This window comes from Corynebacterium flavescens (assembly GCF_008693105.1).
GTDB classification, from domain to species: domain Bacteria; phylum Actinomycetota; class Actinomycetes; order Mycobacteriales; family Mycobacteriaceae; genus Corynebacterium; species Corynebacterium flavescens.
In genome coordinates, this window is sequence record NZ_VXKK01000015.1 from 1 (window position 1) to 41,471 (window position 41,471).

A 41,471-nucleotide genomic window follows, 5' to 3' on the forward strand; every position below is an offset into this window, starting at 1 on the left:
CATCGTGCGCTGTTTTGTTGAGGCGAAGCGCTCACAGCGGTACAAGTCCACCGGCCCGTGTGTACGGCTGATGATCGTGATAAGCCCTTCGTTGGCGCAGGCGCGTTCTACAAGCTGCGCGCCGGTGGTAACAGCCCCACTGGTGGTGCGCACCATCACGTCATCGCCCTCCCGGCGCATAATCGTGCCGTAGTCCTCCAATTTGAGGACTGCCATGGTGGTCACGCGAGTACGCGCGGCTGGGCCTGCTTTGCCGAGCATGCGGGCGATAAAACTCTTACCCGGATGCTGCTGGTCGATGGTTCGGAAGGCATCTGCCATATCCAACCCATTGCCGGTCACGGTCAAGGTAGCCAGCCCATTGGGGTGCTGGCGCAACATCGCGCGCTCGCAATACGTGCGGGGAACACGTAACTCGCGCAGCCGGCGCCTGGCTACCGCAGTAACCTGCTCGCTGGGCGTGGCGCATAACTCTACGCGTAGGTTCCATGCGGCTCGTTGTTCTTTGACGCGGCGGGTAAAGGATTCGATGTGGTGCAGGGTGCTCAGAGTGTGCCCGTTGCGCCTGGCTGCATTAACGGCCGAGCGCTGCTTGCCTGTGTAGGGTGTGGGACCAAAGTAGATGGTGTGCAGGCTTATAAGCTCGGCGGCATCCTGCGCGCTGGCCCCCATCTTCTCGAGGTCCGGCGCGGATAGCCCCGAGCACTCGGCTACGAGGTCAACACCTCGGCCAAGTTGTGCGAAATACTCCTGCAAGCCCATGCCCGTCACGCTAAGGCACCACCCACCAGCACGGCAATCCCCAACCCGCACCCAGTAAGGAAACTGTGGATAACCCACCAGCGCCGGACGCAGTTATCCACAGCCGGGCCGCCTCGCCAGAACTTGGCAGTGCGGTAGCAAGGCCATCCGGCCTATCCTGAAGGATCGGGTCCAAGCGGACTTCGGTATTCTTTTGGGCTTGCCTTCTTGTAGAGGACAGGGCCTAGGCCGTGTATCTCCGCCAATCATGCCGCTGCTTCGTCTTTGGAGAGGCCTATGCTGCATAGCGAAATGTCCCCTAAACGGAGTCTCGGGTTTTCGCGCCACTATTTCTTTATGTCGGAGTAGGCGGTGAGTGCCGCCTCGCGGGATTCGCGCAGATCCACGATGGGCGTGGGGGAGAGCGCCGGCGCCCACTGGGCGATGTACTCGCCATGGGGATCGAACTTGCTGGCCTGGGTTTCTGGGTTGAATATGCGGAAGTAGGGCGCGGCATCATCGCCGCAGCCGGCCACCCACTGCCAGTTGAAGGGGTTTGATGCTGGGTCGGCGTCGACAAGCGTGTCCCAGAACCATTCCTCGCCGCGGCGCCAGTGAATGCCCAGGTTCTTGGTCAGCAGGGAACCAACGACCATGCGCACGCGGTTGTGCATGTATCCGGTCTCCCACAGTTCGCGCATTCCGGCATCCACCAGGGCAATTCCGGTCTCCCCGCGCTGCCATGCGCCTAGTTCGGGGGCGTCCCATTCCCAGTCGAAGGCATCAAATTGGCGGCGTACGTTAACCGTGGCCAGGTCCGTGTGGTAGTAGAGGCGGTGCCAAGCGAAGTCCCGCCACAACAGCTCGGATTGGAAGGTTTCGCCGTGGGGCTGTTCGCTTGCCGAAGTCCATGCCTCGCGCACCGAAACCTCCCCGAAGCGCAGGTGCGGCGACAGCCGGGAGGTGGCAGGCCGGGCCGGGAAGTCGCGTCCGGCAGGATAATCGCCCAGATCGAGCGCGGACAGCTTGTGGCGCGCTTCCTCTTCGCCAGGAGTCCAGTGGCTGGCGAGCTTTGCGGCCCATTCGGGCTCCTCAGCTTTCTCCCACGGTTCTTCCTCCGGCGCGAAACCGCCCTTGAGATTGGGGACGGGGAGGGGAGTGTCATCACGGACCTGATCCCGCGCCGCCTTAGAAAAGGGCGTATAGACCCGATAGGGATCGCCCGCCTTGGTCGTGACCTCCCAAGGCTCGACGAGGGTATGCCCCGGATGGGAGGCCACTTCTAGGCCCTTCTTGCGCAAGTGTGCCTTGACCTCAGAGTCGACCTCGCGCAGCGGGCTGTGATAGCGCCGCGTCCACGCCACTGCATCGATGGTGGCCGTGGGCGCTAACTCTTCTATAAGGTTCTCGAGCACGGCAGTGGGCTCGCCGCTCCGGCGTAGCAGGGGCACGCCGCTTGCAGCTAGTTGCGCGGCCAGCGCGTGCAGTGAGCGCTCGCGCCACCACTCGGCCGCGCCCCCGAGGGCACGGGTGCCGCGGTAGACAGGCTCATCGATGAAGAGGGCGATGAGTGGTCCGCGGGCAGCGCACCAGCTCAGCGCCGCGTTGTCGTGGAGGCGAAGATCATCACGGAACCACATGAGGGAAGTCATTCTCGCCGAGTGTAGACGCAATAGCGTCATTGGCGCGATTTGGAAGTTCTGTGTGTCCAGATGTAGTCTGAATGCCGAAGTTTGAACGGCTTTCAGCCGGACTCAAGTTTCACCGAAGACCGTTGGTCATCCATTGGATCGAAGGTCCCCACTCTAAGGGGCGGCCCACGCAGGAGACACTTGCGAATTATGTAGCGCTTTGCGCTGCTCGCCCTGTGCTCTTGCACGGGGCTTTTTTGTTGGGATTTTTCTCGGCATGGAAGTCTCGGCGGAAAAATAAGAGATGTTTTGGAAGGAGGCGAGTAAACAATGGCAAACCCGAAGAATACTGCAGACCTGGCAGAGCTGAAGGAGAAGCTGGCCGGTGCTAGCTCCGTCGTTTTGACCGAGTACCGCGGCCTGACTGTGCCTCAGCTGCAGGAACTGCGTAACAACCTGGGCTTTGACGTTGACTACTCCGTCGCCAAGAACACCCTCTTCAAGATCGCTGCCGCTGATTCCGGCATCGAGGGTCTTGACGAGCTGCTGACTGGCCCGACCGCAATTGCGTTCATTAAGGGCGAGGCAGTTGATGCTGCGAAGGTCATCAAGAAGTTTGCTGATGACAACAAGGCATTGATCGTCAAGGGTGGCTACATGGACGGCAACGCTTTGTCTGCCGAACAGGTTGCGGCCATCGCCGAGCTGGACAACCGCGAGACCACTCTCGCCAAGCTGGCCGGTGCTATGAAGGGTTCTTTGGCAAAGGCTGCGGCCGTATTCAACGCCCCTGCTACCAAGGCTGTCCGTACCGTGGCAGCTCTGCAGGACAAAAAAGAAGCAGAAGCTTAAATAGCGCAGTTCATCTGCGTTCAACTACACAATTTATACCGCGAAGTTATAGCGACTTCGCACAGAAAGGATGGCCGTCATGGCTAAGCTCACCAAGGACGAGCTCATTGAAGCTTTCAAGGAAATGACCCTCATCGAGCTCTCCGAGTTCGTTAAGGAATTCGAGGACGTCTTCGACGTCGAGGCTGCCGCTCCGGTTGCCGTTGCTGCTGGCGCTCCTGCCGCTGCTGCTGCTGAGGAAGAGAAGACCGAGTTCGACGTCGTTCTGACCGACGCTGGCGCCAAGAAGATCGGCGTCATCAAGGCTGTTCGCGAGCTCGTCTCCGGCCTGGGCCTGAAGGAAGCTAAGGAGCTCGTTGAGAGCGCTCCTAAGGCTATCATCGAGGGCGCTTCCAAGGACGACGCTGAGGCTGCTAAGGCCAAGCTCGAAGAGGCTGGCGCTTCCGTCGAGCTCAAGTAATTTACTTGGCTTAACTAAGACTGACCCCGCATCCCTTTCCTGGGACGCGGGGTCGTTCTTCGCTTTAGGGCCGCATCTGTAGAATCAATCCCCATGTTGCCCAAGTCCCGAATTGTCTCCGTACTTCTGCTCGGCCTCGGCGTCGCGCTCATCGCCGCGGGAATTGTGGCACCCGCTTTCTTGAACTTCTCGCCCCGCATGCCGCTGGATCTGGACAAGACCACGTGGACCTTGCGTGATGATGACGCGCACTCGCAGGTCTTGGGACCGGAGGGCGCGCAGCCCTATCAAGGGCCGCTGACCTATCAGCTCAACATGGAGCTGCAGGCACCCAAGGGCGACGACGGCGTGACGGTGCGGGTGGGAGAGTCCACCATGCGCGGCGCGGGAGAGGGCTTGAGCGACCTCGATAACGCTAAGGTGTGGTCTTTTGATATGGACCGACTCACCGGTGCCAGCATTGGGAACCTGCGGCTGAGTGATACCCTTGCCAGCCCTGCCATCGAGATTCCCCTTGATGGTTACTGGCTGAAATTCCCGGCTGATGCCGAGCAGACCAATTACCCCGTGTTTGATCCCACGCTGCGCAAGCCGGTGGACGCGGTATTCCAAGAAGAGGTGGAGATGCAGGGCCGGACGGTCTATCGCTATCACCAAGAGATTGAGCCCACCAACGTGGCAACGCTCTATGCCGCCAACGGCACCACCACCACGACCTTCCAGAATGAGGACGGGTCCACGGAGCAGGGCTATCTCTATCATTCCGGCTGGCGTGACTACTTCGTAGACCAAGCCACGGGCATGCTCATTGGTCTCTACGTCAACATCGATGATTACTATGCCGATAGAACCGGTTTCGGGCGCGAGCAGGCCTTCGTATTCGACGGGCGTACCAGTGAAGAAGACGAAGCCGCGTTCCTGAGCCAGGCCGATTCCTTCCCGCGTCCCGCTTGGGCCGAGGGGCTGCGCTGGGCCAGCATCGGGCTGGGCAGCGTGCTGGTACTCATCGGCATCGCTGGCGCGCTCGGAGTCTTCGGGCGCCGGGGCTCGTCCGGACGTAAGAAGTAACCACTGCACGTTAGCCGTGGGAATGTAGCTTGAGAAAACTGCCACTGATCTGCGCGTCTTGTGGCGCGCGGTAGTACAAGTGGTAGGGTAACGCGTGTCCACGGCGCAAGCTCGCAGCGCTCCGCTGGCTCCCCGGATGGGAATCATGTGTTGCAGTGCAGCCGCCCCCCAGGGCCGGGCCAAGTACATGCTAAGTACGGAGCTGCACACCGCTGCGTCCGTTGGCTGAGTCTTCACCGAGCGAGGCGAGAAAGCAAACTTTTGCCGGGTGAGATCTATGCCTTTACAGAATTGAAATTTTAGTATACTCTGTTTCTTTGCGCTGGAATCTGGAAATTCGGTGCACATTTAGCCTTTCGGGTAGGTGATGGCAAAGCCGACTTGACAAGGTGATTTTGTGCATTCTGAACCCAGTAGTTCCACAGCAGACCGAATGCTAAAATTACCAGCGGTTATGCTCCTCGTCGGCCAGGGCGGGGACAGCAAGCCGCGTGAGGTGCTGGAAGGACCCATCTTGGCAGTCTCCCGCCAGACCAAGTCAGTGGCCAATATCCCTGGAGCCCCGAAGCGATACTCCTTCGCTAAGATCAGCGAGCCTATCGCTGTCCCGGGCCTCCTTGATCTACAACTCGATTCCTTTGCATGGCTCGTCGGCACGCCCGAGTGGCGTGAGCGGCAGCAGGCTGAGCGCGGCGAAGACGCCCGCGTCACCTCAGGCCTGGAGGATATCCTCGAAGAGCTTTCCCCGATCCAGGACTACTCGGGCAATATGTCCCTGTCCCTGTCGGAGCCTCGCTTTGAGCCGGTGAAAAACACCGTCGATGAGTGCAAGGAAAAGGACATCAACTACTCTGCGCCGCTGTATGTGACCGCAGAGTTCATCAACAATGAGACGCAGGAAATCAAGTCTCAGACCGTCTTTATCGGCGATTTCCCCATCATGACCGATAAGGGCACGTTCATCGTCAACGGCACGGAGCGCGTTGTCGTCTCCCAGCTCGTGCGTTCCCCGGGCGTCTACTTCGATCAGACGATCGACAAGTCCACCGAGCGCCCGCTGCACTCCGTGAAGGTTATTCCTTCCCGCGGTGCGTGGCTCGAGTTCGACGTCGACAAGCGCGACACCGTCGGCGTGCGCATCGACCGCAAGCGTCGCCAGCCGGTGACCGTCTTGCTCAAGGCCCTGGGGTGGACCGAGCAGCAGATCAAGGATCGCTTTGGCTTCTCCGAGCTGATGATGTCTACCCTCGAGTCCGATGGCGTAGCCAACACGGACGAGGCCCTGCTGGAGATCTACCGCAAGCAGCGCCCGGGCGAGCAGCCCACCCGCGAGCTCGCGCAGTCCCTGCTGGATAACTCCTTCTTCCGCGCGAAGCGCTATGACTTGGCAAAGGTCGGCCGTTACAAGGTCAACCGCAAGCTGGGTCTCGGTGGAGATCATGACGGTCTCATGACTCTGACCGAGGAAGACATCGCCGTCACCCTCGAGTACCTCGTGCGTCTGCACGTGGGCGAGCGCGAGATGACCGCCCCCAACGGTGAGCAGATTGCCATCCACACCGATGACATCGACCACTTTGGAAACCGTCGCCTGCGCACCGTTGGCGAGCTGATCCAGAACCAGGTCCGCGTCGGCCTTTCGCGCATGGAGCGCGTTGTGCGCGAGCGCATGACCACCCAGGACGCTGAGTCCATCACGCCGACCTCGTTGATCAACGTGCGTCCGGTCTCCGCGGCGATCCGCGAGTTCTTCGGAACTTCGCAGCTCTCGCAGTTCATGGACCACAACAACTCGCTCTCCGGACTGACCCACAAGCGCCGCCTGTCGGCGCTGGGCCCTGGCGGCCTCTCCCGCGAGCGTGCGGGCATCGAGGTCCGAGACGTGCACGCCTCGCACTACGGCCGCATGTGTCCGATTGAGACCCCGGAAGGCCCGAACATTGGTCTTATCGGTTCGCTTGCTTCCTACGCACGCGTCAACGCTTTTGGCTTCATCGAGACGCCTTATCGCAAGGTCATTGACGGCTGCGTTACCGATCAGGTTGATTACCTGACCGCTGATGAAGAAGATCGCTTCGCCATTGCGCAGGCAGAGATCGAAAAGGACGCGGAGGGCAATATCACCGCCGACCGCGTCGAGGTCCGCCTCAAGGACGGGGACATCGGAGTCACCGCCGCGGCCAACGTTGATTATGTTGACGTTTCCCCGCGCCAGATGGTTTCCGTGGGCACCGCCATGATTCCGTTCTTGGAGCACGACGACGCAAACCGTGCCCTGATGGGTGCGAACATGCAGAAGCAGGCCGTGCCGCTGGTGCGTTCTGAGGCTCCGCTGGTTGGTACCGGCATGGAGCAGCGCGCTGCCTACGACGCAGGCGATCTTGTTATCACCCCGAAGTCTGGCGTGGTGGAGAATGTCAGCGCCGATCTCATCACCGTCATGGATGATGAGGGTCAGCGTGATACCTATATGCTGCGCAAGTTCGAGCGCACCAACCAGGGCACCAACTACAACCAGACTCCGTTGGTCTCCTTGGGCCAGCGCGTCGAGGCCGGCCAGGTCTTGGCTGATGGTCCTGGTACCCACAATGGTGAGATGTCTCTGGGCCGTAACCTCCTGGTTGCCTTCATGCCTTGGGAAGGTCACAACTACGAGGACGCCATCATCTTGAACCAGCGCATTGTGGAAGAGGACGTTTTGACCTCCATCCACATTGAGGAGCACGAGATTGATGCTCGTGACACCAAGCTGGGCGCGGAAGAGATTACCCGGGAAATCCCGAATGTCTCCGATGATGTTTTGCGCGATCTTGATGAGCGCGGCATCGTCCGCATTGGTGCTGACGTACGCGCCGGCGACATCCTGGTTGGTAAGGTCACCCCGAAGGGCGAGACAGAGCTCACCCCGGAGGAGCGCCTGCTGCGCGCCATCTTCGGTGAGAAGGCTCGCGAGGTCCGCGATACCTCGATGAAGGTACCCCACGGTGAGAACGGCAAGGTTATCGGCGTTGCGCACTTCTCCCGCGAGGACGATGATGACCTGGCTCCTGGCGTCAACGAGATGATCCGCGTTTATGTGGCTCAGAAGCGCAAGATCCAGGACGGCGACAAGATGGCCGGACGCCACGGTAACAAGGGTGTCGTGGGCAAGATTCTTCCTCCGGAAGATATGCCCTTCATGGCTGACGGAACCCCCGTTGACATCATCTTGAACACGCACGGTGTTCCGCGTCGTATGAACATCGGCCAGGTTCTCGAGGTTCACCTCGGCTGGCTGGCTCACGCAGGCTGGAAGGTCGACGTTGAGGATCCGGCAAATGCCGACCTTCTCAAGACCCTCCCCGAGGAGCTCTACGAGGTTCCCGCCGATTCCTTGACCGCCACCCCGGTCTTCGACGGAGCTTCCAACGAGGAGATTGCACGCCTTCTGGCTTCCTCCAAGCCCAACCGTGATGGTGACGTCTTGGTTGATGAGCACGGCAAGGCGCAGCTTTTCGACGGCCGTTCGGGCGAGCCCTACATGTACCCGGTCTCCGTTGGTTACATGTACATGCTCAAGCTGCACCACCTCGTCGACGAGAAGATCCACGCTCGTTCCACCGGTCCTTATTCCATGATTACCCAGCAGCCGCTGGGAGGTAAGGCGCAGTTCGGCGGCCAGCGCTTCGGTGAGATGGAGGTGTGGGCGATGCAGGCTTATGGTGCCGCCTACACCCTGCAGGAGCTGCTCACCATCAAGTCGGATGACGTGGTTGGCCGTGTCAAGGTCTATGAGGCCATTGTCAAGGGCGAGAACATTCCGGATCCGGGCATCCCCGAGTCCTTCAAGGTCTTGCTCAAGGAGCTGCAGTCCCTGTGCCTCAACGTCGAGGTTCTCTCGACTGACGGCACCCCGATGGAACTGTCCGGTTCTGATGACGATGACATGGAAAGCCCCTCGCTCGGTATCAACCTCTCGCGCGACGAGCGTTCCGACGCCGACATCGCTTAAGTGTCCACTCCGGTCCGGGTGGCAGGCCACGCGCCGTGCACCCCGGGCATCACGAATTTTTCTTAGAAAGCCATCAATTCCTCATTCATAGAGGATGAAAGGGAGACATTACGTGTTTGACGTAAATCTCTTCGACGAGCTCCGCATCGGTCTGGCCACCGCTGATGACATTCGTCGCTGGTCAAAGGGCGAGGTTAAGAAGCCCGAGACCATCAACTACCGCACCCTGAAGCCGGAGAAGGACGGCCTGTTCTGCGAGCGCATCTTCGGACCTACGCGCGACTGGGAGTGTGCTTGTGGCAAGTACAAGCGCGTCCGTTACAAGGGCATCATCTGCGAGCGCTGTGGCGTCGAGGTCACCAAGTCCAAGGTGCGCCGCGAGCGCATGGGCCACATCGAGCTTGCCGCTCCTGTGACCCACATCTGGTACTTCAAGGGCGTTCCCTCGCGCTTGGGCTACCTGTTGGATCTCGCTCCTAAGAACCTCGAGCGCATCATCTACTTCGCCGCCAACATCATCACCTCGGTCGATGAAGAGGCTCGCCATAACGATCAGTCCACCCTCGAGGCAGAAATGCTGCTCGAGAAGAAGGACGTTCAGGATGACACCGAGGCGGAGATCGCAGAGCGCGCTGCCAAGCTCGAGTCCGATCTGGCTGAGCTAGAGGCCGCTGGTGCCAAGGCGGATGCCCGTCGCAAGGTGCAGAATGCCGCTGACAAGGAGATGCAGCACATCCGCGAGCGCGGCGAGCGCGAGGTCGCCCGTCTTGACGAGATCTGGACCACCTTCCTCAAGCTGGCCCCGAAGCAGATGATCATCGATGAGACCATCTACGACGAGCTTGTTGATCGCTACGAGGACTACTTCACCGGCGGAATGGGCGCGGAGGCTATCCAGACGCTCATCCGTAACTTCGACCTCGAGGCTGAGGCCGAGGACCTGCGCGAAATCATTCGCAACGGCAAGGGTCAGAAGAAGATGCGCGCCCTTAAGCGCCTCAAGGTTGTCGCCGCGTTCCTGCGCTCCGGCAACGATCCGGCTGGCATGGTCTTGGACGCGATTCCGGTCATCCCGCCGGAACTGCGCCCGATGGTGCAGCTCGACGGTGGCCGTTTCGCCACCTCGGACCTCAACGATCTCTACCGTCGCGTTATCAACCGCAACAACCGCCTCAAGCGCATGATCGATCTCGGCGCCCCCGAGATCATCGTCAACAACGAGAAGCGCATGCTGCAGGAGTCCGTTGACGCCCTCTTCGACAACGGTCGTCGCGGCCGTCCTGTCACGGGCCCGGGCAACCGCCCGTTGAAGTCCCTGTCTGACTTGCTCAAGGGCAAGCAGGGGCGCTTCCGTCAGAACCTGCTGGGTAAGCGCGTTGACTACTCCGGCCGTTCCGTCATTATCGTCGGTCCGCAGCTCAAGCTCCACGAGTGTGGTCTGCCGAAGTTGATGGCTCTCGAGCTCTTCAAGCCCTTCGTCATGAAGCGCCTGGTGGAAAATGACTATGCACAGAACATCAAGTCGGCAAAGCGCATGGTTGAGCGCCAGCGCCCCGAGGTGTGGGACGTCCTCGAAGAGGCCATCTCCGAGCACCCGGTGATGCTTAACCGCGCACCTACGCTGCACCGCCTTGGTATTCAGGCCTTCGAGCCGAAGCTGGTTGAGGGTAAGGCTATCCAGCTGCACCCGCTGGCCTGTGAGGCTTTCAACGCCGACTTCGACGGCGACCAGATGGCAGTCCATCTGCCCCTGTCCGCCGAGGCACAGGCAGAGGCTCGCGTCTTGATGCTGGCTTCCAACAACATCCTTTCCCCGGCATCTGGCAAGCCTTTGGCTATGCCGCGTCTGGACATGGTTACCGGTCTTTACTACCTGACCATGAACAAGACCGCCGAGGAGCTCGGTGGCGAGGGTCGTTATACCCCTGCCGACGAGAATGGTCCGGAAAAGGGCGTCTACTCGTCCTATGCCGAGGCACTCATGGCCCGCGATCGCGGAGTCGTGGGCCTGCAGGCTCCGATCAAGGTGCGCATCGATCACCTCCGCCCGCCGGAGGATATCGAGGCACAGTTCTTCCCGGATGGTTGGCACAAGGGCGAGTCCTGGCTCGCTGAGACCACCCTAGGCCGCATCATGTTCAACGAGCTGCTGCCGTGGAACTACCCTTACCTTGAGGGCGTCATGGTCCGTAAGGGCGGCTCCAAGGACACGGTCCTCTTGGGCGATGTGGTCAATGACTTGGCCATCAAGTACCCCATGATTACCGTGGCGCAGGTCTTGGACAAGATGAAGGATGCCGGTTTCTACTGGGCCACCCGTTCTGGCGTGACTATCACCATGTCTGACGTGTTGGTTCTTCCGAACAAGGAAGAAATCCTCGAGTCCTATGAGAAGGACGCGCAGACCATCGAGCGTAAGTACTGGGAGCAGGGCGCCCTGACCGAGCGCGAGCGTTATGACCGCCTCGTCGAGCTGTGGAAGCACGCCACCGACACCGTGGGTAACGCGGTGGAGAAGCTCTACCCGGACGATAACCCGATTCCGATGATCGTGAAGTCCGGCGCCGCCGGTAACATGCGTCAGATCTGGACCCTGGCCGGCATGAAGGGCATGGTCGTGAACTCCAAGGGTGACTACATCACCCGCCCGATTAAGACCTCTTTCCGTGAAGGTCTGTCGGTGTTGGAGTACTTCAACAACTCGCACGGTTCCCGCAAGGGCCTGGCCGATACCGCGCTGCGTACCGCCGACTCCGGCTACCTCACCCGCCGTCTGGTGGATGTGGCGCAGGACGTCATCGTGCGCGAAGAGGATTGTGGCACCCGTCAGGGTGTGCGCATCCCGCTGGGCACCGAGGTGGCACCGGGCAAGTACGAGGTTCACGAGCTGTGGGAGACCTCGGCTTCGGGCCGCGTCGTGGCTACCGATGTCAAGGATTCACACGGCGAGATCGTTGCTCAGGCGGGCGAGGATCTCACCGAGGAGCTGACGGACAAGCTGGTCAACGCTGGCGTTCTCGACATCAAGGTTCGCTCCGTGCTGACCTGCCAGACCCCTGCCGGCGTCTGCGCCAAGTGCTACGGCAAGTCCATGGCTTCTGGCCAGTTGGTGGATATCGGCGAGGCCGTTGGCATCGTCGCCGCCCAGTCCATTGGTGAGCCGGGTACCCAGCTGACCATGCGTACCTTCCACCAGGGTGGTGTCGGTGGCGATATTACCGGCGGCCTGCCCCGTGTGCAGGAGCTCTTCGAGGCTCGTAACCCGAAGAACCGCGCGCCCATCGCTTCTGTCGATGGCACGGTTTCGCTCTCCGATGAGGGTAACTTCTGGACCTTGACTATCACCCCGGATGACGGTTCTGACAACGTTGTCTACGAGAAGCTCTCGAAGCGCCAGGGCCTGGCCCAGGTGCGTCGCCCCATGGAGTCCAACCCGGATGCCATGATTGAGCGTTCCCTGCGTGACGGTGACCACGTCACCACCGGTGAGCGCCTCATGCGTGGCGCTGCGGATCCGCACGACGTGCTTGAGGTCTTGGGACGCCGCGGCGTCGAAAAGCACCTCATCGACGAAGTGCAGGCCGTCTACCGCGCACAGGGTGTGGCTATCCACGACAAGCACATCGAGATCATCATTCGTCAGATGCTGCGTCGCGGTACCGTCATCGACGCAGGTTCCACGGACTTCCTGCCCGGCACTCTTATTGACCTCTCTGAGGCCAAGCAGATCAATGCCACGCAGGTCGCCGAGGGTGGCGAGCCGGCGCAGCTGCGCTCCGAGATCATGGGTATCACCAAGGCCTCGCTGGCCACGGAATCCTGGCTCTCGGCCGCCTCCTTCCAGGAGACCACCCGCGTGCTTACCGACGCCGCTATTAACAAGCGCTCCGATAAGCTCATTGGCCTCAAGGAGAACGTCATCATCGGTAAGCTCATTCCGGCCGGTACCGGAATCTCGCGTTACCGCAACATCTCCGTCAAGCCGACCGAGGCCGCCCGCAACGCGGCGTACTCGATTCCGACTTACGGCGATTCCATCTACGGCGACGACGGCTTCGGTGAATTCACCGGTGCCTCCGTGCCTCTGGATGAGGACTTCAACTTCTAAGTTGTCCTCAAGGTTTCCTCGCTAAGAGGAAACCGGCGCGCAACCTCACCTCCACAGCGCCTCCGCCCTTTCCGGGCAGGTGCAGGAGGAGGGGTTGCGCGTTTTTGATCTTCGCCAATGCTGCCTCGATGCGATAGAATAAACCGGTCTTTCGATCTACTTTTGGCCCTGTGCGGGCTGCGGTGACAAGGAGATATAGAACTAAACACTGAACACGGGTGCTCTCGTGTGGGGTAGGTTACGTGCCCGGCTTGTGCCGTCTTCTGACTTGCTCCCTCCAGGAGGGCTGAGATGTGTCGCAAGCGCGCACAAACCGTTGAACCTGATCCGGGTAATTCCGGCGAGAGGAAGAATTAAGCATGACTAGTACTACTTCTACGAGCGCGACTGAAACCCGCGCTCTGCGCTGGCGCACCGTCGACATCGTTGTCGCATCGGTGCTCGCCGTGGCCTGTGGCATTATCTTCTTAGTCTGGAACTCAGTGGGATACGCCTGGTTCCTGGCCATGGACAACCTCACGCCGGGCCTCGGTGGTATGGCCACCGGCATCTGGCTGCTGGGAGGCATCCTGGGTGGCCTCATTATCCGCAAGCCTGGTGCGGCTATTTATGTGGAACTGCTGGCCTCGTGTGTCTCTGCAGTGCTGGGTTCGCAGTGGGGAATCTCTACTCTCTATTCCGGCCTGGCTCAGGGCATCGGCGCGGAGATCATCCTGGCCATCTTCCTCTACCGCCGCTTTAACCTGCCTGTTGCCGCCTTGGCCGGATTCGGTGCCGGGCTTGGTGCCTTCATCCTGGAGCTTTTCACCAGCGGAAACCTGGCGCGCTCTATGGAGTTCAAGGTGATTTACTTCGTCACTGAGACCATATCCGGTGCCCTGCTGGCCGGCGTATTGGGATACTTCCTCGTCCTCGCTCTGGCGAAGACAGGGGCGCTCGACCGCTTTGCCGTTGGCAGGGAACAGCGCGCCCGCTAGTTGTGAGTGACCGTGGAACGCGCGTGGATATGCGCGGCTTTGGCTGGACGCATGCCGGGCGTGCGCAGCCCGCATTGCGCAACATTGATCTGAGCATTGCGCCTGGCGAGCGCGTGCTGCTCTGTGGGGACTCGGGCTCGGGCAAGTCCACCTTGGTCGCGGCCCTGGCAGGAGTGTTGGGCGGCGATGATGAGGGCACGCAACACGGCGAGATCATCTTGGAAGATGCCGCGGGCAACCGCGAGGCGCCGGGCCGCACGATCCCCGTGGGGCTGGTGCTCCAAGACCCAGACTCGCAGGTTATTTACTCGCGCGTGGGCGATGACGTGGCTTTTGGCTGCGAGAACCTCGGCGTGGAACGCTCCGAGCTATGGGAGCGCGTGAATCGCGCTTTAGACATGGTGGGTCTAGACGTAGACGTTGATCATCCCACCGCGCGGCTTTCTGGCGGGCAGAAGCAGCGCCTGGCCTTGGCCGGTGTTATGGCTATGGGGGCCGGGCTCATCCTGCTTGATGAGCCCACGGCGAACCTGGATCCGCAGGGTTCGCGCGAGGTGGCGGGGGCCGTTGCCGCCGTGGCGAAGGAAACCGGCGCCACATTCGTGGTGGTCGAGCACAACTATGAGTACTGGGCCGATATCCTCGACCGCGCAATAGTGCTCGAGCACGGGGAACTGGTAGAGGATGCCACGCCTGCAGCTGTCGTGGCTCGGCGGCAGATAACTGGCCTGCCGCATGCTCGCAGCGTAACGAGCAAAGAAGACGCCATGTGGTGCAATAACCTGGTTACTCGTTTCGGCCCCCCGCGCACTTACCAGCTTCCGGCAGGCGCATCCACCGTGGTCAGCGGGGCAAATGGCTCAGGAAAAACTACGTGGCTGATGACTATGGCGGGCTTATTGCCCGCCCAGTCGGGCGAAATTGGGCTTTCTGATAGCGTGCGCGATGGCCTTTCCGGCTCCCCGGCCAAGTGGCCTTCTCGCGAGTTGGCCCGACACATTGGATTTGTTTTTCAGAACCCCGAGCATCAGTTTGTGGCTCGTTCGGTCCATGAGGAACTGCGGGTTTCCGCACGCGCGCGCGGGGTAGAGCCCCCAGAACAACGCATCTCGGAGTTGGTGGACAGGCTGCGCTTGGGTCAACTCTTGGAGGCCAACCCCTTCGCGCTCTCCGGAGGGGAGAAGCGCCGGCTCTCGGTGGCTACGGCACTCGTCACCGCCCCCGCGGTGGTCTTGTTGGATGAACCGACCTTTGGCCAGGATCCGAGCACCTTTGCCGAACTCGTGCGCTTACTGCGGGAGCTGGCTGATAGCGGCGTGACCGTCGCCTCCATTAGCCATGACCCCTACTTCATCTCCGCCTTGGGGGACCATCGAATTGAGGTATCCAGTGCCTAATATTCTGGCCGGGCTCAACCCGATAACCCGCATTGCCCTGATGATTCTGCTCGCCACGCCTTTGTTGCTCTCTGTCGATTGGGTCTCTGCCGCAATCTCGCTGGCCATAACTCTTGCCTTGGCGCCCTTGTGCGGGATGCCGTGGCCACGGCTGCTGCGCTCCTCCTGGTTCCTCTTTATCATCGCCCCGCTTTCTGGAATCTCCATGCTCCTCTACGGTGCTCCCGGCGGGGAGGTCTACTTTCAGTGGTGGCTCATGGTGGTCTCCGACAATTCCATCGAGCTGGCGGTAGCGATCATGCTGCGCGTGCTGGCCGTGGCTCTGCCGATGGTCGTCCTTTCGCGCGATATTGATCCCACGCGCCTGGGTGATTCCCTAGCCCAGGTGCTGCACTTGCCGGCGCGCTTCGTCATCGGGGCGGTCGCCGGGGTGCGGATGGTGACCTTGTTCAAGGATGATTGGGCGTTCATGTCCATGGCACGCCGCGCGCGGGGCTTGAGTGATCAAGGCAGAATCCGCCACACCATGACTATGTCTTTCGGGCTGTTGGTCTTGGCGCTGCGCCGCGGCGGGAAACTAGCCACGGCGATGGAGGCGCGCGGCTTTGGCAGAACCCCACCAGGTGGGGGAGCCCGCACGTGGGCTCGGCCTTCCCGCCTCCACCGGCGCGACCTGGTTGCCCTGTGCGTAGGAATTGTTCTCACCGCTATCCCCATCGTGGTTGCGGTTCTCAGCGGTTCTTGGCGCTTCTTCGGGCTATAGCCGCATGATTAAAGCAGGCAGCCTCGAGGAGCTGCTCACTGCCGTGGAGAGTGCAGCCACCGCGGTTCCTGTGACAGTGCTTGTCGACGGCCCCTCTGGCGCCGGCAAGACCTCCGCGGCACAGGAATTATCTCGGCGCACGGGATGGCACGTTGTGCACCTCGACGAGTTCTACCCCGGTTGGCATGGGCTGAGTGCGGCCTCGCGCATGGTCGCCTCCAACGTGCTGGCCCCGCGCAATCCCGGCTATTGGCGCTGGGACTGGGCCAATGATTGCCGCGGCGAGTGGGTCAGTCTGGCTGGAGTAGGCAACCTTATCGTTGAGGGAGTCGGGGCCCTGACGAAGGTGAATCTGGCCGCGGCAAGGGCAAGGGGACAGGCGCTATCAATATTCATCGATGGTCCGCGCTCGCAACGCCGCGCGCGGGCTCTGGAGCGCGACCCCGACTATGAGCAGTGGTTCGAGGTTTGGGAAAGCCAGGAGCGCACCTACTTCCAGCAGCTGTGCGCCCCGGCGCAGTTTTCATGGACGTGGAGCTGAGTACTCGGCGAGTCCCGCGCCGTGATAGCGGCCGTTGCTGTCGCAGTCGCGTGCCCATTGGAGCACGAGTTCCTGGCCGTATCCCGCTGCCAGCTCCTTGAGCTCGGCGAGGTTATTGTCCATGGGCGAGCCGTGCCATAGGGTGGTGCGCAGCTGCAATCCCATTCCGTGCTTTGCGGCTGCGCGGGCTACTAAGTCGAGACTCTCCCTCATTCTTTGAGCCACAGCGGGGGTGCACCCGGCTACACCAGGGATGTCACGGGTTAAGGCCTTGACATCAAATCCAATCCACTCCGGGCGGGTGGAAGGATCATCGAGCAACACCGCGAGCCGCTTGGGGGAGTAGCCGCTGGTGTGCAGGCCCACCTTGAAGCCGGCGGCGTGGACTGCGGCTATCGCTGCGGGCAAGGCGTGGCAGCTTAAAGGTTCGCCGCCGGAGATGACCATGCCGTCGAGCAGGCCACGGCGTTCCTCTAGCAGTGAAAGGGCAGACCCGAAGGTATAGGGCGTGGGCTCGAAGCCCTGCAGGGAGGGGTTATGGCAATATACGCACCGCAGCGGGCAGCCCTGCGTGAATACGCTAAGCGTTAAGCGGCCGGGCCAGTCGGTGGCGGAGAAAGGCACGATTCCGCCGACGGGCAGAGCCACCTTCCTAGTGTGCGGGTTCGGCGAAGTAGAGCCGCTCATGGAACTCCCCCTTCTTACCGGTATTGAAGCTTGCCATGGGGCGGAAGTAACCCATGACCCGGGTCCAGACTTCGGTCTTATCCCCACACTGCGGGCAGTGGGGATGCTCGCCTGAGATATAGCCGTGGGAGGCGCAGATTGAGTAGGTCGGCGTGATGGTGATGTAGGGCAGGCGGAAGTTCTCGAGGGAACGGCGCACCATGAGCGCGCAGGCCTCTCCGCTAGATAGTGCCGCGCCCATGTAAAGGTGGAGGACGGTTCCGCCGGTGTATGCGGATTGCAGATCTTCTTGCTCGCGCAGTGCGGCAAAGGGGTCCGGCGTATGGGAGACGGGCAGCTGCGAGGAGTTGGTGTAATAGGGCTCCGCCGCGGTGCCAGCCTGCAGGATATCGGGGAAGCGCTTGCCGTCTTCGCGTGCGAAGCGGTAGGTAGCCCCTTCTGCCGGTGTGGCCTCTAAGTTAAAGAGGTGCCCTGTTTCTTGCTGTGCCTGACGTAGCAATTCGCGCATGTGCTCAAGCAGGCGCAGGGACATGGCGTGTCCGCGGGGATCGGTGATATCCCAGTCGTCGCCGGTGAAGTTGCGGATCATCTCATTGCAGCCGTTGAGGCCGATGGTGGAAAAGTGGTTGTCCAGGCTGGGCAGCCAGCGCCGAGTATAGGGGAGCAATCCGCGATCCATGAGCTCGGCTACGAAGGTGCGACGGCGCTCCAGGGTATCAACCGCAAGGGCCACCAGCTCATCGACCCGCTTCAGCAGTGCCTCCTCGTCGCCGCGGTAGAGGTAACCCAGCCGCGCGCAGTTGAGGGTGACCACGCCGATGGATCCGGTGAGCTCGGCGGAGCCGAAGAGGCCATTGCCGCGCTTGAGAAGCTCGCGGAGATCCAGTTGGAGCCGGCAGCACATGGAGCGGATCATGCCCGGATCAAGGTCAGAGTTGAGGAAGTTCTGGAAGTAAGGGAGTCCGTAGCGCGCCGTCATATCGAAAAGGGCCCGGGCATTGGCGCTATCCCAGGAGAAGTCCTCGGTGATGTTATAGGTGGGAATAGGGAAGGTGAAGGGCCTCCCATCGACGTCTCCCTGCGACATCACTTCGATGAAGGCGCGGTTGATAAGGTCCATCTCTGGCTGGAGGTCGCCGTAGCGGAAGGGCGCGAGTTCTCCGGCGATGAAGGGCGTGTTATCGGCCACGTCGGCGGGGCATACCCAGTCAAAGGTCAGGTTGGTAAAAGGAGTTTGCGTTCCCCAGCGCGAGGGGACGTTGAGATTGAAAATGAACTCCTGCATGGTCTGAAGAACCACGTCGTAGTCGAGGTCATCGAGGCGGACGAAAGGCGCCATGTAGGTGTCAAAACTCGAAAACGCCTGCGCGCCCGCCCACTCGTTTTGCAAGGTGCCAAAGAAGTTGACCACCTGGCCGCAGGCAGCGGAGAAGTGCCGCGGTGGGCCGGAGGAGATGGTGCCGGAGACACCGCCGAACCCCTCCTCAAGTAGCTGACGCAAGGACCAACCGGCGCAGTAGCCACAGAGCATGTCGAGATCGTGGATATGAATATCGCCAGAGCGATGTGCCTGGCCTGCCTCCGGGCTAAATACTTGGTCGAGCCAGTAGTTGGCCGTGAGCTTGCCAGAGGAATTGAGGATCATTCCGCCGAGGGAGTAGTCCTGATTGGCGTTGGCATTGATGCGCCAGTCCGAGCGGTCGAGGTACTCGTTGAGGGTGGAAACGGCGTCGACAAGCGAAGCCTCCGTGGTGGACGCAGTGTCTTGGGCGCCAGCGACGAATCCGGCGCTGTGCCTGGAGGGAGAAATAGGCATGTGGTGCTCCTTGTCTGGGCGGCGAAGGAAAGGCCGCGCCTCAACAAAGAACATAGTTGTAATTTGCAGGACACTGCGGCGGGAAACACAACATGCAGTAAACAGTACGGGCATTATTACTACATGTAGTGTCTGTGCGGGGATTGTCCCTCGGGGGACGTGCCCGCATTTTGTGCCTGAGGTAATTGTCACCGGCTTCTGTGATGTGGCGTACGCAGCCTGTGTGGTTGGGGAGGGGGGAAAGTTTGTGCAGGGATTGCCATTTGGAGGCGATGGGGAGGGTGTGGTAACGTCTTGCAAGGTTTCGCCTTCATGTAGGGCGAAAGAGTCTGATCGATCTATCGGCCTTAAGGTGGATAGGCGTTCTGGACATGCGGTAGGGCCCCGGAAAAGAGCCCTCATTTTTGCATGTTTGGGCATTCGATAGTCAGCACAGCCGCAGTCATACAGAAAGTCTAGATTTATGCCAACTATTCAGCAGCTGGTCCGCAAGGGCCGCCACAATAAGCGCGCTAAGGTAGCCACCGCCGCGCTGAAGGGTTCCCCTCAGCGTCGTGGCGTGTGCACCCGCGTGTACACCACCACTCCTAAGAAGCCTAACTCCGCGTTGCGTAAGGTTGCCCGTGTGCGCCTGACCTCCGGTATTGAGGTTTCTGCCTACATCCCAGGTGAGGGCCACAACCTCCAGGAGCACTCCATGGTGCTCGTCCGCGGTGGTCGTGTGAAGGACCTCCCGGGTGTTCGCTACAAGATCATCCGTGGCTCCCTGGATACCCAGGGTGTTAAGGACCGCAAGCAGGCTCGTTCCCGCTACGGTGCAAAGAAGGGACAGTAAACTAAAATGCGTAAGAATGCTGCTCCGAAGCGTCCTGTAGTCAAGGACCCGGTATACAACTCCGAGCAAGTAACCCAGCTCGTGAACAAGGTTCTGCAGGACGGCAAGAAGTCCACCGCAGAGCGCATCGTCTACGGCGCCCTCGAGGTTTGCCGTGAGAAGACCGGCACCGAGCCGGTTGGCACTCTGGAGAAGGCCCTGGGCAACATCCGCCCGGACCTCGAGGTTCGTTCCCGCCGTGTCGGTGGCGCCACCTACCAGGTCCCGGTCGAGGTTCGTCCCGGCCGCGCCAACACCCTAGCCCTGCGTTGGTTGGTGACCTTCACCCGCCAGCGTCGTGAAACCACGATGATTGAGCGTCTCGCCAACGAGATCCTGGATGCCTCCAATGGCTTGGGCGCTTCCGTCAAGCGTCGCGAGGACACCCACAAGATGGCTGAGGCCAACCGCGCCTTCGCCCACTACCGCTGGTAGTTTCAGCAGCAATGCCTATGGTCCGAGCAACGATTCATCAGTTCGCAGCCGGCTATTCCCACGCGGGATGCCGGTGTGGCTAACTCATCTAGCGTTGCTCGGATTATTTATGGGTCATCTTTGTTCTTCTCATTAGTGGGAAAAACTTCCTAGTCAGGCAGCCGGAATCTCGCTAGAATATTTCAGGCGAGCGGAAGCCTACGTGCCTCTGCGGCTGCCAAACCGGCCAGCAAGTGGCAAAATTAAACGAGACCTATCCAAAAAGGCGCGCGGGCCAAGCAAAGGTCGGGGCGTCGACGATATTTAAGTTGGGGTAAGAAAGTGGCACAACAAGTGCTTAAGGATCTTCACAAGGTCCGCAACATCGGCATCATGGCCCACATCGATGCCGGTAAGACCACCACCACCGAGCGTATTTTGTTCTACACCGGTATCAATCGCAAGGTCGGCGAGACGCACGATGGCGCCTCCACCACCGACTGGATGGAGCAGGAGAAGGAGCGCGGTATCACCATTACCTCCGCTGCTGTTACCTGTTTCTGGGATGGTAACCAGATCAACATCATTGACACCCCGGGCCACGTTGACTTCACCGTTGAGGTTGAGCGTTCCCTGCGCGTCCTGGACGGCGCCGTAGCTGTCTTCGACGGCAAGGAAGGCGTTGAGCCGCAGTCCGAGCAGGTGTGGCGTCAGGCTGCTAAGTATGACGTTCCGCGTATCTGCTTTGTTAATAAGATGGACAAGCTGGGCGCTGACTTCTACTTCACCGTTCAGACCATCATCGACCGCCTCGGCGCTAAACCCTTGGTTCTCCAGCTGCCTATCGGCGCTGAGGATGACTTCGACGGCGTCGTTGACCTGCTCACCATGCGTGCCATCACCTGGCGCGGCAAGGTCGAGACTGGTGCAGAGCCCACCATCGAAGAGATTCCGGCTGACCTCAAGGACAAGGCTGACGAGTACCGCGAGAAGCTGCTCGAGACCGTCGCTGAGTCCGATGAGGCTCTCATGGAGAAGTACTTCGGTGGCGAAGAGCTGACCCTGGATGAGATCAAGGCTGCCATCCGTAAGATGACCATCAACTCCGAGCTCTACCCGGTGCTGTGTGGTACTGCATACCGCAACAAGGGCGTTCAGCCTTTGCTGGATGCCGTTGTTGACTTCCTGCCCAGCCCGCTGGACATCGGCGAGGTTATCGGCCACGCCGTAGGCGATGAGGACAAGGAGCTTACCCGTAAGCCTTCCATCGATTCTCCCTTTTCCGCGCTTTCCTTCAAGATTGCTGCGCAACCCTTCTTTGGTCAGCTGAACTTCATCCGCGTGTACTCCGGACAGGTTCTGCCTGGCACCGAGGTGCTCAACTCCACCAAGGGCAAGAAAGAGCGCATCGGCAAGCTCTTCCAGATGCACGCCAACAAGGAGAACCCGGTTGAGCAGGCTGACGCCGGCAACATCTACGCCGTCATTGGTCTGAAGGAAACCACCACCGGTGACACCCTCTGCGACAAGAATGACCCGATCATTCTTGAGTCCATGGACTTCCCGGATCCGGTTATCAAGGTCTCCATCGAGCCTAAGACCAAGGCTGACCAGGAGAAGCTGGGTACCGCTATCCAGAAGCTGGCTGCGGAGGATCCCACCTTCACCGTCGAGCTGGATGATGAGACCGGCCAGACCGTTATCGGCGGTATGGGCGAGCTCCACCTCGACGTTCTGGTTGACCGCATGAAGCGCGAATTCAAGGTTGAGGCCAACATCGGTAACCCGCAGGTTGCCTACCGCGAGACCATCCGCAAGACCGTGCAGTCCTTGGATTACACCCACAAGAAGCAGACCGGTGGTTCCGGCCAGTTCGCTAAGGTTATCGTCACCATCGAGCCTTATAACCCGGATCCGGAGACCTTGGAAGAGGGCGAGTCCGCCACCTACAAGTTCGTCAATGCCGTCACCGGTGGACGTATTCCGCGTGAGTACATTCCTTCCGTCGATGCTGGTATCCAGGACGCCATGCAGTACGGCTACCTGGCCGGCTTCCCGCTGGTAAACATCAAGGCCACCCTCGAGGACGGCGCTTACCACGACGTTGACTCCTCCGAAATGGCCTTCAAGCTGGCTGGTTCGCAGGTCCTCAAGGAAGCTGTTGCCAAGGCAAAGCCGGTTCTGCTTGAGCCGGTTATGGCCGTCGAGGTTGTCACTCCTGAGGAGTACATGGGCACCGTCAACGGTGACATCAGCTCCCGCCGTGGCCAGGTCTACGCCATGGAGGATCGCTCCGGCGCCAAGGTCGTCAAGGCTAAGGTTCCGCTTTCTGAGATGTTCGGCTACATCGGCGACCTGCGCTCAAGCACCGCTGGCCGCGCAAACTTCAGCATGGTCTTCGATTCCTATGCAGAGGTTCCGGCCTCTGTTTCGGCCGCCATCATTGAAGAGCGCACCGGAACCAAGGGACACCACTAATCCGTTCCTAGGCTTCCTAGTACCCCGCACGCACCGCGGTTGGTGCAGGACTGGTAGTCTTCGCCAGTAGGCTTCCAGTTCTACCGTCGGTGTTTGGGCACACTGAGGGGGTAGCGGCGGGCTGAATCAACACCTTTTTTACGTGGTGCTGATTGAGCCGGCCGTTACCCTCCCAGGATCCTTTAAAAGATACTTGTCGAGGGACAACGTCCACGCTTATCGCGGGGGGTTACCTCCTATATCGGCGGTTTGAAAAAACCGCGGCATAAATCTAGGATCGTGTAACTGGCACGTAAAGTAAAGCGTCATTAGCGCTTTGGCCTTTAGGTCAAGTGCCGATGACAACTGTCAATCACGTGGCTGCGAAGGTCGTAGCCACCATATAGTCCAGGAGGACATACAGTGGCAAAGGAGAAGTTCGAGCGTACGAAGCCGCATGTGAACATCGGCACCATCGGACACGTCGACCACGGCAAGACCACCACCACCGCAGCAATCACCAAGGTTCTTGCGGACAAGTACCCTGATGAGAACACCGCTTTCGCTTTCGACATGATCGATAAGGCTCCTGAGGAGAAGGAGCGCGGCATCACCATCAACATCTCCCACGTTGAGTACTCCACCCCGAAGCGCCACTACGCACACGTTGACGCCCCGGGCCACGCCGACTACATCAAGAACATGATCACCGGTGCTGCGCAGATGGATGGCGCCATCCTGGTTGTTGCTGCAACCGATGGTCCTATGCCGCAGACCCGCGAGCACGTTCTTCTGGCTCGCCAGGTTGGCGTTCCTTACATCCTCGTTGCTCTTAACAAGTGCGACATGGTTGATGATGAGGAAATCATCGAGCTCGTTGAGATGGAAATCCGCGAACTGCTCGCTGAGCAGGACTACGACGAGGATGCCCCCATCATCCACATCTCCGCTCTCAAGGCTCTTGAGGGTGACGAGAAGTGGGTACAGGCCATCGTCGACCTCATGCAGGCCTGCGATGACTCCATTCCGGATCCGGAGCGCGAGACCGACAAGCCCTTCCTCATGCCTATCGAGGACATCTTCACCATCACCGGCCGCGGTACCGTTGTTACCGGCCGTGTTGAGCGTGGCGTTTTGAAGGTCAACGAGGATGTTGAGATCATCGGCATCAAGGAGAAGTCCATCTCCACCACCGTTACCGGTATCGAAATGTTCCGCAAGATGATGGACTACACCGAGGCTGGCGACAACTGTGGTCTGCTTCTGCGTGGTACCAAGCGTGAAGAGGTCGAGCGCGGCCAGGTTGTTATCAAGCCGGGCGCCTACACCCCCCACACCAAGTTCGAGGGTTCCGTCTACGTCCTCAAGAAGGAAGAGGGCGGCCGCCACACCCCGTTCATGGACAACTACCGTCCGCAGTTCTACTTCCGTACCACTGACGTGACCGGCGTTGTTCACCTGCCTGAGGGCACCGAGATGGTCATGCCTGGCGACAACGTTGATATGACCGTTGAGCTCATCCAGCCCGTCGCTATGGATGAGGGCCTGCGCTTCGCTATCCGCGAAGGTTCCCGCACCGTCGGCGCCGGCCGCGTAACCAAGGTTCTTGCTTAATTTTTAGCAAGCCGCCGAAGTTTCGCTTGGCTTAAGCGTTAAATAAGGAACCACATTCCACCACCGCGTGGGGTGTGGTTCCTTTTTGCGTTCTAGTTGACTTTAGGGCGTTTAAGGTGACGTTTCTCTTTGAGGGTATGTGCCCGCTAGGGTCTAGGGCATGAGAGATCCCCGTGAAGTGGACTCCACGCTGCGCGCCTTGCGCGAGACGTGGGAAGGACGCCCGGAACTTAGCCTTGCCACCTTGTTTGCCATGTTGCAGAACCGGGGTATTGGCTGGGGCGCCAGCGATGAAGAGCTGGTTTCCGCGCTAGAGCACATGTCCCATGTGCGCCCTTCGCTTGTGCCTTTGGCGGATGGCCGAGTGAGCGAGGGCCGCTGGCTGCTTCTCACCAGCGGACACCGTGTCACCGTGGATAAATTCTTTATCGTGGTACGCCCCGTCAACACAAGGGGCGTCGCCGGTCAGCCGGTGGTCTGGCCTTATCGCAACATTAGGGGTGCGGGTCCAGCACGACCGCTCGTTGTCACGGATGACGAGGGCTTTGAGCACCGCCTCGGGGTGGTGGAATCCGTCGAGCGGCAGCGGATCCAGCGCGCCGAGGCTCATCAGGTTCTAGCCTTAGAAGATATATCCCGTGCAGACATCGGGGACACAGTCCTCGTCGTGCGCACGGAGGAGTCAATGATTGTCATTGACCATGGTCTGCATTCTTTCGAGCCGTTGCGCCGTGAATTGCGCCGCCGCGACTATAGCTGGCAGAAGATTAAACGCTGCAGCCCTGGCCAGGAGTTACTCGTGCAATCAGGAGGCAGTCTCCTGACCTTCCCAGCGGTCGAGGGCATCTGGGTGGCCGAGGACCCACTGCCGCCGCATTAACTACAAGCACTAGCAACCACCGCTACTTGCCGGCTGCCTTCTGAGAGCGGACCTTGGTGTAGTGGACTTTGTAAACGGTATCGAGCTCGGAGGCGTCGAAAGCCGCGCGGAAGTCGCTTTCGTTATCCACGATGGCCTCAGTGATGGCTGCCAGCGAGGTATCGGGGTTAGCTACCACGGTGTATTGCAGCGCGCGGTGCCCTCGGTCAAAGGCCACGAGCTGTTCCACTTTGTCCACGCCGGAAAGCTGGGTGATGGTGGCTCCCACGGCGCCAGCCACGGCGGGCATGGAGATGGCAATGGCGCCATCGTGGTCAGAGCTGGTTGAGGTGACGGTGTTAAAGCGGTGGTGCCGGATGTTGGAGATGATGATCCACAGGGCGCACAGGGCGAGAACCACCGTCGCGGTTCCCAGCGCAAAGGGCCACCACGCCGCCGAAGGAAGGGAACGCCACTCGTCGTGATCGATCCAGGCGGCGAGGTAGACCGCCCAAGACACGCCGAAGTGCACGAGGATGGGCCAAGTGCCTAAGGCGATAAGGATGAGCCCGAGCAATCCGAGCAAGAAGCGGTCGAGTGCAGCGAGTTTCTTAGACATTGGAATCGAGCTCCGGAATCTGATCGACGGCAACTGAGATCTGGGCAGGTGCCTGCAATGAGGAAAGCTCCTGCGCAATGGTCTCGTGCACACGCTCGCCCAGGGTGGCATCCTCGACGTCACCGTTGACCACAACGTCAACCTTGACGGACTTACGCTTCTTCTTTACCTGCGTGCGCGCGGCGGCGACCCCGGGTTCACGCCGGGCGCTGGCGGAGGCGAGCCGGGCTATGTCCACTGGGCGCATCCATACGGAGGCGTTGTCCGCGACAACGCGGAGGTGAGTGTGGCGGCGGGGTTTGAGGGAAATTATGACAAGGAGGATTCCGAGCGCGATGCTGGCACCGCCCGCCCACAACATCCACGGGCGCAACGTGCCGGCGGCCATGAGATCGATGAAAGGATCGATCCAGGAGCGGGCATTGGCTTGCGCGCTCACCAGCCAGGTTTCACGGCCGGCCACTCCGGCCAAGGCTAAAAGGACGATGCCAAGAATGACAGCCCAGGAGCGCGCGGCGGGTGAGGCCAATGGTTCTTGACCAAAGCCGCGACCGGTGGTGGCGGATTCTTTCTTGGGGGTGCGCGGGGTCTCAGACAAGGGGCGTACCTGCCTTCCAGCGGGGGTTAATGGTAATCGCGCGCAGCGGCTCGGGCAGCGGCGCATAAACATGGGCCGTGTGTCGTGGCACTGGGTCGATGTATACGCGGCGCAGGCGCACAGCGCGTGGCACGCTAACAGGACGCAGGCTCATGGGTGGCGGAGTCAGCACCGGCGACGTTTCAACGTCGACCCGAGGCGGAGCAATGCTGCGTAGGGGCTGCGGAGCGGGGCTGGCTATTTCTTTCAAATCCAGTGGCGCTGGTGCCTGCGTAGCGCGCAGAATCATGGGGGCGGGGACGGCAATGGGTGGCGCTGTCACATGCTTGGGCGTAGACACTTCCCGCAGCGTTCGGTCGGGGCGCGGGGCTAAGGTAGGCCGCAGCGCCTTGGGATGCGGCGCAAGGATATGCCTTGGCTCGTGCGCAGACAGCTCCTGCGGGTGGGTGCCACTGGGATGTCCCCGCTTGGCGACGTCGTCTTCACTCACCCGGGGGCCAGGCTCCAACGCTCCCACGGTGATGTTGACGCGGCTGGTGAAATAACCCATATATTCGCGCACGGCAGCCTCAATGGCGCCGCGGGCGGCAACAGCGACTTCCGTGACGGGAGAAGGCCAGGTGGCTGCAATGTTTGCATCCACCGAGACGAGTTCACGTTCTGGATCGATCTGGACCAATAGGCGCGGATAGGCGCGACCGCCAATTCCGGCCAGCTTGGCGTCGATACTTTTGGTCCCCGGGACTTGGGCGATGGCAGCGCGTATAAGTGCTTCCACCGAGCGCAGCGAGAATCTTAGGTGGCCGTGGTCTCCGCCGACCATTAGCCGCGGCCTTTACCAATAAGGCCATTCCACACCGTGGTGAGGTCAATACGGCCGTCGAAGTGTGCGCCGACGATCCCGCCGAATGCCGCCAAGACCAGAGCCAAGACGGTGGGCCATAAGCCGAGGTGGATAAAAAAGGCGAGTATGAGCCCGGCGACAATGCCGAGCGTGGTGTAGTTCTTCATTCCTTTGTCCTTCTGCATAAGGCTAAGTAAGGCTAAATCGAGGCACGAGGGTGCTAGCTCGCAACCGCATCCGCAAAGACAACATCCACCCTGCGCAATTGCGGGCAGGTGTCTAGGGCTGCGGAGCGAATGCTGGGGGCGAGGGTGCCGATGGGAACACCTGCGGAGGTATCCAAAGCAATATAAATCCGCAGGTGTGTGTCGTCCCGAGGATCCGGGCGGCGGAGCCCAGTGACACGTTGCCCGGGAAAGAGCACGCTGACCTCACCGAACCTTCCGCCATCGAGCCTGGCTACCCCAGGTATCCGGGAAACGGCCGCGGCGATGGCATTCGCCTGCACAGCGGAAAGCTCGAAGCCGGGGCGGGAAGTGCTCATGATCCTATTCCTGGGTGGCTGGCAGGGTGGACTGCGTCTGGTTCTCGTCTGCTTCTTCCTTGGGAAGCTTGACGTCGTGGACCATGACGTCAACGCGGGTTACCCGCAAGCCGGTCATGCGCTCGATGGAGTTCATGATGTTGCGACGAATAGCCTCTGCCAATTCGTGGATTGCCACGCCATACTCGGCGATGATGGCGACCTCGATGGAGGCAGTAGCCTTGTCTACTTCGACGCTAACGCCTTGGCGAACGTCCTCGGAACCGCCGAAGGATTCGCGGATGGAACCCATCATGCGGGCGCCGCCACCGCCGAGAGCATAAACACCCGAAACCTCACGCGCGGCAATTCCGGCGATCTTGGAAACCACGACATCATCGATAATGGTGTCACCGTACTGGGTCTCTAGGTTATCGTTGGGCTCCTGCTGCGCGCTGTTAGCTGCAGCGGTAGCCGTATCAGCGGTGCTTTCTGCGGGCGCGCCAGCGGCGGTGTTGGAAGTGGAGGCGTTGTTCTCGGTCATCGTCATACTCTCTCTCGTGCTCTTTAGTTAGTTCATTAGGTTGCTACCTTTGACGAGCCTAGTGCGATGAAAATGAGTTGTGTGGTCCCGTGCAGGGAAATTTTCCAAAACGTGATTTCTCGCACTGTTTAATTCATCTCGCGCCAAAGGTTTGGCAAATAGCCATCTACATGGTTAAATACAAGGGTTGCTCTAACACGGCAAGGCGTATCTACCGCAAGGTAGAGGGCATTGTTGCTGGTAGGGCGAACATGACATCTTCGCAGTTGGGCATCTTTTGATGTGTAACTAGAAGGCTTTCAGATCGGGCAAGGTCCGCGCTTTAGCAGAGGCACCCCGAGACGAGAGGCCGGAGAAGGGGCATGGCAAATAAACAGCGGCAGTATACGAATGGGTATGGCTTGCCACGCATAATGCGTGTAAACCGTCCTCTTTCTATAAACATCTGACTTACGGGTCTTGTACCCCGTCAAGAGCGCTGCGCCTGGTTTGCCAGCCGTAACTCTTGGTCGTCATGACAGTCCAGAGAACTGGCGTTGAGCCCAGGCCCCAAGCCCGGACAACGTTATAGAGAAATCGAGAAGCAATTTCCCACCGCTTCACGCCTCGGATGAGCCGAGTATGTGAAAGTGGGGAAGCGAGGAAGAGGATAAGCGTGGCGGGACAAAAGATCCGCATTCGGCTGAAAGCCTACGACCACGAGGCTATTGACGCTTCTGCAAAGAAGATCGTTGAGACCGTTACCCGTACGGGTGCTCGTGTAGTTGGCCCAGTGCCGCTCCCAACCGAGAAGAACGTATACGCCGTTATCCGTTCTCCACACAAGTACAAGGACTCTCGCGAGCACTTCGAGATGCGTACTCACAAGCGCCTCATCGACATTCTCGACCCGACTCCGAAGACCGTAGACGCTTTGATGCGCATCGATCTTCCGGCAAGTGTCGACGTGAATATTCAGTGATCGACGAATAGAACTTTGGTGGAGAACTAACAATGAGTGAAAACGAGATCAAGGGCATTCTGGGCAAGAAGCTCGGCATGACCCAGGTCTTCGACGAGGAGAACCGCGTAGTTCCGGTTACCGTCGTCGAAGCTGGGCCCTGCGTGGTTACCCAGATTCGCACCGCAGACAAAGATGGCTACAACGCCATCCAGATCGCCTTCGGCGAGATCGATCCGCGCAAGGCCAACAAGCCTGCAGCAGGTCACTTCCAGAAGGCTGGCGCTACCCCGCGCCGCCACGTAGCCGAGATCCGCATGGATGACACCTCCGCATACGAGGTCGGCCAAGAGGTAAAGGTTGACATCTTCGAGGGCATCACCTTCGTCGACGTCACCGGCACCAGCAAGGGCCACGGCTACGCTGGCGCTATGAAGCGCCACGGCTTCAAGGGTCAGGGCGCTTCCCACGGTAACCAGGCCGCTCACCGCCGCGTTGGTGGCATCGGTGGCGCCTCTACCCCGGGCCGCGTCTTCAAGGGTAAGCGCATGGCTGGCCGCATGGGCCAGGACCGCGTGACCACCCAGAACCTGAAGATTCAGAAGATCGATAGCGAGTCCAACTTGCTGCTCATCAAGGGTGCTATCCCTGGTGCGCGCGGCGGCCTCGTTACCGTTAAGACCGCAGTGAAGGGCGGTGCACACGCATGAGCAACCTCAAGCTAGACGTCCAGACCGCTGAGGGTAAGACCAACGGCTCTGTCGAGTTGCCAGCAGAGATCTTTGACACCGAGGCATCAGTTGCTTTGATGCACCAGGTTGTCACCGCTCAGCTTGCAGCTGCACGCCAGGGCACCCACAAGACCAAGACCCGCGCCGAGGTCCGTGGCGGCGGCCGTAAGCCTTTCCGTCAGAAGGGCACCGGCCGTGCACGTCAGGGCTCCATCCGCGCACCGCACTACACCGGTGGCGGCATTTCTCACGGTCCCGTGCCGCGCAACTACGCGCAGCGCACTCCGAAGAAAATGATCAAGGCAGCCCTTTTCGGCGCACTGTCCGATCGTGCTCGCAACGCACGCATCCACGTCATCGAAGACCTCGTACCGGGCCAGAACCCGTCTACCAAGTCTGCAAAGGCTTTCCTCGAGCGTCTGACCGAGCGCAAGAACGTGCTCCTGGTCATCGGACGCGAAGACCTTAACGCTCGTCGCAGCGCTTCGAACCTTGCCAACGTCCAGATCTTGGACGCCGGCCAGCTCAACGCCTACGACGTTCTTTACTCCGATGATGTTGTGTTCTCCGTTGAGGCACTGCACACCTTCGTCAACCGCGTTAATGGCGCGGACAAGGAGGAGAAGTAAATGGCTAAGCTCGTAGACCCGCGCGACATCATTCTCGCGCCCGTTGTATCCGAGAAGTCCTATGGCCTCATGGAGCAGAACGTTTACACGTTCTACGTCTCCACTGACTCCAACAAGACCCAAATCAAAGAAGCCGTCGAGCGCATCTTTGGCGTCAAGGTTGACTCCGTAAACACCGTTAACCGTGCAGGTAAGCGTAAGCGCACCCGCACCGGCTTCGGTCAGCGTAAGTCCACCAAGCGCGCCTATGTTTCGCTTCGTGAAGGCAGCGACTCCATCGACATCTTCGGCGGCGCAACCGCCTAAGATGCTCGAGAAGTAAGGAAGAATTATGGCTATTCGTAAATACAAGCCGACAACTCCGGGTCGCCGCGCATCCTCCGTATCCGAGTTCGAGGAGCTAACCCGCTCGACTCCGGAGAAGTCCCTGCTGCGCCCGCTGAGCAAGACTGGTGGTCGTAACAACCACGGCCGCATCACCACCCGCCACATCGGTGGTGGACACAAGCGCCGCTACCGTCTCATCGACTTCCGCCGCACCGACAAGGACGGCGTTGCCGCTAAGGTCGCTCACATCGAGTATGACCCAAACCGCACCGCCAACATTGCTCTGCTGCACTACGTCGATGGCGAGAAGCGCTACATCATCGCCCCTAAGGGCCTGAAGCAGGGTGCCATCGTCGAGGCTGGTGCTAATGCGGACATCAAGGTTGGCAACAACCTTCCGCTGCGCAACATCCCGACCGGTACCACCATCCACGCCGTGGAGCTCAAGCCGGGCGCAGGCGCTAAGCTTGCTCGTTCGGCCGGCGCGTCCGTCCTGCTGCTGGGTAAGGAAGGAAACTACGCAATCCTGCGTATGCCTTCTTCCGAAATCCGCCGCGTGGACATCCGCTGCCGCGCTACCGTCGGTGCCGTCGGCAACGCTGACCAGATGAACATCCGTTGGGGTAAGGCCGGACGCCTCCGCTGGAAGGGCGTTCGCCCGACCGTCCGTGGTGTCGTTATGAACCCGGTCGACCACCCGCACGGTGGTGGTGAAGGTAAGACCTCCGGTGGTCGTCACCCGGTTTCCCCTTGGGGAACCAAGGAGGGTCGTACCCGCAACCCGAACCGTTACTCCAACAACATGATCGTGCGCCGTCGTCGCCCGAACAAGAAGCGCTAAGAGGAGGTAAACAATGCCACGCAGCCTTAAGAAGGGCCCGTTCGTCGATGAGCACCTCCTCAACAAGGTGGATGCCCAGAACGAAGCAGGCACCAAGAAGGTCATCAAGACCTGGTCTCGCCGTTCGACCATTCTTCCGGATTTCATTGGTCATACTTTCGCCGTCCATGACGGTCGCAAGCACGTGCCGGTATTCGTAGAAGATTCCATGGTCGGTCACAAGCTCGGTGAGTTTGCACCAACCAAGACCTTTAAGGGTCACATCAAGGACGATAAGAAGGGACGTCGATAAGCGATGAGTGAAACAATCACCTCCGCATCCGCCACGGCCCGCTACGTCCGCGTTACTCCGATGAAGGCGCGCCGCGTCATCGACTTGGTTCGCGGTAAATCCGTAGCCGAGGCACTGGCCATCCTGAAGTACGCTCCTCAGGGAGCTGCCAAGCCGGTAGCCAAGGTCGTTGCATCCGCAGCCGCCAACGCCGAGAACAACTTCGGTCTGGATCCACGCACCCTGGTCATCTCTGAGGCTTATGCCAACGAGGGCCCCACCATGCGCCGCTTCCAGCCGCGTGCACAGGGTCGTGCATTTTTGATTCGTAAGCGCACCAGCCACATCACCGTGGTGGTCGAGAGCCAGAAGGAAGGGGCCAAGTAATGGGCCAGAAGATCCATCCTCACGGCCTACGTTTGGGCATCACTTCCGACTGGAAGACCCACTGGTACGCCGACAAGGACTACGCTAACTACGTAGCCGAAGACATCAAGATCCGTCAGTACCTCGAGAAGGGCCTCGACCGCGCCGGCATCGCCGACGTCGTTATCGAGCGCACCCGTGACCGCGTCCGCGTTGACATTCACACCGCCCGTCCGGGCATCGTGATTGGCCGCCGCGGCGCTGAGGCCGACCGCATCCGCCGCGAGCTCGAGAAGCTCACCGGCAAGATGGTCGCCCTCAACATCCTCGAGGTCAAGCAGGTCGACGCCAACGCAACTCTCGTTGCGCAGTCCGTCGCCGAGCAGCTCGTCAACCGCGTGGCTTTCCGCCGCGCCATGCGCAAGGCTATCCAGTCTGCCATGCGTCAGCCGCAGGTCAAGGGTATTAAGATCCTCTTGGCTGGTCGTCTGGGCGGTGCCGAGATGTCTCGTACCGAGCGCTACCACGAGGGTCGCGTTCCGCTGCACACTCTTCGCGCCGAGATCGACTACGGCACCGCAGAGGCCCACACCACCTTCGGCCGCATTGGCATTAAGGTGTGGATCTACAAGGGTGACGTCGTCGGTGGCGTGCGTGAATCCGAACTGAACGCTCCGACGCAGGGCCGTGGCCGCGGCGACCGTGGTGGTCGTCCGCGTCGCGGTGGCCAGCGTCGCCAGCGCGCACAGCAAAAGCAGGAGGGCTAATCCATGCTGATTCCTAAGCGCGTTAAGTACCGTCGCCAGCATCGCCCTACTCGTAGTGGCATGTCCAAGGGCGGTAACCGCATTAACTTCGGCGATTACGCTATCCAGGCCCTCGAGCCGGCGTACATCACCAACCGTCAGATTGAAGCCGCACGTATTGCCATCAACCGCCACATCAAGCGCGGTGGCAAGGTGTGGATCAACATCTTCCCGGATCGTCCTTTGACCCAGAAGCCGCTCGGCGTGCGTATGGGTTCCGGTAAGGGTCCGGTTGAGAAGTGGGTGGCCAACGTCAAGCCTGGCCGCGTTCTTTTCGAGATGAGCTACCCGTCCGACGAGGTTGCAATCGAGGCTCTGCGCCGTGCCGGCCAGAAGCTTCCCTGCAAGTTCCGCATCATCAAGAAGGAGGACCAGTTCTAATGGCAACCGGTACCCCCGCACACGAGTTCCGCGAACTCGACAACGCTGAGCTGGAAACTCGCCTCAAGAGCGCCAAGGAAGAACTCTTCAACTTGCGCTTCCAGAAGGCCACCGGCCAGTTGACCAACAACCGCCGCATCGGCACGGTCAAGCGCGACATCGCCCGCATTTACACCGTTCTGCGCGAGCGCGAGTTGGGTCTGTCCGTAGTTCCGGGAGCTGAGGCTTAATCATGAGTGAGGCAAACGTGACTGATTCCAACAATGCTCCTAAGAAGGAGAAAGGTGCGCGCAAGACCCGCGTCGGCTACGTGGTTTCTGACAAGATGCAGAAGACCATCGTCGTCGAGCTCGAGGATCGTAAGCAGCACGCACTGTACGGCAAGATCATGCGCTCCAACTCCAAGGTGAAGGTGCATGACGAGAACGAGACCGCCGGCATCGGCGACCGCGTTCTCATCGCCGAGACCCGTCCGCTGTCCAAGGACAAGCACTTCCGTCTCGTCGAGATCGTTGAGAAGGCTAAGTAAGACTTAGTCCTCCTCGCACAACTAGGCCCCGCCACTCGCACACATCGTGCAGGTGGCGGGGCTTTTTGCATGCTCAAACCTCCATAACCACGAGTGGGGGTGAGACGAGCGGGGAGCATTCCCCGAGAAAGAGAATCTGCGCCTAGGAATTGTTAGGGTGCTTAGAGCGAAGTAAAGCATCGCCCCTATTTCACTTCATTCCCCTAGTTCTCTCGTTCTCTGACCGTCTCTCTACGGTGCTGTTGCAAAGTTGGGGCAGTAGGAAAAGCGGCGTGAAATAATCACAGCCATGGGTATCTTCTCCGGTCGTCATTTCCCCCGTGACATCATTCTGTGGGCAGTGCGCAGGTCACTGCCGCTACGGGGTTAGCTACCGCGATCTGGAGGAAATGATGACTTCGGCGGGGCGTGCCGGTCGATCACACCACGATTCTCACCGCTGGGTGCAGAAATACGCCCCTGAGCTGAACAAGCAAACACGGTGGTACCGGCAGGTACCTGACTGGCAGGCCAGTTCCTGGCGGGTGGATGAGACCTATATCCGGGTCGGCGGCACGTGGTGCTACCTCTGATCTGGCGATCACCGCTGGTGGCCAGACCCTGGACTTTTACCTGTCCCCAAAGCGGAACGTGGCCGCAGCGAAGCGTTTCCTGGCCAAGGCCCTCGGATCCAATGCGTCAGCCGGGTATCCCAGAGTGATCAACACCGATAAAGCACCCTCCCTAGCCAGGGCAATCGCCGAGTTGAAGTCAGAGGGAATCTGCCCGCCAACAGTGGAACACCGGCAGGTGAAATACCTCAACAACATCCTGGAAGGCGACCATGGTCGGCTGAAGCGGATCCTCGGGCCGAAAGGCGCGTTTTAAGAACCGGACCTCGGCGTACCGGACGTTGAAAGGGATGGAGGCGATGCACTCATTGCGGAAAGGGCAAGGCACGATGTTTGACCTCACGGGCAACCGAACCCGGACGCGGTGATCCTCAACCGGGTCTTCGAGACGGCCTAACAACGCCCACACGCAGCGGCCATCAGGGAATGAGAAACTGAGTCTTCGCTGCTCTCCCCCCAACTTTGCAACAGCACCTCAAAGTTTCGGACACAGAGCGTCACTACAGGCCAGGATCTGGGGGTCTTAGGCCTCACCATCGTTGGCGGTGTGGGTCTCCACCGGTCGGGGCGGGAGGTGCCGGTCTTCTCCACGATCTTGCTCATCGAAAAGCCCTCGTTGCGCAGGTGCTCGGCGTAGCGGAGCTTGTCCGAGTCCACGACACTGGGCTATCGGGTCATCCGGGTTCGAAGAATCAACTGGCATGGGATCAGCCAGGGTGCGCACCCCGACGTTACGCTCCTGAAGATTATGGATCAGATTCAACGTATCGCGCACCGTGCGCCCCAACCGGTCGAGCGTGTGGACGACAATGACATCGCCTTCACGGGCCTGATCCAGTGCCTTGTGCGGTCCGGGGCGGTTGGTGGTGGATCCGGATTTCTTATCAACGTAAATGTATTTGCTGGCAATACCTTCCTGGCGCAGAGCGTCGATCTGTCGGTCAAGGTCCTGTTTCGCGGTCGACACCCGGGCGTAGCCAATATCCATAACCAAAATAGTGCCGGAAGTCTATTCTGTAGCGGACATTATGGGACATGGTTGTGGCATGACTTGTGGGACATGCTCCTCCTGGGACTATGTATTTTCAATCCATTGTCATTGATGGTGTCCCACCTCCTTGAAAGTGAGGCGCTCGGGAAAGGCCGGAAGGGGCCTCTTTCCCGACGTTCAAACCATTGCTTGAAATACAAGTGGTCGCTTGTTAATACCGGAGTGTGCTTACAGAGATTTCCTTATCCATCCCCGCGTCGGATCTCATTCCCGCCGAGCGGGCCCAGTTACTCGTGCCCACCCTGTCCGCGCTGTCGGATGAAAACCGGTTGACGATCCTGCTCACCTTGGCGGAGACGTCGATGACCAACCGCCAGCTCCATGAGGCCACCGGGATGAGTCAGGCGTTGGTCAGCCATCATCTGGCTGCCCTGCGCAAGGCCGGACTGGTGGACTCGGAGCCGATGGGTCGTGCCACGCTGAATTCGGTGTGTTGTGCTCAGCTGGCTGATCCGGTGCGCTGGCTGGCGCACCTGGCGACGTTGACGCCGGAGGGACAACGCGCCTGCTGCACGGACACCTCCCTGAGAGGCGAGGTCGTTGATGCTGATTAGCGCGCTCGGCACGTTCACTGTCCTCCTGGTCGAGCTGCTCCTGCTGTTTCTGGTGATCTCCTATGCGGTCGCGTTGATCAACCGGCGCTTCGGCCCGGAGCAGTTGCAGAGCTGGATGGCTGGTGGAGCGGTTCCCGGCCAGGTCAAGGGACTGGCGTTGGGGGCGATCACTCCGTTTTGTTCCTGTTCGACGATCCCGATGTTTGTCAGCATGCTCAAAGCCGGGGTGGCCTTTCGCACCACCGTGACCTACCTGATCGCTTCGCCGCTGCTCAACCCGGTTATCGTCGGCGGGATCTGGCTGATCTTTACCTGGCAGGTCGCGATCAGCTACGCGGTGATCATGGTGCTGCTGGCGCTGGGAGCACCCTGGGCCTGGACCGCGCTGGGCATGGAAGACCAGCTGCGCAAGGTCAAGGTCAAGGGCGGGCGCCAGCTGGACGGGACCCCGTGGCGTGGGACCAAACAAGAAACCCCGGCAGCTATCCGTCAGGCATGGGACGATCTTCGCCCCATGCTCCTTCCGATGATCATCGGCGTGGCCAGCGGTGCATTCGTCTACGGGGCCGTGCCCGAAGACGGCCTGGGATTTATGGCCGGTGGATACGTCTGGTGGCTGATTCCACTGGCTGCGGTGATCGGTATCCCGCTGTATGTCCGACTCGAGACGATGCTGCCGGTCACCCTGGCTTTATCGGGTGCCGGAGTGGCCATCGGCCCGATATTCGCGATGATGATCGGCGGGGCGGGGGCCTCTCCGCCGGAGGTCTCCAGGTTGGCGGCGGTGTTCAAGCCGAAACTGTTGGCTACCTTCGTGCTCACCATTCTGCTGGCGGCCATGCTGGCCGGCTACGCGATGACGATCATCCTCTAAACCACGTACCCCTACCGAAAGGACACACTCTCATGGGTTTCAAGGACCTGTTTACCAAGAAAAACTCCACCTCCGACTGCTGTGGCGTCGAGATCGTCGCCGACGACGACACCGACACCGACACCACTGAGACCACCAGTGACCAGGAGGAGCAGCACCCGCAGGCTACGTCCTAACCCGACACATCCCGGTCTCTACCAGCGTGTCTGGCTCCCGGACGAGGACTCTGACAGCCGGTGCAGACACCAACGACCCCGCGCGAATTCTGCGCGGGGTCGTTGGTGGTGTCAGGTGGGGTGGTCAGTTCTCGAGCAGCTCGGCGAGGAGCCTGCGTACCCGGGCGTCGATGTCGTCACGGACCAGACGCATGCGCTCCAGGCCCTCGATGCCACGCTGGGACGGCTCGTCAGTCACCCACCGCTCGCACGTACCGCGGGCACCGTCGGGTAGCTCCAGCTGGGCATCACCTCCCAGGATGATCACGCGGTCGACCTCGCTCAACAGTTGTGGATCTACACCCTTAGGGTGGTCTGCGGACATGTCGGCACCGGCCTCGGCGATAACCTCGACGGACTGGGGGTTGAGCTTCGTGCCGGGTGTCGTGCCGGCGGAGTGGATCTCGATCCGGTCACCGGCGTGCTTAGCGGCTAGGGCTGCGGCCATCTGGGACTTGCCGCCGTTGCCGACGCAGACGAACAGAACTGTTGGGTGGGTGCTCATGAGGTGAAGTTCTCCTTCTCGGATACAGCAGTCTGCGGAGACGGTGTCGAGGATACGGGTAGGGTCGGATCCTGGGGGAAGAGTTTCGGTCCCAGCCACAGCATGGTGTAGACCAGGCTGACAAGCACCGGGATCTCGATCAACGGGCCGATGGTGCCGGCGAGCGCCTGGGCGGAGGTCGCGCCGAAGGTGCCGATGGCCACGGCGATGGCCAGCTCGAAGTTGTTGCCCGCGGCGGTGAAGGACACCGACGCCGACTGGGCGTATCCCATGCCGGAGAGCCTGGAGATGGCCAGGGCGAGGAAGAACATGCCCACGAAGTAACAGAGCAGGGGCACGGCCAGGCGGGCCACGGTCCACGGTTGGGAGGTGATCTGCTCGCCCTGCAGGGAAAACAGCAGCACGATGGTATAGAGCAGGCCGATCAGTGCCAGCGGGGAGATCTTCGGCAGGTAGGTGTTTTCGTACCAGGCACGGCCCTTGGTTTTTTCACCGATGATTCGGGAGGCCACGCCGGCGGCCAGCGGGATGCCGAGGAATACGAGCACGGAAACCACGATCGACCAGAAGGAAAATTCCGCCGAGGTAGTCGCCAGGCCCAGCCAGGCTGGCAGGACCTGGAGGTAGAACCAGCCGAGTACGCCGAACATGATGACTTGGAACACCGAGTTGATCGCCACCAGCACGGCCGTGGCCTCCCGGTCACCACACGACAGATCACTCCAGACGAGCACCATCGCAATACACCGAGCCAGGCCGACGATGATCAATCCGGTGCGCAGTTCCGGCTGATCCGGCAGGAAGATCCAGGCCAAGGTGAACATGAAAGCCGGACCGACCAGCCAGTTGAGCACTAAGGACACGGTCATTAGGCGTTTGTCAGCGGTAATCTCACCGGCCTTGTCGTAGCGAACCTTCGCCAGCGGCGGATACATCATCACCAGCAGGCCAAGTGCTATCGGCAGGGAAATCCCACCGACCTCTAAAGCGCCCAGGGCGTCACCGATACCGGGGACGACCCGGCCGATGAGCAGGCCAGCGGCCATGGCGAGAATGATCCAGACCGGCAGGAAGCGATCTAAAAAGGTCATGCGTGGGCGGTGGTCAGAATTCATACGAGCCTTTCACAGTATTGACAAGCATCAATACAAAAAGTAGCCTTGATATCGATGCTTGTCAATATAGGATGGTTGGTATGACACTCTCGCAGACTCTTCCGCTGGCGGACTTGACCGCCTGTTGCTCACTGGGTGCTGGCCCCTTGACCAGTGGTGAGGCCGAACGCTACGCCACATTGTTCAAGGTGTTGGCCGATCCCGCCCGCCTGCGTTTGCTATCGCAGTTGGCGGCCGAAGGCTGCGGCCCGGTCAGCGTCGGGGAGCTGACAGAGACGTCGGGGTTGAGTCAGCCGACCGTGTCGCACCACCTGAAGCGGTTGACCGAGGCCGGGTTATTGGACAAGGTCCGGGTCGGCCGGACGGTGACCCATCAGGTGCGCCCGGAGCTGTTCGCGGAGCTGCGCACCGTGTTGCAGATGGACTGAACCACCACCGACGAGCAGGAGACGATCACACACGTGACCAGAAAACACTTCGAGGCGATCATTATTGGCGGTGGCCAGGCGGGGCTGGCCACCGCCTACTACCTGCTGCGAGCAGGCGTGGACACCCTGGTCCTCGACGATCAGGAGGATGCCGGTGGGGCGTGGCGGCATGTGTGGCCATCAATGACGTTGTTTTCCACCGCGGAGTTTTCCAGCCTGCCGGGCAAGCCTATGCCAGCCTACGAGGGGTTCCCACCGTCGGACCATGTCATCGACTACCTTGCCGACTATGAGCAGCGCTACCGGATCCCCGTCGAGCGCCCCGTGCACGTGGACCGCGTCGAGCGGGTGGATGGAGGCTACCGCCTCCACGCCGGTGATCGGTCGTGGACGGCTCCCCATGTCGTAGCCGCCACCGGTACCTGGTCTACTCCCTTCGTCCCGGCCTACCCGGGATTGTTTACCGGCACGCAGTGGCATTCGGCGAACTATCCCGGGGTGGGCCCCTTCCGGGGGGCGTCCGTGGCGGTGGTGGGGGCGGCGAACTCCGCCGCGCAGATCGCCGCCGAACTCACCGGTGTTGCCGAAGTCACCTGGTATACCCGGCATCCACCACGGTGGATGCCCGATGAGGTCGACGGGCGGGTGCTGTTTCGCCGGAACCGGCAACGCGCCCTGGCCGTCCAGCGCGGCGAGACCGATCCGGGGGCCGACTCGGAGCTCGGCGACATTGTCGTGCTGCCTGAGGTGCGCGCTGCCCGCGACGCCGGATGGTTGGCGGCGACGCCGATGTTTAACTCCCTCAACGAAGTACGGGCCGATCATCTGATCTGGTGTACCGGGTTTCGGCCGTCCCTCGGGCCGGTGCGCCGGCTCCTGGACGGCACGACCCCGAAGTACCCGGGCCTGCACCTGGTCGGTTACGGCGACTGGACCGGCCCCGGATCCGCCACGCTCACCGGGGTAGGCCTCTACGCCAAGCAGACCGCCCGGTCCATCGCGGACTCATTCGGCATGACCGTCAAGTAATCCCCGCCTGGCCGGCAACCCCGAGGGACATTCTGTCGTCAGCACAACGAGATGAGTGGAGTTTCGATCGCTGCAGGGAAACACCGGCACCTCATCCTCCGGGGGGGCCGAAAAGTGTTCCACATCTTCCTGCCCGGCGGAGTTTGAATGTGATCTGATCCGAGAGCGGAGACACGCCGGTCTGGAGGCTGCCTGGGCTCGTGGCCGCACGGGAAGCCGGCCACCACTGCTCAGCGGGGACAAGCTGCGCACCGCGCGGGAAAATCCGCGAGCAGATCAGTTACTACCCCTGGACCCTCGCGGTGGCGTGTAAGAAGTCGGTATATCTGTCGCCGGGACATCCCCAGCTCTTCGGCGACCGCATCGGCAGTGCTTACTCCGACTTTCTCGTGCTCAGCCAACCTAGCGATTACCCGTTCCTATGCTCGGGCCTGTTCCCACTCAGCTTCTGACATTTTCAGCCTAGTGCATATGACTACTGACCGGATGGTGTTCAGAAGCCGTCGTCACATCCCTGGTCACCGGGGGCCATCTGTGCCAACGCCTTCTGACTCTGACAGTAATTCTAAAACTGCCCTATTGGGGTGTACACAAGCGGAGAACGTCAAAGTTGGTGCTGTTGCAAAGTTGGGGCAGTAGGAAGAGCGACGTGAAATAATCACAGCCATGGGTATCTTCTCCGGTCGTCATTTCCTCCGTGACATCATTCTGTGGGCAGTGTGCAGGTCACTGCCGCTACGGGGTGTGCTACCGCGATCTGGAGGAAATGATGACTTCAGCGGGGCGTGCCGGTCGATCACACCACGATTCTCACCGCTGGGTCCAGAAATACGCCCCTGAGCTGGATAAGCAAACACGGTGGTACCGGCAGGTACCTGACTGGCAGGCCA

At 60.5% G+C, this 41,471-nt stretch carries 43 protein-coding genes and 2 pseudogenes; 32 read left to right on the forward strand and 13 right to left on the reverse strand.

Annotation, left to right across the window (positions count from 1 at the left end; genetic code table 11):
• Positions 1-762 (reverse strand): HNH endonuclease (locus F4V60_RS01930; RefSeq protein ID WP_150387353.1); only part of this gene is annotated, 762 nt, incomplete at its 3' end.
• 326 nt (positions 763-1,088) lie between these two features.
• Entirely contained in the window at positions 1,089-2,393 is a 1,305-nt protein-coding gene (locus F4V60_RS01935; protein WP_075729084.1) for a cryptochrome/photolyase family protein, read from the reverse strand.
• Positions 2,394-2,702: 309 nt separating this feature from the next.
• Between F4V60_RS01935 and rplJ the strand changes: the two genes are divergently transcribed.
• From rplJ to F4V60_RS01980, 9 genes are all read left to right on the forward strand, one after another.
• Positions 2,703-3,224, forward strand: a complete 522-nt coding sequence (gene rplJ / locus F4V60_RS01940) for a 50S ribosomal protein L10 (protein WP_075729085.1) — start codon at positions 2,703-2,705, stop codon at positions 3,222-3,224.
• 79 nt (positions 3,225-3,303) lie between these two features.
• A complete protein-coding gene (rplL, locus tag F4V60_RS01945) occupies positions 3,304-3,684 on the forward strand; it encodes a 50S ribosomal protein L7/L12 (RefSeq protein ID WP_075729086.1) in 381 nt (126 codons plus the stop codon).
• A gap of 93 nt (positions 3,685-3,777) precedes the next feature.
• Positions 3,778-4,752 carry a cell envelope lipid trafficking protein PgfA gene (gene pgfA, locus F4V60_RS01950; protein WP_075729087.1) on the forward strand — a complete coding sequence of 325 codons (975 nt, stop codon included), beginning with the start codon at positions 3,778-3,780 and terminating at the stop codon, positions 4,750-4,752.
• 496 nt (positions 4,753-5,248) lie between these two features.
• Complete coding sequence (gene rpoB / locus F4V60_RS01955) at positions 5,249-8,743, forward strand: DNA-directed RNA polymerase subunit beta (protein WP_075730984.1); 3,495 nt, start codon at positions 5,249-5,251, stop codon at positions 8,741-8,743.
• A gap of 112 nt (positions 8,744-8,855) precedes the next feature.
• Positions 8,856-12,851: a DNA-directed RNA polymerase subunit beta' gene (locus F4V60_RS01960; RefSeq protein WP_075729088.1), complete on the forward strand. Its 3,996-nt coding sequence runs from the start codon at positions 8,856-8,858 to the stop codon at positions 12,849-12,851.
• A gap of 359 nt (positions 12,852-13,210) precedes the next feature.
• A complete protein-coding gene (locus F4V60_RS01965; RefSeq protein ID WP_075729089.1) occupies positions 13,211-13,828 on the forward strand; it encodes an ECF transporter S component in 618 nt (205 codons plus the stop codon).
• A 29-nt stretch (positions 13,829-13,857) separates the two neighbouring features.
• The gene (locus F4V60_RS01970; protein WP_075730986.1) at positions 13,858-15,225 is read left to right on the forward strand and encodes an ABC transporter ATP-binding protein; all 1,368 of its coding nucleotides are present in this window, start codon (positions 13,858-13,860) and stop codon (positions 15,223-15,225) included.
• Positions 15,218-15,988, forward strand: a complete 771-nt coding sequence (locus F4V60_RS01975; RefSeq protein ID WP_084559112.1) for an energy-coupling factor transporter transmembrane component T family protein — start codon at positions 15,218-15,220, stop codon at positions 15,986-15,988. Before F4V60_RS01970 ends, F4V60_RS01975 begins: the two co-directional genes overlap by 8 nt.
• A 4-nt stretch (positions 15,989-15,992) precedes the next feature.
• Complete coding sequence (locus F4V60_RS01980; protein WP_075729091.1) at positions 15,993-16,529, forward strand: nucleoside/nucleotide kinase family protein; 537 nt, start codon at positions 15,993-15,995, stop codon at positions 16,527-16,529.
• Here the strand turns inward: F4V60_RS01980 and F4V60_RS01985 are convergent.
• Positions 16,512-17,216, reverse strand: a complete 705-nt coding sequence (locus tag F4V60_RS01985) for an anaerobic ribonucleoside-triphosphate reductase activating protein (protein WP_075729092.1) — start codon at positions 17,214-17,216, stop codon at positions 16,512-16,514. The genes F4V60_RS01980 and F4V60_RS01985 overlap by 18 nt on opposite strands.
• Positions 17,182-19,032 carry a ribonucleoside triphosphate reductase gene (locus F4V60_RS01990; protein WP_075729093.1) on the reverse strand — a complete coding sequence of 617 codons (1,851 nt, stop codon included), beginning with the start codon at positions 19,030-19,032 and terminating at the stop codon, positions 17,182-17,184. The genes F4V60_RS01985 and F4V60_RS01990 overlap by 35 nt, the downstream gene beginning before the upstream one ends.
• Positions 19,033-19,495: 463 nt before the next feature.
• Here F4V60_RS01990 and rpsL point away from each other — a divergent pair, with 463 nt between their 5' ends.
• From rpsL to F4V60_RS02015, 5 genes are all read left to right on the forward strand, one after another.
• Entirely contained in the window at positions 19,496-19,867 is a 372-nt protein-coding gene (gene rpsL / locus F4V60_RS01995) for a 30S ribosomal protein S12 (RefSeq protein ID WP_075729094.1), read from the forward strand.
• A gap of 6 nt (positions 19,868-19,873) precedes the next feature.
• Positions 19,874-20,341, forward strand: a complete 468-nt coding sequence (gene rpsG, locus F4V60_RS02000; RefSeq protein ID WP_075729095.1) for a 30S ribosomal protein S7 — start codon at positions 19,874-19,876, stop codon at positions 20,339-20,341.
• Positions 20,342-20,662: 321 nt separating this feature from the next.
• Positions 20,663-22,798, forward strand: a complete 2,136-nt coding sequence (fusA, locus tag F4V60_RS02005) for an elongation factor G (protein ID WP_075729096.1) — start codon at positions 20,663-20,665, stop codon at positions 22,796-22,798.
• Between the two features lie 402 nt (positions 22,799-23,200).
• Entirely contained in the window at positions 23,201-24,391 is a 1,191-nt protein-coding gene (tuf, locus tag F4V60_RS02010) for an elongation factor Tu (protein ID WP_075729097.1), read from the forward strand.
• A 160-nt stretch (positions 24,392-24,551) separates the two neighbouring features.
• On the forward strand, positions 24,552-25,271 hold the full coding sequence (locus F4V60_RS02015) for a hypothetical protein (RefSeq protein ID WP_075729098.1): 720 nt from the start codon (positions 24,552-24,554) through the stop codon (positions 25,269-25,271).
• A 22-nt stretch (positions 25,272-25,293) separates the two neighbouring features.
• Here the strand turns inward: F4V60_RS02015 and F4V60_RS02020 are convergent, their stop codons facing one another.
• From F4V60_RS02020 to F4V60_RS02045, 6 genes are read right to left on the reverse strand one after another with little or no spacing between them, the layout of a single operon-like run.
• Positions 25,294-25,869: a hypothetical protein gene (locus F4V60_RS02020; RefSeq protein ID WP_075729099.1), complete on the reverse strand. Its 576-nt coding sequence runs from the start codon at positions 25,867-25,869 to the stop codon at positions 25,294-25,296.
• On the reverse strand, positions 25,862-26,467 hold the full coding sequence (locus F4V60_RS02025) for a DUF6286 domain-containing protein (protein ID WP_075729100.1): 606 nt from the start codon (positions 26,465-26,467) through the stop codon (positions 25,862-25,864). Before F4V60_RS02025 ends, F4V60_RS02020 begins: the two co-directional genes overlap by 8 nt.
• Positions 26,460-27,290 (reverse strand): Asp23/Gls24 family envelope stress response protein, encoded by an 831-nt coding sequence (locus tag F4V60_RS02030; RefSeq protein WP_075729101.1) that lies wholly within the window; start codon positions 27,288-27,290, stop codon positions 26,460-26,462. The genes F4V60_RS02025 and F4V60_RS02030 overlap by 8 nt, the downstream gene beginning before the upstream one ends.
• Positions 27,290-27,478 (reverse strand): DUF2273 domain-containing protein, encoded by a 189-nt coding sequence (locus F4V60_RS02035; RefSeq protein WP_075729102.1) that lies wholly within the window; start codon positions 27,476-27,478, stop codon positions 27,290-27,292. Before F4V60_RS02035 ends, F4V60_RS02030 begins: the two co-directional genes overlap by 1 nt.
• A gap of 53 nt (positions 27,479-27,531) precedes the next feature.
• Positions 27,532-27,855, reverse strand: a complete 324-nt coding sequence (locus F4V60_RS02040) for a hypothetical protein (protein WP_075729103.1) — start codon at positions 27,853-27,855, stop codon at positions 27,532-27,534.
• Positions 27,856-27,859: 4 nt separating this feature from the next.
• Complete coding sequence (locus F4V60_RS02045; protein ID WP_075730988.1) at positions 27,860-28,378, reverse strand: Asp23/Gls24 family envelope stress response protein; 519 nt, start codon at positions 28,376-28,378, stop codon at positions 27,860-27,862.
• A gap of 655 nt (positions 28,379-29,033) precedes the next feature.
• Here F4V60_RS02045 and rpsJ point away from each other — a divergent pair.
• From rpsJ to F4V60_RS02105, 12 genes and pseudogenes are all read left to right on the forward strand, one after another.
• On the forward strand, positions 29,034-29,339 hold the full coding sequence (gene rpsJ / locus F4V60_RS02050; protein ID WP_003848085.1) for a 30S ribosomal protein S10: 306 nt from the start codon (positions 29,034-29,036) through the stop codon (positions 29,337-29,339).
• Positions 29,340-29,371: 32 nt separating this feature from the next.
• On the forward strand, positions 29,372-30,028 hold the full coding sequence (rplC, locus tag F4V60_RS02055; RefSeq protein ID WP_075729104.1) for a 50S ribosomal protein L3: 657 nt from the start codon (positions 29,372-29,374) through the stop codon (positions 30,026-30,028).
• On the forward strand, positions 30,025-30,678 hold the full coding sequence (gene rplD / locus F4V60_RS02060) for a 50S ribosomal protein L4 (RefSeq protein ID WP_075729105.1): 654 nt from the start codon (positions 30,025-30,027) through the stop codon (positions 30,676-30,678). The genes rplC and rplD overlap by 4 nt, the downstream gene beginning before the upstream one ends.
• A complete protein-coding gene (gene rplW, locus F4V60_RS02065) occupies positions 30,679-30,984 on the forward strand; it encodes a 50S ribosomal protein L23 (RefSeq protein ID WP_075729106.1) in 306 nt (101 codons plus the stop codon).
• Between the two features lie 25 nt (positions 30,985-31,009).
• The gene (gene rplB, locus F4V60_RS02070; protein ID WP_075729107.1) at positions 31,010-31,846 is read left to right on the forward strand and encodes a 50S ribosomal protein L2; all 837 of its coding nucleotides are present in this window, start codon (positions 31,010-31,012) and stop codon (positions 31,844-31,846) included.
• Between the two features lie 13 nt (positions 31,847-31,859).
• The gene (rpsS, locus tag F4V60_RS02075) at positions 31,860-32,138 is read left to right on the forward strand and encodes a 30S ribosomal protein S19 (protein ID WP_075729108.1); all 279 of its coding nucleotides are present in this window, start codon (positions 31,860-31,862) and stop codon (positions 32,136-32,138) included.
• A gap of 3 nt (positions 32,139-32,141) precedes the next feature.
• A complete protein-coding gene (rplV, locus tag F4V60_RS02080; RefSeq protein ID WP_075729109.1) occupies positions 32,142-32,504 on the forward strand; it encodes a 50S ribosomal protein L22 in 363 nt (120 codons plus the stop codon).
• Complete coding sequence (gene rpsC, locus F4V60_RS02085; RefSeq protein ID WP_075729110.1) at positions 32,504-33,250, forward strand: 30S ribosomal protein S3; 747 nt, start codon at positions 32,504-32,506, stop codon at positions 33,248-33,250. The genes rplV and rpsC overlap by 1 nt, the downstream gene beginning before the upstream one ends.
• Before the next feature lie 3 nt (positions 33,251-33,253).
• Complete coding sequence (rplP, locus tag F4V60_RS02090) at positions 33,254-33,670, forward strand: 50S ribosomal protein L16 (RefSeq protein ID WP_075729111.1); 417 nt, start codon at positions 33,254-33,256, stop codon at positions 33,668-33,670.
• Positions 33,670-33,900: a 50S ribosomal protein L29 gene (gene rpmC / locus F4V60_RS02095; RefSeq protein WP_075729112.1), complete on the forward strand. Its 231-nt coding sequence runs from the start codon at positions 33,670-33,672 to the stop codon at positions 33,898-33,900. Before rplP ends, rpmC begins: the two co-directional genes overlap by 1 nt.
• Positions 33,901-33,902: 2 nt before the next feature.
• The gene (gene rpsQ, locus F4V60_RS02100; RefSeq protein ID WP_075729113.1) at positions 33,903-34,199 is read left to right on the forward strand and encodes a 30S ribosomal protein S17; all 297 of its coding nucleotides are present in this window, start codon (positions 33,903-33,905) and stop codon (positions 34,197-34,199) included.
• Between the two features lie 289 nt (positions 34,200-34,488).
• A pseudogene (locus F4V60_RS02105) lies at positions 34,489-35,207 on the forward strand (IS6 family transposase).
• A gap of 126 nt (positions 35,208-35,333) precedes the next feature.
• On the opposite strand, the gene F4V60_RS02110 reads toward F4V60_RS02105, so the two are convergent.
• A complete protein-coding gene (locus F4V60_RS02110; RefSeq protein ID WP_232315959.1) occupies positions 35,334-35,798 on the reverse strand; it encodes a recombinase family protein in 465 nt (154 codons plus the stop codon).
• 227 nt (positions 35,799-36,025) lie between these two features.
• On the opposite strand from F4V60_RS02110, the gene F4V60_RS02115 reads away from it, so the two are divergent.
• The 3 genes from F4V60_RS02115 to F4V60_RS12490 are packed head-to-tail and all read left to right on the forward strand — an operon-like array spanning position 36,026 to position 37,465.
• Positions 36,026-36,415: an ArsR/SmtB family transcription factor gene (locus F4V60_RS02115; RefSeq protein ID WP_075729114.1), complete on the forward strand. Its 390-nt coding sequence runs from the start codon at positions 36,026-36,028 to the stop codon at positions 36,413-36,415.
• Positions 36,405-37,289 carry a permease gene (locus F4V60_RS02120; RefSeq protein ID WP_075729115.1) on the forward strand — a complete coding sequence of 295 codons (885 nt, stop codon included), beginning with the start codon at positions 36,405-36,407 and terminating at the stop codon, positions 37,287-37,289. Before F4V60_RS02115 ends, F4V60_RS02120 begins: the two co-directional genes overlap by 11 nt.
• A gap of 32 nt (positions 37,290-37,321) precedes the next feature.
• Complete coding sequence (locus F4V60_RS12490; protein WP_170216867.1) at positions 37,322-37,465, forward strand: hypothetical protein; 144 nt, start codon at positions 37,322-37,324, stop codon at positions 37,463-37,465.
• Positions 37,466-37,589: 124 nt separating this feature from the next.
• Here the strand turns inward: F4V60_RS12490 and F4V60_RS02125 are convergent, their stop codons facing one another.
• Together F4V60_RS02125 and arsB are read right to left on the reverse strand one after the other, a co-directional pair.
• A complete protein-coding gene (locus F4V60_RS02125) occupies positions 37,590-38,009 on the reverse strand; it encodes an arsenate-mycothiol transferase ArsC (RefSeq protein WP_075729116.1) in 420 nt (139 codons plus the stop codon).
• Positions 38,006-39,124, reverse strand: coding sequence for an ACR3 family arsenite efflux transporter (gene arsB, locus F4V60_RS02130; RefSeq protein WP_075729117.1), 1,119 nt, complete (start codon positions 39,122-39,124; stop codon positions 38,006-38,008). The genes F4V60_RS02125 and arsB overlap by 4 nt, the downstream gene beginning before the upstream one ends.
• Before the next feature lie 80 nt (positions 39,125-39,204).
• Between arsB and F4V60_RS02135 the strand changes: the two genes are divergently transcribed.
• From F4V60_RS02135 to F4V60_RS12590, 3 genes and pseudogenes are all read left to right on the forward strand, one after another.
• On the forward strand, positions 39,205-39,552 hold the full coding sequence (locus tag F4V60_RS02135) for an ArsR/SmtB family transcription factor (RefSeq protein WP_075729118.1): 348 nt from the start codon (positions 39,205-39,207) through the stop codon (positions 39,550-39,552).
• Between the two features lie 33 nt (positions 39,553-39,585).
• Complete coding sequence (locus F4V60_RS02140; RefSeq protein WP_075729119.1) at positions 39,586-40,581, forward strand: ArsO family NAD(P)H-dependent flavin-containing monooxygenase; 996 nt, start codon at positions 39,586-39,588, stop codon at positions 40,579-40,581.
• Positions 40,582-41,247: 666 nt separating this feature from the next.
• A pseudogene (locus tag F4V60_RS12590) lies at positions 41,248-41,471 on the forward strand (IS6 family transposase); the annotation flags it as partial.

Coding starts and splice junctions, on each gene's coding strand:
- F4V60_RS01980 (WP_075729091.1), top strand. CDS start 15,993: ATGATTAAAGCAGGCAGCCTCGAGGAGCTGCTCACTGCCGTGGAGAGT.
- F4V60_RS01985 (WP_075729092.1), bottom strand. CDS start 17,216: ATGAGCGGCTCTACTTCGCCGAACCCGCACACTAGGAAGGTGGCTCTG.
- F4V60_RS02120 (WP_075729115.1), top strand. CDS start 36,405: ATGCTGATTAGCGCGCTCGGCACGTTCACTGTCCTCCTGGTCGAGCTG.
- F4V60_RS01935 (WP_075729084.1), bottom strand. CDS start 2,393: ATGACTTCCCTCATGTGGTTCCGTGATGATCTTCGCCTCCACGACAAC.
- rpsG (WP_075729095.1), top strand. CDS start 19,874: ATGCGTAAGAATGCTGCTCCGAAGCGTCCTGTAGTCAAGGACCCGGTA.
- F4V60_RS02035 (WP_075729102.1), bottom strand. CDS start 27,478: ATGAAGAACTACACCACGCTCGGCATTGTCGCCGGGCTCATACTCGCC.
- F4V60_RS02125 (WP_075729116.1), bottom strand. CDS start 38,009: ATGAGCACCCACCCAACAGTTCTGTTCGTCTGCGTCGGCAACGGCGGC.
- rpsL (WP_075729094.1), top strand. CDS start 19,496: ATGCCAACTATTCAGCAGCTGGTCCGCAAGGGCCGCCACAATAAGCGC.
- rpsS (WP_075729108.1), top strand. CDS start 31,860: ATGCCACGCAGCCTTAAGAAGGGCCCGTTCGTCGATGAGCACCTCCTC.
- rplL (WP_075729086.1), top strand. CDS start 3,304: ATGGCTAAGCTCACCAAGGACGAGCTCATTGAAGCTTTCAAGGAAATG.
- F4V60_RS01970 (WP_075730986.1), top strand. CDS start 13,858: ATGCGCGGCTTTGGCTGGACGCATGCCGGGCGTGCGCAGCCCGCATTG.
- F4V60_RS02135 (WP_075729118.1), top strand. CDS start 39,205: ATGACACTCTCGCAGACTCTTCCGCTGGCGGACTTGACCGCCTGTTGC.
- rplW (WP_075729106.1), top strand. CDS start 30,679: ATGGCTAAGCTCGTAGACCCGCGCGACATCATTCTCGCGCCCGTTGTA.
- F4V60_RS02040 (WP_075729103.1), bottom strand. CDS start 27,855: ATGAGCACTTCCCGCCCCGGCTTCGAGCTTTCCGCTGTGCAGGCGAAT.
- F4V60_RS02015 (WP_075729098.1), top strand. CDS start 24,552: ATGAGAGATCCCCGTGAAGTGGACTCCACGCTGCGCGCCTTGCGCGAG.
- rplP (WP_075729111.1), top strand. CDS start 33,254: ATGCTGATTCCTAAGCGCGTTAAGTACCGTCGCCAGCATCGCCCTACT.
- rplC (WP_075729104.1), top strand. CDS start 29,372: ATGAGTGAAAACGAGATCAAGGGCATTCTGGGCAAGAAGCTCGGCATG.
- F4V60_RS02045 (WP_075730988.1), bottom strand. CDS start 28,378: ATGACCGAGAACAACGCCTCCACTTCCAACACCGCCGCTGGCGCGCCC.
- rpsC (WP_075729110.1), top strand. CDS start 32,504: ATGGGCCAGAAGATCCATCCTCACGGCCTACGTTTGGGCATCACTTCC.
- pgfA (WP_075729087.1), top strand. CDS start 3,778: ATGTTGCCCAAGTCCCGAATTGTCTCCGTACTTCTGCTCGGCCTCGGC.
- rplD (WP_075729105.1), top strand. CDS start 30,025: ATGAGCAACCTCAAGCTAGACGTCCAGACCGCTGAGGGTAAGACCAAC.
- F4V60_RS02020 (WP_075729099.1), bottom strand. CDS start 25,869: ATGTCTAAGAAACTCGCTGCACTCGACCGCTTCTTGCTCGGATTGCTC.
- F4V60_RS01965 (WP_075729089.1), top strand. CDS start 13,211: ATGACTAGTACTACTTCTACGAGCGCGACTGAAACCCGCGCTCTGCGC.
- rplJ (WP_075729085.1), top strand. CDS start 2,703: ATGGCAAACCCGAAGAATACTGCAGACCTGGCAGAGCTGAAGGAGAAG.
- F4V60_RS01990 (WP_075729093.1), bottom strand. CDS start 19,032: ATGCCTATTTCTCCCTCCAGGCACAGCGCCGGATTCGTCGCTGGCGCC.
- arsB (WP_075729117.1), bottom strand. CDS start 39,124: ATGAATTCTGACCACCGCCCACGCATGACCTTTTTAGATCGCTTCCTG.
- rpmC (WP_075729112.1), top strand. CDS start 33,670: ATGGCAACCGGTACCCCCGCACACGAGTTCCGCGAACTCGACAACGCT.
- rplB (WP_075729107.1), top strand. CDS start 31,010: ATGGCTATTCGTAAATACAAGCCGACAACTCCGGGTCGCCGCGCATCC.
- rpsQ (WP_075729113.1), top strand. CDS start 33,903: ATGAGTGAGGCAAACGTGACTGATTCCAACAATGCTCCTAAGAAGGAG.
- F4V60_RS12490 (WP_170216867.1), top strand. CDS start 37,322: ATGGGTTTCAAGGACCTGTTTACCAAGAAAAACTCCACCTCCGACTGC.
- F4V60_RS02110 (WP_232315959.1), bottom strand. CDS start 35,798: ATGGATATTGGCTACGCCCGGGTGTCGACCGCGAAACAGGACCTTGAC.
- F4V60_RS02030 (WP_075729101.1), bottom strand. CDS start 27,290: ATGGTCGGCGGAGACCACGGCCACCTAAGATTCTCGCTGCGCTCGGTG.
- rplV (WP_075729109.1), top strand. CDS start 32,142: ATGAGTGAAACAATCACCTCCGCATCCGCCACGGCCCGCTACGTCCGC.